Below are 57,671 nucleotides of genomic sequence, written 5' to 3'. Positions count from 1 at the left end.
CCGCCTCGCGGCGGTTCCCTGTGTGGTGCACGCCCACAGCTACGATTTCGGCGGCTGGTTCGACCGGCTGCCCACGGTGTGGCAGCGGGTGATCCGGCGCACGTTGGTCGCCGATCGGTGGCTGGTACTGGGTGCGCGCCATGTCGACGAGTACCGCAGCCGGTTGCGGCTGCCCGCCCACCGGATCAGTGTGCTGCACAACGCGGTTCCCATTCCACCTGACCCGGTGCCACAGACGAATGTGGAATTGGTGCACGCGGTTTCACTGGGGCGGATAGGGGCGCGTAAGGGCAGCTACGACCTGATCGCAGCGATCGCCATGCTCGACGAGACCTTGCGGGACAGGCTCCGGTTGACGCTCGCCGGCGACGGAGAGGTGAACGAGGTGCGGGCGGCGGTCAGTGCGGCCGGTCTGGACCGAACCATATCCGTCGCGGGTTGGCTGGATCCGGCCGCCAGGGACGAATTACTCGGTGATGCACAGATATTCGTTTTGCCCAGCCATGACGAGGGCCTGCCGATGGCGTTGCTGGAGGCGATGGCGTACGGGTTGGCGCCGGTGACGACGCTGGTGGGCAGCATCGGGGAGGCGATCATCGACCGGGAGACCGGTTTGGTGGTACACCCCGGCCGTCCAGCGCAGATTGCCGAGGCGCTGACCGAACTGCTCAAAGACGACACCTTGCGTGCCGGCCTGGGCGCGGCCGCACGCAGTCGCGCCGGTGACTTCGGCCTGGACGGCTGGTATCGGCGGCTGACGGACATCTGGACCGAGGCAACGCACGAGTCGGAAGGCGGCAGCACTGTGACCACCAAAGATCGCCTGTTGCATAGCGAAGCGGCCAATTGGGCGGCGAAGTATGTGACCGTACGCAATGTCGGCCGGGTGTTCGGCCACACCGCGATGACCACGGCCACCGAGATGTTGTGGCGGCGTCGGCTGACCCACGACCTGGCGATGTCGGTGGCCGACCACTGCACGCCCAGCGGGGCGACGGTTGTCGACATCGGGGCGAGCTGGGGGTTGTTCACCTATCACCTGGCTCGCCGGGTCGGAAAGTACGGGCAGCTCTACAGTTTCGAGCCTCATCCGGACAACGCCCCAATGCTGCGCAAGCTTGCCCGGGTCCGCCCGCAGGTGCACTTCCACCAGGCCGCGGTTTCCGATGAACCGGCGATTGCCCAACTGCTGGTGCCCGAGCGCCGCAACCGCCAGGTGACCGCGCAGGGCAGCCTGTCCCACGGGTTCGACGGGCAGGGCGTCGAGGTGCGTCGGATAGACGTGCCGACCGTTCGGCTCGACGACGTCCTACCGCCGGACATATCCGTCGATTTCGTCAAGATCGACGTCGAAGGCCACGAGATGGCGGTGCTCAGCGGGGGCGCGGCCATGCTCCGTCGTTGCCGGCCAACAATTTTGATCGAGATCGAGCAGCGCCATCTCGCGCGGCCGATCGGCGACGTCTTCCGCCAGATCGAGAATCTCGGTTATCACCTGTTCTATGTCACCGAATCGGCGTTACGGCCGATCGCCGAGTTCGACGTGGAGCGCGACCAGATGTCGATGGTGGATACGGGTGAATTCCATCCGTTCGCCATGCCGCAGGGCTATGTGCACGATTTCTGCGCGGTTGCTTCGCCGGATCTGGTGGAGCGGTTCCTGGCCTCGTAGCGGCCTGGCGCTGAGCCGAACTGCGTTGCGCTGCGCAATTTTAAGCCTTTCCACGAAGCGAAACTTGTCAGTGGTCTTGCATAGCATGTGGCTATGGTTTCGAGTTCGCGTGAGGAGATCGTGGAGGTCTTCGACGCGCTCGATGCCGAGGTGGATCGGTTGTGTGGGTTGTCCTTTGATGTGTTGACGAATCCGGAGCGGTTGCGGGCCTTGGAGCGTTTGGAGCGCCTCGCTCGGCGGCTACGTGTCCCGCAGCATGGGTTGATCAATGAGCTCGGCGCCCAGGCCAGCACGGAAGAACTCGGTGGCACGCTGACGTGCGCGTTGGCGGATCGGTTGCGGATCACCAAGGCCGAGGCGGGCCGGCGTATTGCCGAGGCCGAGGATCTAGGTGAGCGGCGTGCGTTGACCGGGGAACCGTTGGCGCCGGTGCTGACTGCTACAGCGCGTCGCCAGCGCGAGGGCCTGATCGGTGAGGGGCACGTGAAAGTCATCCGCGACTTCTTCACCCACCTACCCACCCATGTCGATGTGTTCACCCGCGCCGCCGCCGAAGCCGACCTGGCCGGCAAAGCCCGCCAGTACCGGCCCGATCAGGTCGCCCGCTACGCCCACCCAGCTCATGGCCCTACTGCACCCCGACGGCGACTACTCCGAAGAGGATCGGGCCCGCAAACGCAGCCTCGTCTTGGGCAAGCAAGAGTTTGACGGCATGTCACGGCTGTCCGGGTTGATCACCCCCGACCTGCGGGCATTGGTCGAAGCCCTGCTGGCCAAACTCGCCGCCCCCGGCATGGCCAACCCTGATGACGACGCCCCGGCCGTGCACGGGGAGCCCGAAGACAGGGCCGCGCGCCGCGACCTGCGCAGCACCACCCAACGCCATCACGACGCCCTGGCCACCGCGATCCGCACCCTGTTCGCCTCCGGGAAGCTGGGTCAGCACCGCGGCCTGCCGGTCACCGTGATCGTGACCACCACGCTGAAGGATCTCGAAGCCGGCACCGGTCAGGCGCGCACCGCCGGCGGCTCCCTGCTGCCGATGGCCGATCTGATCCGCATGGCCGCCCAGGGGGCGCATCACTATCTGGCGATCTTCGACCAATCCAAGCCATTAGCGCTGTATCACGCCAAGCGATTCGCCAACCCGGCGCAGCGGCTCATGCTGCACGCGCTGGACCGGGGCTGCACCCGCCCCGGCTGCGATCAATCCGGCTACCACAGCGAGGTCCACCACGTCACCGGCTGGGCCAGCACCGGGCGCACCGACATCACCGACCTCACCCTGGCCTGTGGGACCGATAACAGACTGGCTGAGAAGGGCTGGACCACCCGCAAAAACGCCCGTGGCCAAACCGAATGGCTCCCACCGGCCCACCTCGATTACGGCCAACCGCGAACTTCCGAAGTACTCTTTAGGCATGGATGCAGCTGTCTATCTCCGGATCAGCGAAGACAGGTCGGGTGAACAGCTCGGCGTCACCCGGCAACGCGAGGACTGCCTTGCGTTGTGCCAGGACAGGGGCTGGGATCCCGTCGAATACCTGGACAACGACACCAGCGCGACTAACGGCAAGCTCAGGCGCGCCTATGAGCGGATGCTGGCCGATGTGCGTGAAGGTCGCATCGGCGCGGTGGTGGTGTGGGACTTGGACCGGCTGCACCGCCGCCCGATAGAACTGGAATCGTTCATGGCGCTGGCAGATGAGAAGCACCTGGCCTTGGCGACCGTGTCCGGGGACGTCGACCTCTCCAAACCCCAGGGCCGTCTGGTGGCGAGGTTGAAGGGTTCTGTAGCTGCCCATGAGGGTGAGCATCGCCGGGCGCGCCAGTTGCGGGCGACCCGCCAGCTGGCTGAACGCGGGGTGCCGAACTGGTCACAAGCGTTCGGCTACGACGACCACCGTCAACCCGACCCGGCCACTGCGCCGCTAGTCAAACAGGCGTATGCGGCGGTTCTGGCCGGGGCCAGCCTGGGGGACGTGTGCAGGTTGTTCAACGAGGCCGGCGCGCTGACCGTCCACGGTAAGCCGTGGACACCGACCGTGGTGTCCAAGTTTCTGCGTAAACCGCGCAACGCTGGATTGCGAACCTACGGGGTGCGCTACGGCGCGGTGACCCATAACGACATTGTGGGTAAAGGCAATTGGCCGCCGCTGGTGGATGAGCAGATGTTCTGGGCGGCGCAGGCGGTATTGGACGCGCCCGGTCGCGCACCGGGCCGTAAAAGCGTGCGCAAGCATCTACTGACCGGTGTGCTGGGCTGCGGCAAGTGCGGCGGCTATCTCTCCGGTGCGTACGTAGGGAAGACCACGAAACATCTGACCTACATCTGCAAGGGCTGCCACGGCATCAACGTCCGCGCCGAGTACGTGGAACCGCTGCTGTTGGACATCGTTGGTGGGCGCCTGGCCATGGACGATGCCGCGGACCTGTTGAAGGCTGAGATACAGGACCAGGAACAGGCCGAGGCTATCCGCGCTGAAATTAACGCCTTGTATGGGGAGTTGGACGCTCTGGCGGTTGAGCGTGCCGAGGGGCTGTTGACGGCGCGACAGGTGAAGATCAGCAGTGACATTATTGGGGAGAAAATCGCGAAACTTGAACGACGCCAACAGGATCAGGAACGTGTGCGGGTGTTCCGAGACCTGCCGTTGGGCACCCCGGAGGTGCTGGACGCGGTGCGCGGGCTATCCCCGGACCGCTTTCGCGCTGTGGTGGACGTGCTGATGACTGCGACTGTGGCACCTGTCGGTAAGAGCGGCCGAACGTTCAATCCCGAAAGGGTACAGGTGAGTTGGCGATGAGTGTGACGTGGCGCGGTGACTACGCAATCACTGTGTATTGCGACGGTTCTGCCGATGCACAGCACGAGCTTACTATCGTGATCACGTACGTGCGGCTAGTGGACGAGTCTTTCCCGCAGGGTCGCGACTGGGTGCCTTCTAAAAAGTTTGTTGACGGCAGTGGGCGTGTGCAGCGGACACGCGAGCACGTCCATCATCGCCGCAAAGGTCCGCAGGGTCGCCGGTTGCGCGAGGCGGGCATACCTCATGTGCGTTTGCAGTATCGGTTCCATTGCCCACGTTGCGGATTCGACGAGATACGAAACGATGGTAGTCCGCTGTCAGCAGTATTTGATGATCTGGCTGACCGCAACGAGGCCAAGATCAGCGCCCGAGAGCTGATACGACGCGCCTGGCCGTAGTTTCCGCGACACGCCCGCCAAAAACCTAACCTTGCCGCGAGTAACAGGTAGTGTGGGGACTGTTCCGGGCCGCGTTGGCAATCCAACCCCGCCTGATGACGACATCCTCTCCCCGGAGGGCCAGCGTTTTCGCATGCCCTGAGAGGTTGTTGTGTCCGAAACACTACGGCATCAATACATCACCATTTTGAAGGCTGCCGAGTACCTCGGCGTCACCCCCCGAACCATCCGCGCCATGATTGCCGATGGTCGGCTTACCGCTTACCGAGCCGGTTGTCGAATTGTGCGGCTTCGTGTCGGCGAGATCGACGCCGCCATGCAATCGTCTGGCGGCGCAGCATGACCCCCGACGCGCAGACCGACGCCTGGGTGAAGAAAACCCTCAGCACTGCAAAACCTTTGACCGCAGAACAGCGTGCAAAGCTGGCCGAGCTACTGAAGCCTGTCCGGCGCGAGTCAGGTACGTCGTGACGCCGCCCAAAGGGCCGCCTAAAGACGACGCGGCCCGGACAGCCTCATCAAACTGCCCGGGTCCATGCGTCAAGGGCCTCGCCAAAAGCCACCAACGTTTACAGGCTACACCGGTGTCTCGACACATCGGCCGTTACGCGGTGATGGCGTGACGGATTCACCGCTGGCGCCGTCGACGCGCTACGAGTAGCCGGGAGATACCTTCCGGTCGAAACCTGGCACATCATCGAGCAGCTCGCCAACCAGTACGACTTAGCGGGCAGCGATGAGTAGCTCCCGCGCCTGTCAGTTGCCCAAAAGCACCCGCGAACGCCTGGCCGCGTGCGAAGCGGTCGGGCTGCACTACTGGGCCGATCACCCGGCGGGTTGCCACGTCAGGGCGATCGACGGCCACCAGCAGGCACATGTCGTCCGGATCCACCGCGAAGACGGCACTGGCCAGCACGTATGCCGGAGGACAATTCCCGCGGCGGTGGAGGAGTGCGCCGGTGACGACGAAGCGGTGCCCTATCAGTCGCCTGGAGCGGCCTGACTTGCAAAAGCAAGAACGGCCGCCTGATGAGGAGACGGCCGTCCAAATCAACACGAAAGATTAATCATGACAAAGATACCCGAATCCGATTCTCTCGTTGCAGAAGTGCCTCTGCTGAACGGCGAAGCACCTAGCAAAGCGGAAGCCTACGATCCGTTCGATCCCGAAGCGCTGCGCGCGGGCGCGCTGGCCGATGTCGAGGTGGAGAAGGTCCTCACAGCGGTTCCGGTTAGGAAGCCGGGGCGGGAGTTCGTCCGTGTCCACCCTGACCATGTGCTCGACGTGCTTCTCTTGGAGGCCAATTCTGGGCTGGATCGCGAGTGTTACCTGGTGGCGCCTGAAGTGCAGCACCTAGTCCTGCCGGAGCTTCGCAGGACACGTCTATTCGTCGGGATCACCAAGCGCGGCACGGTGTTCCTCTGGCCGGTCAAGCTCCCAGTGGAAGGTCACGACCGCATCCGCCGAGTGTCCGACACCGCGCTCCAGGGTGCAGAACAGGCCAAGCAGCTATGGACCAAGGTCGTGTGGAACTCAGACCTCGGCGGCTATGAAATATTCCGCGCGAAGGGTGATCTGGGCGAGCCGCAATGGCCTGACAAGAGCTTTCGGGACCTGATCGAAATCGCGTTCCGGCACAACCTGATCGACCGGGAGGACCACCCGGTGATCCGCGAGCTGGAGGGGGAGATGTGACGAATGGGCGTCCTTGGATTGCCCTTTCGGGAGATCTGGTGCATCGACTTCGAGTTCGTCTCGGAGCCGGGGGCCTTGCCTGTTCCGGTCTGCATGGTCGCCCGGGAACTTGGCTCCAACAAGCTCGTCCGCTTGTGGCAGGACGAACTCGGCACCCGGCCGCCATTTCCAGTCGACGACACCACCCTAGTCGTCGCCTACTTCGCAACCGCCGAGCTTGGATGCTTCTTACAACTGGGCTGGCCGGTACCGACGCGGCTCCTCGACCTCTACACCGAATTTCGCAACGCCACCAACGGCATTCCCTTGCCCGAAGGACGCAGCCTGTTAGGCGCGCTGTCACATCACGGCATATCCACGATTACCGCCGAGCAGAAGACGGAGGAACGCGGGCTGGTGATGCGCGGCGGACCCTGGTCATTGTCGGAGCGTCAGCGGATCTTGGACTACTGTCAAACCGACGTCGACCCGCTGGGAGCGTTACTGGAACGGATGCTGCCCGGCATACTGAAGCGTCCTACAGGACTGGGGCACGCGCTGTTCCGTGGCCGGTATATGGCCGCGGCGGCTCGTATGGAGCGCGTCGGCGTGCCGATCGACAGCGACATGCTCGTGCCGCTGCGCCGACATTGGGGCAGCATTAAGCGGGACCTAATCACCGCTGTGGATAAGGACTACAACGTATACGACGGCTCGGTCTTCAAGTCAGGGTTGTTGGCCGCGTACTGCGTCGACAATGGCATCGACTGGCCGCGGACCGCGACCGGGCAGCTCCAGCTCGACCGAGAAACATTCCGCGACCAGGCGAGGCGATACCCGCAATTGGAGCCGCTGAAGGAGCTGCGCCATTCGCTCAGCGAGCTGCGATTGGAGAAGCTGGCGGTCGGTCCCGATCACCGCAATCGGGTGCTGTTGAGCCCGTTTGGTGCGTCGAGCGGCCGTAACACACCGAGCAATAACAAGTTCATCTTTGGGCCGAGTGTGTGGCTGCGGGGACTGATCAAGCCACCTGAGGGTCGGGCCCTGGCCTACGTCGACTGGAAGTCCCAGGAGATGTACATCGCGGCACAGTTGTCTGGTGATCGGGCGCTGTTGGATGCGGTGTCGTCGGGTGACCCCTACTTGATGTTCGCCAAAATAGCCGGCCTCGCGCCGCCGGACGCAACCAAGGACTCTCACAAGAAGATTCGCGACCTATGCAAGACCTGTCTGCTGGGCACGAACTACGGCATGCAGGCTCCCAGCCTGGCGGCTCGGACGGGGTTATCGGTCATCGAGGCCCAGGACCTGCTTCGCCGGCTGGCGCGGACGTTCCCGACGTTTACTGCCTGGGCCGACCACGTCGTCAACATGGGGCAGTTGCGGGGCTATTTGTCAACAGTGTTCGGGTGGACACTGCGGACTGAAAACACGCCGCGGCCGACGACGTTACGTAACTTCCCGATGCAGGCCAATGGTGCCGAAATGCTACGACTTGCATGCTGTTTGGCCACAGAGCGGGGTATTCGCGTGTGCGCTCCTGTCCACGATGCGGTGTTGATCGAGGCTGACCTGGGCAGCATCGACGACGCTGTGGCGGCTATTCGCGCCGCGATGGCGGAAGCATCTCGGATAGTGCTCGACGGGCTGGAGGTTGGCACCGATGCGGAGGTGATCAGTTGGCCTGAACGGTATTCCGATGCCCGCGGCCGTGTGATGTGGGAAAGAGTGTCGGAAATCTTAGACAGGTTAGAACGCCAGGGAGGTGAAGGAGGTAAGCAAGGTGAGGCAGGTCAGGTAGGCGAAGAAGGTAAGCAAGGTGAGGCAGGTGGCAATTAATCTATTCCCACCCCACCACCCTTAAATCATATATAGGTGTGTCAAGGTTTGGAGTCAATACTTCCGTTCAAATACGTTGGGAGACAATAGGTATGTCCAAACCTCCCGACTCCGGTGTGCCTAGTGACACTTCTGGTAAGCCCGACCCGGAGGGCATTGACCGATGTTGAGCATCGACTGTGCCCGCTCCGCGTTGCCGGCGGACGTTGGCCAACTCAATTCGTTCGGACTATTGCGGAGCTCCTTGTGAACCGGACAGCGGATCTGGATGCCGCCAACCCCGCCGTGCTCAAGCTCACGTGGGGCGCCCGGTGGAACGCCCATCGCGAGGCGTCAACGCCGATGAAAGACAAGAGCCGCGCGGGATGCCACTATCACATCCTCACCGTCCGCGTCCCAGGCGGATCGCAGCAGATCGCTGAATGCTGGGAGGGTGAGTGGGATCTTGGTCTTGCGCAGCAGTACCTCGACGAGGTGTACCTTCACAATTCCGTCGATGAGGGCTGGATGCGATCTGGATTGTCGGATGCGGACGGGACCGCTACCGGCGCGACGAGATCTGCAACCTACCGGTAGAGGAGTGGGGCTTACCGCACTGGGCTCACAGAACCGTAGTCCCCGGCGTTGACGACTCCTTCAACGCACCCAACAGCGAACTGGCGGATCCACTGGCGCCCTTCTGATCGCATCCCACCGACATGATCGTTGCTTTCAACCGAGCCCTGTCGCCTCCCTGGACGGGCCGGTCTGCTCATGGGGTTGGGGGGGTAGCCGCGCGAACGCGAGCGGTCGACCACTTCCCCCCAGCAGTGGGTCTCTCCCCCCGATTGACTGGACAAAAAAACTGCTCTGGTCCCGGGGTCGCCGGAGCGGTGCGACATGCGGCAACGGCATATGCGCGGCGTGACGGTGCGATGGCACAGACTGGACGCATGAGAGTTGCTGAACGGGCCCGGCGTGACGCGCGGGTGCTTCGGTTGTTCTTGGCCGGGTTGAGCTACCGTGAAATCGGCGCGGTGGTTGGATTGCGGTCTCCGACCAGCGTCGGTGACATCGTGAAGCGGAAGCTAAGCGACGAAGCGGGCCGACTTGAGGTGGTGCGGTCGCGGGATGGGGCGCTGTTCATCGAGCGGTCTGAGGCGCTGCTGTTGGCGCACTGGCCGCGGGCTCTGCAGGGCGACCACATAGCGACGGCGGCGTGTCTTCGGGTGCTCGATGAGCAAGCCCGGTTTTACGGCCTTTATTCTTGATGTCAGCGGCGGGCTGAATGGCCAGGTGCCATCGTCTTCTGTGTTTGCCGAAAGCAATCGCCTGCACGGCTGCACATGGCTGGTGTCGACCTGGCTCGCGACCGATTGGAATGACGCGGCTCCAATGTCAGACGATGGGGCGCTGTTTCAACATGCTGCCACAACGAAAGTGCCGTTCGGGCTGCAGATCCGCGCGTATCCCGGCCGTGTACGTACCAGCCGACCAGATGCACGTTTGCTCAGCTCAAGGTGGGTTTCGGTACGTCGTGAGCTGGATTTTGGGCAATGCATCGGCTATCGCATTCGCGAATTGCCTTGCTGAGAAGGCAATTAATGTACGCACGACGCAAGAAGAGGAACCGACTTGTAACCACGTAACCTCAGCGGCGGGGCCGTCGAGGTTACGGCCGCCAGCTTCGATGAGCTGGATGAGCGGTCTTCAAAACACACCATCACTGGCTACCGGAAAGCGCATAACGCATCTGCGACCTATCCGGTGACCACCGTAGGCGGGCAATGGCATCGTGGCTATGGATGCTCTCAATGTTCCGAGCCTGGATTTGGTGCGGGAGCAGAAGTGTGCGGCATGCGATCGAGAGCTCACGGACAACGTCCTCGACAAATCGCGGGTTCTCGTAGGCGGCCATGGTAATGGCGCGTTCATCTGGCCGCTTCACGACCGGATATACGGCGCAGGAACCTGAAGCCCTAATCATCTGAACGAGCTTTGAAACGCTCATAGGATAGGGGCTATCGCCGCACCCTTGCACGCTCAGTGTTACGCGGCTGCGCTGATTGTGAGCTCCATAATCGCTGATCGCCTTGCTACATGGGCACAACGTCGTTACATCACAAGACACGCTGGTTCGCAAGGTCATGCGATCAGCGGAGCACCCAGCTTCGAGTTCGACATCGTGGACTTGCCAACCTTCTTCGCCTGACGTAGGCGCAGCCAATCTCGTCGCGAGCGGCATCTGCACGCGGAGAATGGATTTGTCCACTTCCAGCACGGCGCCCGCAGCTTTCAGGACGCGGGTCAACTCATAAGGGTTGATCACTCCCAGATGAGAATCGACCAACTGGACCATCCGGCTCATGTGTGTGCCCCTGCGGTCAGCAGGCAAGCTGATGGTCAGTTCGATGTCCGCGGTCGTTGACTGACGCAGATCACCGTCGTCGAAACTGACTGGATAGCGCAGGCCTGAGATGCCGACCTCTTCAATGGCCACGCCACGGTCATCAGTTTCACTTTGAATGTCAACGAGCGTGGTCATGGGCCCGCGACCCGGGGTCCTCTATACGTGCATCCGGAGGTGCATGTTTCGGAGACACTCACGGCCGACATGAGGGGCAGAGACGCCTCTAACTCATGCCAGATCCATACAGCTAGCCGCTCACTCGTTGGGTTTTCTAGGCCAGGAATTTCATTCAGGTAGTAGTGATCAAGCTGGGCTACCACTGGCTTGCAGGCATCCTTAATGTTGCCAAAGTCGATGATCCATCCAGACTTAGGGTCGATTGGCCCGGTCACGTGGATGCGCGCGCGGTAAGAGTGGCCGTGTAGCCGCGAGCACTTGTGTTCGCTGGGAACGTTAGGGAGGCGGTGCGCTGCTTCAAACGTGAACTCCCAGTGGATTTCTGCCGTCTCAGTCACGGTATTCCTAGGTACTTGTGGGTTTGCAAGCTCAGATGCCACCGTGGGCGCTTAAGGCAATATTCGACTGCTGCAGCGGTGTTCTGATGGACAGCTGGTCCGTCCATTGGGGAGAGCCGAAACGACCTGAAGTCGAGGTCTTCAAACTGCTGTGGCTCGCCCCCAGCCTGTGGATACACCAGCTTCAGTTCGTCTCCTGACGTCAGCACTAACGGTGCGCCGACCTTGGGGCTCACGCAGATCCAGTCGATGCCGGTTGGAGCAGGTTGCGTTCCATTCGTCTCCACTGCTACGTAGAAATCCAGTTCGTGCAGCGCATCAACGAGCGGCTTATCGAGTTGCAGGAGGGGTTCGCCACCCGTGCAAACAACCATCCTGTTGTCAGGAGTCGATTCTGGCCATGCTTTCTCGATAGCCATTGCCAACTCATGAGCATCGACGAAGCGGCCGCCCCCCGGTCCGTCGGTTCCGACGAAATCGGTGTCGCAGAACTTGCAGATCGCCCTCTCTCGATCTCTCTCGCGCCCGGTCCAGAGATTGCAGGATGCAAATCGGCAGAACACCGCCGGCCTCCCCGTGTGGGCGCCCTCCCCTTGAAGGGTGTAGAAGATCTCTTTGACGGTGTATGCCACGTTCACGCCGCCTGATAGATAAGGGGATCGGTTTGGCCGGCTTCGGCGAAACCCTTCAGGCGCAACAGGCATGAGTCGCATCGACCGCATGGCTTACCTGCCGTATCTGGGTCGTAACACGACGAAGTGAGGCTGTAGTCGACGCCCAGGCCTAAGCCAGTCCGTACGATCTCCGCTTTGGTCATCTCGATGAGCGGTGTATGGATCGTTACGGACTTTCCGCCTACGCCGGCCTTCGTAGCAAGGTTAGCCATCGTCTGGAACGCCGCAATGTATTCCGGGCGGCAGTCCGGATAGCCGGAATAGTCGAGGGCGTTCACACCTATGAATATGTCGCACGCCCCGACAGTCTCGGCGTACGCCAACGCAAACGACAAGAAGATGGTGTTGCGCGCAGGCACGTATGTGGATGGAATCTCGTCTGTGAGTGCATCGACCGTGGCATGCTTCGGAACTTCTGCGTCGGAGGTGAGCGACGAACCTCCGAAGACGCGCAGATCGATCTCGGCCACGACGTGGCCGGCCACCCCGTAGGCGTGTGCGACTCGCTTAGCAGCTGCGAGTTCGATCGCGTGGCGTTGTCCGTATCTAAAGGACAGCGCGTACGGACGGAACCCCTGATGCTTGGCGATCGCCAGCGCCGTCGTTGAGTCAAGCCCCCCGCTTAGCAGTACTACCGCCGGTGTGTCCATGGCATCCTCCTGCGCTGCGTCGGTGGTTGGGGTTATAGTAGCCGAAACTACACGATCTAGCCGAGCGCAACGCGCCGACAGTTATTTGGACCGGGGAAGTGACACGACTGGTGAAACTGACGATAGTAGTCAACTGCACTGACCGGAAATCTCAGGTTCCTACGCCGGACCTGCGGTTGCGATCACTGCCACCCGGAGACTTGAGCACTCGCTTTGCCAGTTGGCGTCGGCGCGTTGAAGCGGCGCCTGGCACCACCAAACTGATCGATCTTTATCAAGGGGAGGCGTGGCAACAGGTGCGGAAACTCGCCGGTGATGCATCTGACTCGGGGTTCGATGTGAAACTACTGGTTGCTTCGGCCGGTCTGGGATTGCGCGAGGTGGACTCGTACGGGCCTGCCTATGCAGCCACTTTCGCCGGTGGTCACGCGGATTCGGTGGGGTCCGGTCAAGTTCAATTAGGGCGATGGTGGGTGCGATTGCGCACGCTTCGCGGTGCCCGTCGTCTGTGCGAAACTGCGGATGATCGGGTGCTCCTGGTTCTGTCAGAAACCTACGCTCGCGCTATGGACGAGGATCTTGCGGCGCTGGCGACCCTAGGTGGCGATGTTCTTCTCGTGGGTGGCGCGCGCAACATCGCGGGAATGCCTAGGCTTGCGGCCGACCGGGCACTTCGGCGGGAACTGGGCGGAACAGCATCGAGTCTCACGATTCGCATGGCCCGAGCGTGGCTGGCACGGCGGTCGTGCTTACCTCTTTATAGCGTTGCGGATGAGAGGGCATGGACTCGTTGGGCGCAATCGGCGGCCCACGTCGAAGAGTATCGGCGGTCACCGATGACGGATGCCCAGCTGCTTGGACTGATTAGCAAGCTCAAGGCTTCTGATCCGACCCTGTCAGCGACGCGTGCTTTGCGGCGTGTCCGCGATGCCGGCATCGCCTGCGAGCAAAAGCGATTTGGCGAACTCTTTCGCGACACCGTGGGTTCGTCATGACTGAAAGTAAAGAAACGTTTCTCGAGCGGCGCGCTCTGAGGATTGAGCAGAACCCAACGATGCCGGTGTATCTGTTCGCTTTGGCCGCCGAGGAAATCAGCCTTGTTGCTGACGTGGCCCGCATATCACGAGATGAGGCGGGAAAGCTCATCGGTTACCAGCGGCCGGAACGGCGCGCCCACGTCAGGCACATCCTGGAATACCTCGACGAGGGGGATGTCCTATTCCCGAATGGCCTCATTCTGGCCCTTCCCGATACGGTGCGGTTCCGATCAAGCCGTGGACCAGGAACGACCGACGGCTTGGCGACCTCGGGCACGTTGGAAATACCAGTCCCTTCCGATGATGCCGCCCAGCGACCTGCATGGATTGTCGACGGTCAGCAGCGCAGCCTTGCTTTGGCGCGAACGAAGAACGCGCGCATCCCGGTACCGGTTGCAGGTTTTGTCGCCCCAACATTGGAGATGCAGCGCGATCAATTCCTGCGGATTAACACCGTTGCGCCGCTGCCAGCCAACCTCGTCACTGAGCTTCTACCAGAAGTGATTTCGGCGCCGTCGCCTCGACTGTCGCAGCGCCGCATGCCATCAGCGCTCGTCGATATGCTTAACCGCGATCCGGAGTCGCCGTTTTTTGGTCTTATTAAGCGGGCTTCCACGGAAGTGGATGATCGCCGCCAGAGCGTCGTGACAGATACCAGCCTTGTGGAGGCAATCCGTGAATCTCTCGAATCGCCGTCAGGGGTCTTATTTCCCTACCGAAACATGGCCACCGGCTCAACCGATACAGACGGCATCCGACGGGTGCTGCTGACCTACTGGGGCGCGGTTCGGGAAACCTTCCCCGACGCGTGGGGCAAGCCGCCAACGACGTCAAAGCTCATGGGTGGCGTAGGTATTCGAGCGATGGGCCGATTGATGGATCGGGTGATGGTTCACATCGACCTTAACTCTTCGGATCCGCAGGCGGCCACACGCAGGGAACTTGCGCGCATTGCCGATCAATGTCGCTGGACGAACGGAACTTGGTCCGAACTCGGCTTGCCTTGGAACGAGTTGCAGAACGTGGCCAAACACATATCCAGCCTGTCGAACTATCTTGCTCGAGCGTACGTGGCTGCCCGCAAGGAGCAGCCATGAAGTTCTACTTCCCCGACAGCCAAGACCAGGTCAGTCCGTCCTATGACTTCATCCACGACGAGCATTCGCCACTCCGCGTACGCCAGCGCGACGACCGCTACGCACACGAGGTGCTCACCATGCGTCCGTACGATGGCCTTCTGGTATCGAAGGCCATCGTCGACGGTACGGGGAGAGAGGTCGGCAAATACTCAATGCCGCAGCGCCAGCGCCTGTATCGACTTGGCGTTCGGACGTTCTTTCGTCTGCCACCGTCGATCGACACGCTCGGGGACTGTGGCGCATTCACGTACGTAAACGAGCCTGAACCGCCATACTCAACAAACGAGGTTCTCGACTTCTACGGCCAATGCGGCTTCAATGCCGGCGTAAGCATCGATCACGTCATACTTGGCTACCGCCGTCCGGGCACCGGCGCCCCTCCGAACGAATGGAAGGAGAGGCGCCGCGTCTCGCTCACCTACGCCGAGAAGTTCTTATCGGCGGTCTTGGATCAACGTGCGAACTTCGAGCCGATAGGGGCGGCGCAGGGCTGGGACCCTGCTAGCTTCGCCGACAGCGTACGTGAACTACAAGGCATGGGGTATCAGCGAATTGCTCTGGGCGGCATGGTTGCCCTGAAGACACCGGACATAATTGCATGCCTGGAAGAGATAGCAAACATCCGCCGCCCGAACACCGAACTTCACCTGCTGGGAATCACCCGCATGGAATCCATCGCGGAATTCAGGCGATTGGGCGTGACGAGCTTCGACAGTACATCCTCTTTCAGGCAATCGTTCATGGACGAGCGCGACAACTACCACACTGCCGACGATCGATACTCGGCCATCCGCGTCCCGCAGGTTGACGGAAACATCACGCTCAAGAAAGCGATCCTTTCGGGAACAGTCTCCCAAAGGCACGCGATCGAAGCCGAAAGGCAGAGCCTAAGACGCCTCAGGGACTTTGACACAGGGTCCTGCGACCTGGATGAAGTGCTAGCCACCGTCTTGGACTACGGAAAGATCGTGGGCCTAAAAGGGGAGTACGAGGAGCAGTATCGGCGGACGCTCATGCGAGCGCCATGGCGTGAGTGCCAGTGTGGCCTTTGCGCCGAACACGGGATCGAGATCGCGATCTTTCGCGGCAGCGAACGAAACAAGCGGCGGGGCTTCCACAACCTGTCGGTGCTTGCGGAGAAGATGAAACGACTCAAAGCGGCCAAGCCCAAACGCCCGGGAAGGATCAAGCATGGCTGACAGGTACGAAATCAGGGTGCCCGCACTCGAGGTGCGTCAAGGCGAGCGCAAGATCTACTGCTTTGGCATAGACGGCAAGCGCCTCCTTGACTTCACCGCAGTCTCCCGGGTTCGCCGATCGGGCGACGGCGGGCTGGCTGGCTACCAACGCCCGGAGGTTATCAATCACATTCGGGCGATACGTCGTTACATCGAGTCTCCCGAAGCGCTGCTGCCGAATGCTGTTGTACTCGCTTTCGATTCGCGTGTGCGATTCGAAACCAAGCGACGTAGCAAAGTCGACTACTCAATAATGGGTGAGTTGATCATCCCTGTCGACGAAACGATCGAGGACGCCGACAAGCCGGCGCTACTGGTCGATGGCCAACAACGAGTCGCGGCGATCCGTGATGCCGATGTCGCCGAGTTCCCCTTAGCTGCAGTTGCTTTCATTGCTTCTGATGCCGAGGAGCAACGCTCTCAATTTATCTTAGTCAATAACACCAAGCCACTACCAAAAGGATTGATCCACGAGTTGTTGCCGGAGGCAAGCGGATACCTGCCGCCCAAATACGCCCGTAGGCGACTCCCCGCTCAGCTCATGACGCGTCTGAATCTCGACACCGATAGTCCGTTCAGTGGCGTAGTCGCGACACCTACGTCGCCGGATGGCTACATTAAAGACAACAGTGTGTTGAGAATGATCGAGAACAGTCTCTACGACGGTGCTCTGTACCAATACCGTGATCCTGCTGATGGATCGGGAGATATCGAGCAGATGCTTGTTCATCTGAAGATATTTTGGAACCTCGTGGAGGCTACTTGGCCGATCGAATGGAAGCTGATTCCCCGCAAGTCGCGGTTGACTCACGGAGTCGGTATCCAAGCCCTCGGATACGTGATGGACGCGTTAACCGAGGGCTACGAGGCAGATGCGCTCCCCAGCATCGGATTGGAACATCAACTTGCCGCATTATCAGAGGTGACCGCCTGGTCCTACGGAACTTGGAACTTAGGGCCGGACGACCAGCGTCGCTGGAACGGACTGCAGAACACTCCGAATGATGTGAAACTGCTGACGAACCTACTGCTCACAGCTTTACCGCACCGCTGAATCGGTGGCAAACCTAAGCTGGCTCACTGGGTCAAGTCCAAAGGCCTGACCCGCGCCAGCGACTCGCCTTCGAGGCCGTTAGCTCATCCCGTCTGCGCTGGTGGAACCGAGGTAGCTACGCGATTCAGCTGTCCTCGGCGGGGGTGACGTGGAGGGGAACACCCCGTAACGATTGAAGGGTGCTCAACTCGTGACCCATCTCAACCAATTGTTTCGCTAACAGTCGGGCGTGGGCATCCTTAATAACCCAGACCTTCGCTTTCGGTTTCCACTCGCGGACATTCGGTGGCAGCTTCCTAATGGCCTGGACAACCGTGTCCGTGGCCATGAAAAAGTAGCCGCTGGTGGCCAAGTAGAGGTATCCGCTTTTGGCCAGATAAAAGTATCCACCCGTGTTCGTCGTGTCGATCAGGAACTGCGGGCCCCGATGGCGACGGTGAAGGCGCCAACCAATTGCCGCCACCACCGGGGAGTTCCATTGAAGTCTGCGAAGGACCGCATGGACATCATTTCTGCCTATCAACAACTCGGGTCTTACCGAGTCGCCGCTGATCAATGCGGCACCACCCACAGGACCGTCAAGAAGGTCGTGGACAAGTTCGAAGCCGACCAAGCCGGCGCGCCGGCGCGGCCTCGGGCGCAACGTTCCCACAACTACGACGTGGTGGCCGATCTGGTCGCTGAACGCGTCGAGAAGTCGCACGCGCGGATCTCAGCCAAGCGGCTGTTGCCAATCGCCCGCGCCGCCGGGTACGAGGGTTCCGGGCGTAACTTCCGGCGCCTGGTCGCTGACGCGAAAGCGTTGTGGCGCAGCCAGAATCATTCCGGTCGTCGCCCAGCGGTGTGGTCACCGGGTGAGTATCTGGTCATCGACTGGGCCCAGGCCGCACCGGGATTGTTCCTGTTCTGTGCGGTGCTGGCGTTCTCGCGGTGGCGGTTCGTGCGGTTCGCCACCGATCAGAGGGCCTCGACGACCCTGGCGTTGATCGCCGAAACCCCGACCGCGATCGGCGGAGTCCCAGCACGGGTGCTGGCTGATCGGATGGGCTGCCTCAAGGGTGGGGTGGTGGCTAACGTCGTGGTCCCGACCCCGGACTACGTGCGACTGGCCGGCCACTACGGCTTTGCCCCGGACTTCTGCCACGCCCACGACCCGCAATCCAAGGGCATCGTGGAGAATCTGTGCGGCTACGCCCAACGCGACCTGGCCGGGCCGCTGCTGACCCAAGCCGCGCTCGAGGGCCAGGCGCTCGACATCCGCTCGGCCAATGCCAGTGCTGCAGCGTGGTGCGCTGAGGTCAACGCCGCGCTACATACCGAGATCGCGACCATCCCCGATGAGCGGTTAATCGCCGAACGCGAACTGCTGCAACCACTGCCGTCGCTGCGGCTACAGATCGGGGCGCCTTCAGTGCTGCGCAAGGTCGATCGGCTCTCCTGTGTTCGATACGGCTCTGCCCGCTACTCGGTACCGACCCGACTGATCGGCGCAACCGTCGCCGTGGTGCTCGATCACGGCGCGGTCTGCCTGGTCGAACCCTCGACGGGCATGATCGTGGCCGAACACGAACTGGTTGCCCCCGGTAGTGCATCGGTCCTCGACGCTCACTACGACGGGCCTCGGGCCGCGCCCAGCCGTGGGCTCCGCCCCAAACCAGCATTGAGAAACAATTCTGCGAGCTCGGCGAGGACGCCGAGGCGTTCCTGGTCGGCGCCGCCGCGATCGGCAACACCCGACTCGGGTCGGAGTTGGAGGTCCTGCTCGCGTTGGGCGCCGCCCACGGCACCGACGCCTTGATCGCCGCACTGCACCGGGCGGTGGCGTTTCGGCGGTTCCGCGCCGCCGATGTGCGCTCCATCCTGGCCGCCGGCACCGGAACACCACAACCACGCCCGGCCGGCAACGCGCTCATCCTGGACCTGCCGGTCGCCCCGACCCGCTCCCTGGACGCCTATACGATCACCCTGGTCATCGACGACGAGGCGACACCATGACACCACCGGTGACCACCAAACCCGTTGCCCCACCGTCGGTCCCACCACTGGCCGCTGACCTGGATGCCGGGCTGCGCCGGTTAAAACTGGCCGCCGTGCGGCGCACCGCACCCGAGGTCCTCATCACCGCTAAGGCTCAACGCTGGACCCCCGAGGAAGTCCTGCGCACCCTCATCGAAACTGAGCTGGCCCCGCCCGCGACGCGTCTAACGTCATCAACCGACTCAAGACCGCCGGATTCCCTGTGACCAAGACCCTGGAGTCCTTCGACGTGGCCGCCTCCTCGATCCCACCGAAGGTGTTCGACCATCTGTCGAATCTGGAATGGATTCGCGGACAACAGAACCTGGCGATGATCGGTCCCGCCGGCACCGGCAAGTCTGACACCCTCATCGGTCTGGGGATCGCGGCAATCCACGCCGGGCACAAGGTCCGCTACTTCACCGCCGCCGACCTCGTCGAGACCCTCTACCGCGGCCTGGCCGACAACACCGTCGGCAAGATCCTCGAATCCCTACTGCGGGCCGACCTGATCGTCCTCGACGAACTGGGCTTCGCCCCACTCGACGACACCGCCACCCAGCTGTTGTTCCGGCTCGTCTGCGGCGCCTACGAACGCCGCTCGCTGGCCATCGGATCGCACTGGCCGTTCCAAGAATGGGGCCGATTCCTCCCCGAACAGACCACCGCCGTCAGCATCCTCGACCGCCTACTGCACCACGCCACCGTCGTCATCACCCACGGCGACTCCTACCGAATGAAGGAAGCCCAACACCGAAAGGACACCGCCAAGCCAACCTAGGAACCAACCCACGGGGTGGATACTTTCATCTGGCCACCACCGGATACTTCTTCCTGGCCATTGACACAACCGACGGCACGTAACGCTGTGTTGATACCGTCCACACGTCGCACGTCGTGCCCGCCCAAACTGCCCGCACCCTGCGGAACTTGACAGTCGCCATCCTCAACCCAAATTCAAGGCTCGGAGCGAAAGCGTGGACTATAGGGCACCAGGATCGCTAGCCGCCGAGTCGGTTCTCCAATGCCCTAAGAAATCCGGTGACTCCGCGCTGGCTCGGGAAGATCTGTGCATCCCGAGGTCGAACTTCATCTATCGCTGCTGTCGCCTGATGTGCAGCATGCCAGGTGTCGACGATGAGGTAGTCGGCCCTTTCTGCCAGCGCACGGAGCGCCGGCGTGGCAACTTTGTCTTCATTTCCTCTGACCTCCCCCACAGAGCAGAGTTGCGCAAGACGGCTTTCAAGGAGCGCCTTGGCGCGAGGCATGAGCGAGTAGATACCTAGCAACTTGCCGTTCAGTTGCGACCACACATCCCGTTCGGTCTGCTGTGCAATGACTTGCCGCACAGGGAATCCCAGTTGTACGGCTAGTCCCTCAATCTCGACACGCTCGCGAAGGCTCGCCCGTGGGTAATACTGGCGAGCACCGTCGATCAGTTGAACTGCGAACGCAGTGCGCTTCGCCTCGTCCGGACACGGCGAATCGGTCGCCGCCTCGAGAACGCCGATTGCCCAATTGACTCCCATGGGCGAAGCGATCCTCTTCCAAATGCCCGCCGACTGCTCCAGTACCTCGCCGTACTCAGCGACTGGGGGACCGACCTCAAGCCAGGCGGCGAAAAGGTCTAGGTAGGCGGTGCGAACCATTTCACTGAAGTTGTCCTGCTCCGACAACAGGACGAGGACGACTTGGCAGAAGTCATTGGCAGAACCGCGTGCAAGCTGATACGCAGCCTCGTTGCACAGAACGTCGAGACTGGCCCGAAGTTGATCAGCGTTCGTCCCTCCAACGGCCTCAAGAAGGCCATCGCACACCTCGGCAACTTGCCGGGACTCAAGTTCACTAATTCGTTTCCAGGAGTTAGCGTTATCACGGGCGACCGCGCTGGCGTCCGCCCACCTGATGTCTCCGGCCAGGCGCGCTGACCACTCAACCCATCCGGCGCAAGCATCATTAGCGATACGCTCCAAGTCCTCGAAGTCTCGTCGCGCGCGCCTATTAAGGGACAGTTCCCCGCGAACATCGAATTCCCGCACCCGGTTCAGGACGCGCACAGCGTTGTCGGTAGCGCCGGACTCGAGGACCGCCTGCACAGCCAGGTCGGCATACTCGGCGGACGGTTCTGCTAGGAAGCGCCCTATGACCTCCGAGAAGTGCCCCGCTTTGAACGCGGCAACGATCGGGTCCATAGTTGGCACGGCTAGGCGATCGACGGACGCGTCAGACGGCACGGTCGGCGGTTCGGAGATTAGCTGGCGAAGTCTCGTTTGCTCGTCGGAATCGTCGACGCGCTCAAGAATCGCCGCCTGACGTTCGACGTCATTGTCCGCCAGAGCAGTTAGGAATCCGACAAGCCGCCCTTCCTGTGTGGACGGAACGAGCACGCATCTCAGAAGTGGGCCGAATGTCTCCAAGACACCACGATCCTTGAACGCCACTTGTACGCTTTGGTTTCCAGGGGAAGCCAACTCGGTCCACCACACCATCTGCAGTAGCGTCTCCGAGACAATCCGGGGACGACGGACCTGGAGCAGGGTATTCAAGTGAGGCAGCGCACGAATTTCGGTCCATCGCCCAAGAGCGCCGAGGTACTCAATTCGTAGGTATCTGAGATTTTCCGCACTCAGATGGCCGTTCAAACGAATCTCGTCGAGGAGACTACCGGCTGACTCGTCGTCCTTGCGAAGTAGCGCTAACCGGAAGTCGCGAAGCAAGTCGCTGTGGGTCGGTTTTATCAGCAGTGTGTGCCATGACCGCCCGCCAATCGTGGCGACCATGTCCTCGAGCCTTGACAACATGTCGTCAGCACTGGCCTGTCCGGGCTCAACTCGTCGTAGGTACGACGCACGAAGAAGACCGGTCGCCTTCCATGCTGGCGGCAGCTCGCTCTGGAGCCGTGCATCTATGACTGTCTCGAGGGAAACCACGTTTGGACCGAGGAAGGCCACAACGATTTCTCGTCCTCGCCGCTGCCCCTCGCTGTCTTCACTGAAAAGATAGAACCCATCGGTCCAGGGCAAGACGAGCCAATCGCTTGAGCCTGGTCGATATCGCGCGATCTGCGATTCAATAAGGCCCTCAACCCGATCGGCGCGCGCGCCGAACCGAGTAAGGTCACCGATCAACTCGGGCACTGCCGTATCAATCTTCAAAGTACGCCGCCAAATCGGTCGTACGCGTCCATACGGGCTTGGGCCACGAATTGCTCGTCAGTCCGCAGATCAATGAACTCTTCCCTGACTTGAATCCCGTTGAAAGTAATGTTCATACTCCCGGCCAGGGCGAAGTCGTCACCGGTAAGCGCCTTAGTATGGAGGTTGTCCGAGGCGTCGATGGAGACCGTCAACTTGTCGTCGACGCGCAGATCCTCGGCCAGCATCTGCAGCCGCTGCAGGAATCGTACATTGTGCGCGTCCGTGGTCGTTCCCACAACGACGTGCGCGCCCTTGGCGGCGAGCGTGACCAAGACCTCGGCGAGGCGGATCTGCCGTTTTCCGAAGGGAGCCAACGCGTCGAAGCCACCCGCAGCGTTGTCTAGCAGTTCGACATCAGAGATCCAGGGAGAGACCAGCCATAAGCACTTGCTGGGGTAACAGAGTTCCGCACTGAACAGGCCGGCCAGAAGCTCGGCGGCCTCGCTCGCGCTTGTGTTCTGCGACTTGCGGATAACGCGATTCACCACGTCTCCCTCAGTACCAGTCTGGCGTTTACAAAGACGCCTCGGTCGTGCACGCCAAGTACTTCGGGAAAGCACCAGAGCGGACCGACCTCCACCGGGATAGTCTGAACGTCAACCAGTGCCGTCCTCAGAATTCTTTTGGCTTCGACCGACACCCTCATGAGAACTTCTCCGCTTCCGCGTAGCAGATCATGTACCTCTGACCGGCGGTCGTCATCCCAATCCGTGAACTCGAAGATCTCGATCGGCGCACGCCAGTGCTGTCGCAGCAACTCGATCGATCTGTCGACACGATCAACATACGGATTAAAAAATCCACTCGACCTAGCCGACTGGCCCCAAGGCCACAGCACATTCGCGATTGCGCGGGACCTCTTCTGCGCGGTCGGCGCACCTAGGTGCAAATAGGTGTCGGCATCAGTGCGTTCCGCCAGAAGAGCCGCAAGCGTGCTGGGCACCACCTCCAGACCACAGGACCGCTCGGCTGTGTCGCGTACGAAGAGCCATTGCTGAACCTCTTGACAGAAGTCCGGTAGCGCCCCGGGACCAGCCAGACGTGTCGAAAGCGCGGTCTTCGCGGCGTGGTCGACGACCAGCCCTGCGGCCTCGAGTGCCGTGTCCAGGTCTGCAGTCGCATCTGCAACTGCGTGGTGTCCTGAAGTCCAACTGCCGGCCAGGCCCGCGATGGCAGCTCGCACTCCCGCGTCGCCAGAACTGATGACTGATCGTAGCTGGTCATCGAGCAGTTCCATATCGTTGGGCCGCAGAACATCTGCGATGGCCATAGGCAATCGTTCCGGGGTTTCGATCAAATCGACAGCGAGCGCTTCGATTTGACCTGTCCCACCCGGCGACTGCTCCGCAATGTAGAACTCCCCGGGCACGTGAGGATCGAGGTCGATCACCAGATCGTCGGCATCGACGTGCCCCAGGGCTGCGAGAAGGGCCTCCGCGGCGGACATCGTAAGTCGCCTATTGAGCGACTCGAGCCATTCCGGGGAGCGTTCACTTGCTCGGGCAGAGAGCAGATGAAGGCGAAGTGACGCCAGTACGTCGTTGTCGCCGATCCAGGCCGAGAGGGTGTTCGGGTGAGCCGGGTCGTGTAGATCCAGAAGGGTGGCGGCGCGGGTGATGCCGTTCGTGAATTGGCGAGAATCGGGATCTCCTGTGTCCCAGTCCCACAAAGCTGCGAAAACCTCAGTACAGTCAGCAAGTCCGCGCCGGTCGAAGATCGAAAGGTCCTGGGGGAACCCTCGGTCGTCGTAAATCAGTTCGCGCAACCACTCTCTGCGCTCGCTTGGCCGTGGATCACCATACAAGGGAGGCAGAGCGACACGTCCTTGAAGCGCGTCGGCGTAGATTTCCACCCCGAGTGCCGCCTGCTCGCATACCTCGCCGTTGCGTACTTGGAAGCGAACGCGTTTCGAGTTCGACTGGCCGTTTGACCACAAAACGCCTCGGGCCGCGCAGGCGAATCGGACGATACGCACGCCCCCGCCCTGACTGTGAAGGTGCGCGGTCAACTCCTCGAACATGCTCGAGACAGCCCCAGCGGTGGGGAGCCTCGTCCCGGCCCCGAGTGGTGCGGCATTGAAGACCCAATCTGCTCGCATGGCCGAGGCGTCGCCGACCTCGACGGGAACCGACTGCAGCGCTACAAGGGTCGGGACGAACACACGCGCGATTCCGTCCTCCGTCACTACATCATCGATCGGTACGCCTCGGAATGCGGATACGTCGACAAGGTGTGCGCCGTCAATGTCAACTGTGTCTGGCAGCGGTATCCAGTGGCGCTTGTTCGTTGCCCACACGCCGAAGCGCCGTGAAACGCTGCCCGGCAGGAATTCTTGAATTGCCTGAAGCGCGGGTAAGTGCTCAACATGTGTCTCGTTTCGCGCCCATGGGATTTGGAACTCGACATCGGGGACGAGAAGTTCGTCGAAAAGGTTGCCCGGAACGAAGTCGCGCAGTGGCGTTCGCGTGCGTACCCCCGCGTCATCGTTGGCTGGCCTTTCACCTTTCCATTGGTCGCGAAGGCGCCGACGTAGCGTCGGCACCACCGCCCCGAGAAGAGGCCGCGGTGCCTCCCACAGCAATTTGTCGATCGTCACGTCGGATGCTAGGCCACTACCCAACGACAGACTCTTTCGGAGATGACGCACGAGGGAGGCGCGCTCGGCGCCGTCGCGCAATAGTGCGGTAAGAATCTCCGCGATCTTGGCTTGTCGCGCTTCATATTTCGCCACCCACTCAGGATGTTTGGACAGTAGATCCGCAGGTCCGGCCGCGTCTCCCCATGTCGTCTCTGTACCGTAGCTCAGTTCACGCGCCAGCCAGTCGAGCAGGCTGTAAACCGCCTGAATCCGCACGACGTAGAGGTTGTCTAGTGGGAGAGAACGCGGCGGCACGACAGGGCTGAAGAGGACGTCGTAGGCGTCCCATGCCTCGCGGTCGCGACCCCAGTCAGTGAGTACGACGACCGTCCAAGGGCGTGTCGCCGGGTTACGTCCGGCACGGCCCTTCCGCTGCAGGAACTGAGCGGCATCATGCGGCGCCTTGTGCTGTAGGACCGCGCCCACACGGTCATCGTCGAATCCCACCTCGAGACTCGCGGTCGCGACTACGATGTCTGCATCTGCCGCAACGCCCGTGTCTTGCGAACTGGTGCGGCCGATTCGCTCCTGAACATCGCCGTCTAATTCGTGACCCAAGTCCTCGGCCAGCCACCAATACTGGCCCTCAGCGTCGCGCAGTAATGGATCCTCGCGTTGCGCTGCCGGCAACCGGCACTGTTCCCTAGATCGGAGATGAGCCAACGTCAGCGGATTTACTCCCCGTTTGGGACTGCCTGGCCAAGCCCAGCCCTCCGCGTCCAACAGGTCCCAGTAGAGGCGGTTGGTGCTGTCAAGTTTGTCTGTGAAAGCGAAAAGACGACTGCCGAAAATCCCGCCCGAATCAACTGGAGGGTTGAAGACGTTGCCATTCATTGGATCCAAGGAGCGCGAGAGAACCATGGCTGTCTGAATGGTGGTCGAGAGCGTACCAGTGTTTCCGTGCGGATTGTGGCGAAGGGCCACAAGGTATTCGGCGCCCGACTCTTCCAGATCAGACGGATCCGGTTCCACAACCGTCACGCGTCCCGCATCGAGGTCTACGAATCGAGCGAAGAACTCGCCCGCATCAGTCAATGTCGCCGACAGCCCTGCCCAGAGCGGCTCATATCCGAGAGCCTTGCGCAACCGCCGTAGAAGGTAAGCATTCTGCGCTCCGGTGGTGCCTTCATATGTATGCACCTCGTCGAGCAGGACAGCGCGAAGCCCGTTGCTGACAACGCCAAACGCACGCAAGTTACCTGGCGAGGAAAGTTGACGGTTCAGCGACTCCGTTGTGCTGAGCATGATCCTAGCCGGACTGGTTCGCGCAGACTCGCGCGTTAGACGCAGGACGCTGCCAGGGATCTCAGTTCCACACTTCGTACACCGAAGGAGTTCGGTGGCGTTTCTCAAATCGCTGTGCGGCCAGATGAGTTCGCTGTCACAATCACCATCTGGGCACTGCATGAAGGGACATATGTATCCGCTCGCCGTCCTCTGCCAAGAGCCCGATTTCCCGTCGCGCACGAGCTTTGCGGATGGAGGGGTGGCGCCGAACCAAGTAGCGAGGGAAATTGGGGCGACTTGCCCGCCAACACCGTTGAGTCGGAGAGCGTAGGACACAAGGGCGCGCAGTTGATCCTTCAGTAGTTCGTTGCGCGGGTACAGGGCAAGAGCGAGTACGCCGGTCGCCTGTTCACCTTGGTCGCAGATCCACGCCAGCATCGGCATGTAGAACGCGAGAGTCTTTCCGCTACCGGTCCCGGCGGTCACCACAACGCCGGCTGCGTCAGTCGTGCCTAACCCTCCCAAGACGCGCTCGGTAGACTTCAATTGGAATGCAGACACGGACGATGGGGTCAGCGCATGCAGTGCTGCCTGACCGCGGGGTCCCAGGAAAGAACGAACGGATGCCTCCACCTCAGTGGCCGGCACATTCCTGCGAGGGCGACGTCTTGGGCGTTGAAGGAAGCGATAGTCCAACACGAGCGGTCTTCCCTGGAGTACCGCCTCACGCCGGAACGCCTGCCGCAGTGTCGCAAAGAGCCGGACAGTCTCAGCGCTTCTCGATCGGTACCCGCCGGCGGGGGTCTTTACGATAAGGCCCAGTTCGAGCATTTCGTCGAGCAAGCTTCCGCCGTTACCGTGGGCGCTGAGTGCATCAACCAGTTCATCATGCTGCCATTCCGCTCCGACGGCACCCCACGACAGAAGTTGAGATTCACGAAGTTCGACTGCAGTCAATGCCTGCTGAAGAGCCTCAGACATGAGCAGTGTCCGCTGGCGAACCAGCAACGATTTTGAAGCTTCGAAGTGCGCTGTGCGAAACTAGCCAATCAATCACGTTCTGGTTCAACAATTCTAGTGACGCACCTCCGTGAGCGACTGCCGACAGGAAGCCTCGCACCGATTCCGGCTGGAATGACTCCTCCAATTGGTGAAGAGCCGATTCTGCCTTCTCGAGAAGTTGTGCCGATCGCCTGGTAGGAACATCGCTCTGGATGCGCGCCAGCTCTCCCAGAACTGCCTCCAGCTGCTGCGACAGATCAGTGACTCCCTCCACCTCGCTTAGGGTTTCGGCTAGGACGCGCAACTCTGCCACATCTCCCAATCGCTCGACAGCATGCCGGTGCCAGCACTCGATTAAGGCACTTTTGGCTCTCGACCTGAAACGCTCCAGTCCGTTCACCGAGTTGGTGAGGGGGCGAGGACCCAGAGTTTTCGCGGCCTGCTGAAGATCGCTCACAAGGTCGGGGTTGGGAACCTGCCCTTCCCAACCCAATGAACGCAGAACCGATGCGCCTGCCGCGAGTTCTTGGAAGTCGGTGAGCAGTGCGGCAAGGTTTGAACTGGCATCATCTAGAACCGCGATCTGCCTCTGTGCTTCAGTCGCGTTCTTCGCAAGGTTGAGGGCGTCCTCTGTGTCAGCGATCCAAGACACCTTCGAACTCTCCACTGTCATGAGCTAGCCCTCCGGTCCGAGTGACTTCACTAGTTGCGTCAACTCTTCGACCTGCGCCCTCACGGTGCTCCGCAGAGACGACACATCGTCAACGGCGATTCCAGATCGCTGACACTCTTTCAGAGTGAGTTCCATAGCTTGCCTGACCGACATCAAAGCTTTTGCCAGCTGGGTAGTTTCGCGCATTGCACGCTGACTGCGCAGCACCTCCGCGATGTCACCGTTACGGGGGGTCGCTCGGTAGGCCTGACTCGATTCGGACAATAACTCGACATTGCCCCGAAAGTTCGCCCACTGTTCCGCGGGCCGGAAGAAGCCGGCGTCCTTGGCCGAGTCGCCGACAGCGAACGCCGCCGTACCGACGAGTTCGGGGGACTTCCCCTCGAGCAACTTCATAACCGTTTCAGCGGCGCTCGCCGCAGACTCAGCCTCCGCGGCGGCTGTAGATGACAAGGCGTCTAGAAGTTGGCGGGCTGCCTGCGCCAGCACCGGGTCCGCCTTCGACTTCGCAACGTCTTCGAGATTCGCCTCCGGGTCTGCCAAGAACTTCTGTATCGCTTCGTCCAACTCGCGAGGATCGACGATTTGTGGACGCCCTCCTTCGCCCTGGCGCACCGCGGCGAACTCGCCGACGAACTCGTCCACCCGAAGGGTGCTGATGATGCGCGACGCGATTTCGTCTACGTTTTGCCAAGCGCTACTCGGTGCAAGCCGGGTTTCGGTCGGAGCCGCCAGAACAGCGGAGGTCGTCTGGAGGCCAGCTAAGCTCCGGCCTGACGCTGCTAACGCGATCGCGCGGACACCGATTGCCTGTCGCGCGAGTCGACTTCCGCCGGTCATATCGAGGAAGCGATCTCGAACTACGGCGGCCCACTCATCAAGGCGAGTCTCCAACTCGACCATCAACTGCCCCGGGTCGTAACCCTCGGGCCATTGCCACTTCCCTTGAGCAGGATCGAAATGCCCATGGTCGCGGAACCACCGTGCCGCGGCCATGACCCTCATGTCCTCAGCGCTGCGCGTGAGCTTGAATTGAACCGATTGGGCACCAGCCTGCCGGCCGCGCGCCCCCTCGATCGCGAAGGACGTCATGTTGAACAGGTTGTCCAACATTACCTTTCCACGACCGCTATAAATGTGGACACACAACTGATCGAGCTGAAGGCGGTCGATGGTAAGGCCGCACAGTGTCGAGCGCAGCAGACTCACCTCGGCCTCAGGAAGTTCGCTACCGACCTGCCACTGAAATAACGATTGGAGCCGATTCTCGAGCTCTGCCTGTCGTTGGCCTGCCGGAGAAGTGACCGGAAGCGCCCCAGCCGTTGGCGTGGTGACAGGAAGTGATCGACCCGTCGGTTGCGCGGAGGCCGCATCCAGAGAGAACGCTTCGAGAACACCTGCCGGCAAAGGCGATTCGTCGCCCCAGATGACTAGAGCACGATAGGTGCGCTCGGGATCGGATGACGGATTACTCGACAGAAGCGCGTCTTTCGCCATGCGAACCTTGAAGTCGAACTGCTCTCTTGTGCGCTCATGGGGATAGTCCCGCTTCTCGATGTGCACGTCGGCCTCGGCGAGGATGGTTGAGAAACACTCGTCGAGGACGTCCCGCGGGGTCGCCGACTCACCGGTTCGCACAATGGCACCCTCGTCGGTACTGGCAATGGCACGCCGGAGAGCTTCTTTGTTGTAGGGGTAGAGGCCAACGTTACCGAGACCATCGATTGACACAGCGCCGAACGCCGCGTGGCACGTGTCCCGGTAACGACAAGGCTGGCCTTCCTCGCGCGTGTCACAGGCATTGCGCATCCACTGGGAATCATTGTGGCGCTTGGCGTTTGGCTTCCAAAGTCGTTGTGTCTCCTCCCTGCCGACGCGCACGAGGTTAAGGTAGCGGCCGACGAACTCTGGTGGCTGAGCGAGGGCGGAACCACCGACGTGAAACTCGTGTTCGATTCGCGTGCGAACGGTGCGCTCTAACCGCGCGTAAGGACCATCTGTTATGGCGAAGATCACTCGAAGAGGTGCCAACTCGTCACCCGGTGGGGTCACGAATTGGTCGTAGAGTTCGCCTTCAACGAGACCGAACTGCGCAAGGTCTTCGAAGATAAGCAATAGTTCCTGCCGTTGCGCCCTGAGCTTTTCGCGTGAGACGCGAAAAAGCGAGTCGAGCGTCTCGCCGCCGGCCCCTCGAAGTCCTACCGCCTTGGGCAGGGCAGCTCGCAACGCCTCTTCGAGCAAATCGATGGCGTCCTGCGGGTTCCCGGTGATGATTTGCCAGAGTTCCTGCAGGTCGCGGCGTCCACGAAGCTCGGTAAGAATTCCCCGCGCACGAAGCGGTATGTCATCGCGGGTGAAGATCTCGTTGTTGTCATCGCGTCGAGATGTCTCAGTGAAGTAGGACTGCACGAGCTGGCCAAGTGGGCCTTCCGGACGAAGCAACGACTCCTTGAAGGCAGGCAGATCGAGCAGCTCAGCCAACCCGTCGCGTCGGCCTCCGTCCTCTCCGCGCGTTCCGAGCAGGCTGTTGCGGTCCTCCCGGGTAGCAGCTTCGTCGGTTGTCTCACCTTCGTAGGAAGCACGATCGTCGAGTGTCCAGTTGAGAGCGATCTTCATCTCCGAGACCAGGCGAGCCTGCAGTTCGCCCGGCTTGACGCTGGACAACGCCGAGTCGACACGATTTCTCAGTTCGACACCCTCGACGCCTGGCAGCCCCTCGAAAATTTTTCGTAGAAGTTCGCGTAGGGTCTGAACCGCCCGAGGTACGTACAGAACCTTGAACCTCGGGTCATCGGGTGGCAAGTGTGCGCGCACCCACCGCACCACGTGGCTTTTGCCGCTCCCCGAACCACCGGTGACGGCGACGAGAGTGTTGCGTTCAAGGTCACCGATCCGGCTCATGAGCGCCTCCAGAACCAGGGCTTCTCCCGAGCTTCCCAGGCCGAGTTCCGCACCCTTCCGGTGCTCCAGTTCCATTGGGGTGTGAGCTGCCAAGAACAAAGCGTCTGCATCTCCCGCGAGCGCTCCGATGTCTGAGAACACGGTCTGCGCGATGCCGCCGGCGCTCCAACACCGAAACGCCGCCATCGAGTTGTCGTTCACGACTTGCTCCTTAACGAGATCCGGCCAACCTGGCGGGTGGACACTCCGAGGCCCAGGGCGACGATCTCCGCGGCGTCATCGGATGCTTCCAGCAGCAGAACCTCCGCTTTCTCCAGTTTCAACAGGCCGATGATCACTCCTGGCGGCAAACCCGACCAGGCGTCGCCACCTCTCGGGAGTTCCGCGAGAAGAATTGGCGAGCCGAGCACGGGAAGTCGGTCCTGCAACACAGACAGCCAATCGCGGGCGCTGCCTGCGGTGGGAAGATGGGGGACCTGATCGGCGATCGCGGTGCTGGCGTCGGGGATCAGCACCTTCGCGCTGACTTGATCGGATCGGCGCGCCAAGCCCAAGGAAAGCGCCCATCGCTGAAAGGCACGCCACTGCGTGCTGTTTTGCACGGCGTCAAAACCCAGCGCTTGAATCAGCGGTTCCGGGCCCGCGCCCCAGTCCAGTTTGAGGGGGCTCAGCGGGCTGAGTTGAAGGAACCATGTCAACGCGAGGACCAGATCAGGCACCTCGCCGTCCTTCTCCAGATTGACCAGTGCGTGGTGCATCATCCGATGCAGCAGTTCACCTCGAAACCATGGCCAAAGGTCTCCATCGCCGGCCTGCAACCCCTCCGCGATATCCGTGTCTGCGATCCAGGTCGATGACGTCTCGTCTCGCGCGATCACGCCGACAGCCTCACCGACCGCCAGTGAAGCCTCGAACAGCGCGCTCGCGTCCGGCTGTGACGTGTCGGAGGAGCGGAGGATCTGAAGTGATCGCCGGAGATCTTCTCTAGATCGTCCGCCTTCGATTCCACTGAGATAGCGGCAGATTACGTACAAGCCCACTGCGCTGGCAGGCGCGTTCCCGCGTAGATAGTGCACGATCAACTCCTCTCAAGCAGTTCGACAGCTGTCGCGGCGGCCATCACGGGAAGGTCCCTCCCCACCGTGCGATCGCCAATTCTTGTCTTCGCGGGTACTAGGAGGATGTCGAACACCTCGGAACCGTCCTCGGTGAGCCGTGGGCGGGCACGGCGCGTGAGCCATCGACGTGGAATCGTGTGATTCTGCGAGAAGTAGGAGAAGCTCGACGTCGGCGTCAGGTCAATCGGCGAAAGCGGCGAGTCGTCATAGAAGGTCACCTCTCCTGGCGGGTTCGGGAGTACATTGTGCAGCCCACCGAGGTGCCGGACACCGAGCCTGACAAGTCCGGCGGCAAGCCGCGAGGCGAGGCCGCCCTCGTCGGATTGATAGCTAAGGAGGGCGAGACCATTGACTCCACGGGCCGCAGTCACGAACGATCCCAGTTGCGAGAGATCCCGAGTTGTGACTCCCCAGACCTGCTCAGGCGAAGGTGCAGGGTCGTCTTTCAAAGGCACTCGATTTCGTCGGCAATCCGGACATCTGCCACATCGGCCCTGGGGTTCCATGAATTGCAGCCGACGCCCCCACTTCTCCCGCAACTCCTGGCTGGGTGCATACGCCGCGGCGATGCCAGTGCAAGCTCCAAGGGTCAGACGTGAAACGTCTCGAATCCGGTTTAGCGACTCGTAGGACCGACTCGATTCTCGCTGTTGCCATGGACGCCAGACTTCCTCCCAGAAAGTTGGGACTCCCAAGCCGGCCGCGACGCGGGTCACCGGGGTCCAGTCGGTGACTTCAACCCCATCGTCGTGCAAAAGCTCTTTGAGGTCTTCGACATCGAACTGCTCTCGCTTTAACTCGCCCAACTCGATGAGACCCTGGATCAACTGCGCATTCCACCGGCGGTTGAAGTCACCTCGGCCGACCCCTCGAGATCCTTCAAGGTCGACGAAATTGCGCCCATGTGCCGATTTCCGGTAGTGCCACAAGTCGTCCCACCGCTTCTTCGCGGTTTCGGGCGTGAGGACCTTAACCCCAAGGCTGGCAGCCTCCTCATGGTCGCCCGGTCCCGTCAGGAGGAACGCGGCGCACGTGTCACCATCGCGTCCGCCGCGGCCGAGTTCCTGATACCAACGATCGACCGTTTCCGGAAGGCAGGCATGAATGACCGATCGAATGTGCGCGTAATCAATGCCGAGGCCGAATGCCGAAGTTGCAACAACGAGGTCTAACGATCCGCCGACGTGGGCTCTCGCGCGAATTCCCTCGAGCACGGCGGCACGCTGCGTCGCGCTAGTGTTCCCAGTCACCATCGCGACCCGCGAGTAGCCCGCACTGCGCAGTTCGGTTAGCCACTGATCGGCCGACTCCGGTCGCGTCACGTACAGAACAGCCGGCCGTGCGCAGTGCGCTAGCGTGTCGCGGACCCAGGTGTCTCGCTCGTACCTGTCGGGTGCATGAGCAATCCAGAAGTCTGGTTCGCTTCGCAGCGCGTTCGCCACAATCGGGCTGCACGGGCCAGGTTGCCCGAAGAGCGACGTAAGGTCCTCGATCTCTGCGGTGCCCAGGGTTCCGCTGAGAAGAAGCGTGATTGCCCGATCGTGGCCACCGTCCGCGGCCTGCTCTAAAAGGTCTCTTCTAAGGTCAGCGAGCGTCCGGAACTCAGGCCTGAAACTGCGTCCCCACTGGGTGACCAAGTGAGCCTCGTCAACAACGAAGCCCTGCAAGCGGCCGATCGAGGCGGCATCGAGAAGCGTGTGCCTCAGTGCTCGTGTCATCGACTCAGGAGAAGTCACCAGCAGCGGTTGTCGGCCATCTGCGACCGACCGCGTGAGTTTGTCCCTCACGTCCTTGCCTGTGCTGGCCGTCCACGCGAAGTTGAGCGACTCGCGATCGATCCTTCGGTTTCGGCGTGCGAAGTGATCGCGAAAGCGGCGCTCGAAGTCATAGGCCAATGCCACTGTCGGCACGACTATCACCGTCAGGGCGTACTTGGCCCTGTCGGCTAGGCAGAGGGCGATCTCGGTCTTTCCCGAGCCGGTAGGCAGCATGCATATCACTGTCGATCCCTCGGGCGCCGTCATCACCGCTCGGCAGGCGGCTCGCTGGCCAGGGGTCCTGTACGTGTCGAATCCGGTGCTCTGTGTGAAGAACGGATCAGTGTGTACAGGCTCCGCGTGAAAGCGGGCGCCTACGTCGATCCCTGCCATCGCCGCACCATCTGGGATGCCGCCATCGACTGAGAGCCACTTTGGGTGCCACGGATCAGCGATCCACATGCCGTCAGGCCGTTCGCGCAGTCCGGCAATACCCGACACCTTGCGGATAGAGGCGGCGAACACCTCCGCGAGTTCGACGGGAACGTCGCGACCGTCACGCAGGGACCATTGTCGAAGCAGTTGGCGAAGAAGTACGGCCGTGTCGAGGCCGCTCGCAGAAGAGTCGACGAGGGCACCAACCAGTCGATTGTGTAGGTCGTTATCGAACGACGCCTGCGCAACGCCTTTCCGCAAGAACTCGATCAAAGCTTCCTCGGCGGACATCAGAAATTCTCTTCGGGCCACAAGACACAAGCGAAGCAGGTCACCATGCGCACGACAGGATTCCGGATGCCGGCGGCCAGCGCCTGAGCTGTGGCGCGCTCCAGTCGAAGTTCGTCTTGGGCTGCTCTCCGCTCCGCTGCCGTGCTTAAACGCAAAGCCCGCGCCTCAAGAATCGCGAGTCGTCGATCGGTATCTTGCTCCGCGCTTTCCAGTGCGTTGCTGATAGCGGAAGCGAGCCTCGCGGACCCCCGAGCCTCTTCCCAGGCTGCGCCTGCGCTCTCGTGACAGAGATGTGTCCATGCTGGCAACGCCTCGAGTACGGGTCCCCAAAACTTCCCGCGCAGAAACCCATCCCGTCGAGCGTCGTACGGAAGGTTCAGCCACTCGTCGACAAGGTCGTTCGGGGCCGGACCTGACGCATCTGTCCAAGTCTCCAGTCGCAAGGGCTGAAGATGATTCTCACCGCGCCGGAAGAGTCGGCGTCTACTCGGCCCCTCAGGCACCACTGACTGCTCCGCATCGAACTCGACGAGGAACTCGCAGTGCAGCCAAAGAGAAGGCGCCGCAAGGCCCGGCGCTGGCCGCACGACTGCTGAGGCGCGTCCCCTCTCGTCGGTCACCATGTAGTTCTGAAGCCAATCCACTAGTGGATCGCCAATTCGGAACGGCGCTACACCCGAACGTGTGACAGTGGCGGCACGATCGTATGCCTTTGGCGAGAGAAGTCGCTGAAGGGCTAGTACTTCGTCGGCGGATAGGCCGATGTTCCGTGCGTTGCCAAATCGGAGCACGCCGTCATAGGACTCTACGGGATTCAAGTCAAGCGAACCGATACCCGTTGTGAGCCTTCGAACAGCGAAGCGCAAGTTGTCGGTGTTCGCTTCGTATGCAAGCAGGTCGTCGAACGCGCCTCCGGTGAAGACGGTCGCTGCCTCGACCGACTCCAGTTCCTCCAAGAGGTCGATGTCGTTGCGTTCGCCCTCCAACTCTTCGCGAAGGCTCGCGACGTCGATCTGCAAGGCCTCCACACCCTTGTGTATGAGGTGCGTGAGGATTTCGTCCAAAACAGTTGATAGCAATCGCTGCACGGTCGAAACCGAGGTGTCGAAGACTCCGATGCCTGCGCGGAGGAGATTGATGTGGGCTGATACCCACTCGCTGGTGGGCTCAGCGAAGACCACGACCTCCGCAGGAGTCGGCCGTACTGCGTACCGGTCGAGTCGACCGATACGCTGCTCCAACTGATTGACGTCCAGTGGAAGGTCCAAGTTGACGAGTACTTCGGCCTCCTGAAGGTTGCGTCCTTCGTCTATTGACGAGTCCGCCAGCAGAATTCCACCGCGGTGAATCCCGCCGAAGAAATCTTCGATGGCGTCATCTCGTTCCTCAGGAGTCATCGAACTGTAGTGACAATGAACCACGTGCTCGTCGACGACTTTGCTGAGCATCTCCTCAAATTGCTCAAGGACGTTCGGGAAGGCCGATGCCACGACGATATGGTGGCGTCGCCGAAGCTGTGCCCGCACGACGTCGACCGCTCTCCTCAAGCGATGGTCGATGCCGGCGTCTTCCAGACGAGCAATGGTCATTTCAAACAAGACGCGATCGTCCTCCGACGCCGGATGTTGAAGGTACTTACGCATGGCAACCGGCCCGGCAAGTCCGTGTGCAACGGCCATCGCGAAGACTTCTGCAGAATCGATACCGTTGAGACGGCGACGATAGGACTCCAGGAAATCGTCGATAACCTCACGCGCAGGGTCGGCTAACTCGATAAAGGTCGCGACACGCCCCGCAACTGAATAAGCGTCGGTCAATTCACTGATTCGGCGATGACGGATCATCCTTCGGCTGAGTCGGTAAACCTCACGCACGTAGTCGGCCAGGTCTATCCACGCCGAATCTTGTGGGTTGCCGGAGTCACGACAAGCCTTGACCAGCGCCGTGATGTTGGCGTCGTCGGGAAAGTCAGCCTGCACGCTGTCCAAAACGGCGGTCTTCTGCCTTAGACTGGCTCGGCGCGTGCAAAGAACCTGAACGTCGGCTGCGCTGCGCTCACGTTCATTAAGTTGGATCCGAAACGTATCCGACGTCGTCTCGCGGAAGGCGACGGGATCTACGAGCGCAAGGAGTCGACGGAATGTCTCAAGGTCTCCACGCATCGGCGTGGCCGACAGCGCCAACAGACCGTCGACCTCGCCTAACTGCTGTTCGAACTGCGAGTCTGTCTCAACATGCCGCAGCAGGTTATGGGCCTCGTCGATTACGATCAGGTCGTAGTGCAGCAATCCGTTCTCCCACCGATCGGCGAGCGTGTGCACAGACGAATGCGGCGCCACTGTGAGCTGAGGGCCCTGCAGCGCTTCACCAAGCCCAAGGCGGCTACGGAGTTCGGAGATCCACTGACCTTCCAAGGTCTCCGGGCAAAGCACCAAGATGTGCGCCATGGGGTCGTCGATCAACAATTGGCGGATGATGATTCCGGCCTCGATCGTCTTCCCAAGCCCGACCTCGTCCGCAAGTAGATACCGCATCACTGGATCGGCCAGCACCCGTGCTGCGGTATCGATTTGATGCTGAAACAGATTGATCGGCGCCGAGATAGCGGCCGTTAACCCCCGGCAAACCTGATGCTGCAGTACAAGTTCCGAAAGCAGCGCAGAGCGTGCCTGATAGTACATCGGCGCTTCGGCCAAACCATGAGCAATCGCAAGTGCCGGATTGTCCAGTGGCCGCGACCACCGCACCTTGAACTGGTCTTGATACAGCGGGAGTCGCCTAGCGAGTCCAACGAGTGAAACGCGACACCGGTTCGCCACCAAAATGCCTTCAATCACGCCTGCCTGCCAGCCATACGGCGTTCCGCGGACCCAGACACGGGTTCCAATGGGGATCTGCAACTCGACGACCTCGTCTCGCGACACGAGCACTTCATGCTCGGCCACGTCTGGCACGTCTACGTACGAGAACACCAGTTCACCGTCTCGCACGCCTTTGCAGAACCCGAGGCCAAGCTCGGGGTGTGATTTGGCGCGCAGCCATCGTCCGACGTAGCGCGAGGCGGGCCTCAGCGGTCCTGTCACCCGACATCACCCGCCGACATTTCTGGGAGAGCACGCTGCTTCGTTGATGCCGGTTGTATTCCCTTCTCCCACTTCATATCCCGACCTTTCCGATAGCTCTTAAGACGCAATTAACCGATTGCCCACACACGGATTGGCTTGTGTCGCGACCTCTTGGGAGGCGGAGATTAATAGCCAAGGTGCGCGCCGGTCTCGGGCGTAAAGGGACGGCTGGCGTCTAGCCTCGGTGCGAGCTTTTCTACTTGGGAACATCCTCCGGTTTGTCTGCGTACATTGCTGACTTCGCGGACTGAGCCGTCCCGACGTACATACCAGAAGCAGCTTGCGTCGGACGCGATCACGGCACCCTGGCGTATGCCCTTCCAGTCGTTGTGTTCCACCGCCCACAGTCGCAGAGCATCGAAATCGTCCAAGCCAGCGAACGCTGGACACTCGGCCACACAGCCCGAGGACTCGTAGAGCCGATAATTCATTCGCGTAGCTCCCACTCGCGGGTTTGCTGTGGCTTTAAGCTCCAAGGTCTCAATTCGGCCATCTCCAGTGGTAGGGCCTGAAGTCGTCTGTGCAGTTGACGCCTACGCGCATTTGGGGCAAATGTTGGCCATCGCGATTACTTGGTCGGTCCGCCTGGTGCTCGTAGGCAGTTGGTGGGCACTGTCGGGAAGGATGTAGTTGACGGAGATGCCGCCACGAAGCATGTTGGAGGAGCGCCGGCCGATCCTCGGTAGTGTCATGTCCTCCGAACTGGGGGCGTCGAAGTGCTCCAACGCAGAAACTCGGCTTCCGGAGAATTATTGGCCGTGGTGCCCAACTGTCGTAGGGGGCGGGGTCTAGGGCGTCCTCGCGCGCCCCGCAGTAGCCGGGGTCGCATGGATTCGGATGGCCGTGCGCGCGGTTCGGTCCCAGTCCGCGCATCACCGGACCTGCCAAGGCGCTGGCTGCGGCGATCAGCGTTGCACGGGAAAACATGCTTCCAAATCCCCCGTTTGGAGACACTCGTATCTGATGACTGCCCGTCGTCGAGGGGAGCGTAAACGCTTCCAAGCGTACTCACATCGGGAATTGTGAAAACTCCCAGCTAGTCCCGATCTAACTTGCCCTACCGGACACACCTAGCCCAGGGGTCCGGCGGGGGATAGCAACGGCAACCTTTGACGTCACCGTGCTCCGCCAACAACCGGGTGCTCAAACTATTCGGGGTGAAACGCATAGGCAAGCAAGGCGAGAGGGACTCCACCGCCAACTCAGCGAGCGCCGCGAGTCGAAGCCTCGCTTCGCGGCCGGTGGGTCGCGGCTAGCCTAGGCTAATCGGCTGTCGCGGACGGGGCTGCCGCGACGCATCGGTCTAAGCATCTCGGCGGCGTCGTCGAGGCCGCCCGTAACGATCGTGGACTTTTTTGACTTGGTTGGTCCAGAAGGCTAACTTCTGGTCAGCTGTTGCATCCGCGGGGAGCAGTCGTAACAATTGGGCGTAGTTTGTAGAAGCCACCGCCCGCGTCGTTGCGGTCAATGTAGACGACGATCGAGGACAGCATTGCTCCGCACTCGGTGAGGTTCTCCTGAGAGATGTCGCCCAGGATGGCGCCCATGGCATCCCGGTCGCGTTCTAACGCGAAGTCAAAAGCAGGTAACCCCGAACGCCGGGCGATCGCCCAATTGACCTCGCTGTAGGAGGTGAGGCGGCCAAGTCTCGCCTGCTCCTTGAGGAAGTCGGTCGCTTGGGCCAGCAGCTCCTCCCAGTCCTCTTCGGTACGACCGAAACGTCGTCGATCAGGGCTCATCGGGTTCCCCCCAGTCACATTGTCGGATAGGCGGTCTCAAGTGGCCTTGTAGGTTTCTGACACTTCGATGTCGCGTCGTTCGGCGCCCCGACAATTCATTGATCCCGGACGCCGCCACAGAATCTGGACCATACCGCGGTCGCCGAAGCCCAATGACCGAAAACGGCGCAAACTATTCCCAGCGGCGGACGGTGGGACGGTCAACCCCATCGGTCGACGATCGCCCGGACTGCGGGGCTCACCTCGCCCCGGCTGACGAACGCTGCAAGATAGGCGAATTGACCATCCGTTATGACTCCAACAGTCTGTGGCCCGAGTTGAGCGGCGAACTCTTCACGATTCGGCCGATGCGAGTCGACGAGGCACCGATGAGAACCAAACTGTAGCTGAGCCAAACGCCAACTCAGGGTGCGCGAACTGATTCAGTAGTCGGAGGGACTCGCGGCAGACGACCGTCATCGCATCCACGCACGCAACACGTTCGCTTCGCTCCTCGTGCTGTCGCGGATCTTGGCCATGGCAGCGTTGTCGTCCTCGTTGTAGGTCGGCAGCCACTCCTTGGCCTTGACGACCTCGTCTGGATCGGTGCTGGTGCGCACCTTTGATAGATAAGTCTTGGAGATTGCACCGCCGGGGTCGTCGACCCGCCAGGTGAACCCGAACAGCGGGGCCACCTTCTTGATGCTGGAGCGGTGTAGCGAGACGAAGTTCGCCTTGAACACCTGCTCGAGGTCGATGAATACGCCGCTGTCAGGGTCGATCAGGTCCCCGACTTCGCCTAGTCCAAGGATGCTTTTGAGCTCGGACCGCTCTGGGTGTGACCAGTGGAAGACCTTGAGTGTGAGCCCGCCGGCCTTGGCTTCATTCTGCTGACCGCGCAGCCAAGCGGCGAACCTTGCCGCCAGTGTCCGCTCGCCGTGGGAGTCCAGTGGGTCCCACTCGACGAAATCGGCGATCTAGTGTGCGCTCGAGTCGTCGGTGCCCCGACGCAGGCGGGCACCCCACAGCTACACACCGATGTCGAGGTCGTACTCGATGTCCACGTCGATCTCGACGTCGGCGACCGGAATATTGACGGGCCCTCAGTTGTTTGCTCGATTTCGATTCCACGCAGATCATTTCGGCACGTTTGACCGCTCCGATCAGACGCTTGCGGGCTTCATCACGGGTGAGATGGCTTACCTCTGCGAAGTATTCGTCGCAGAACGCCGGGTCGTCGGCGTCCAAGGCCGACAGGGCCGCGGTCGTGGTCCCACCCATCCGGCGAAGCGTCAGCCACTCGCGGCTCTTGAGTCGCCCGATGGTAATCGCAGCCGAGAGGTGTGGTGGGCTACGACACCCACACTGACCTGGGTCGTCGCTCTTGCGCTTTTGCCCCCGCATTGTCCGCGGCCGAGGATTTCCAGCGGCGATTCCGCAAAGAAGCTTTGGTCGTTGCTTATCGCTCGCGGGGGTCCTGGCAAGCGGTGGCCGCACGCGCGGCCACAACTAGGAAGCGATCTCGCGGGGAGCCCGCCGCCCTGAGCTACTCCCAGGTGAGGTCAGATACGCGGCACTCTCACCACCCATGGGCTAGCAGGTTGAAGGTAGCAATCGTGTTACCCGTCGCCTTATCCTTCTTGCTCAGAATTAGCTGGTACTGCTTCTTTCCAGTCGAGGTGCCAGTTGACTTGTACATGGCCTTCAGGGCGTCCGCCAACGGCACGACCCAATCATCCTTGAGTGCCTGAAGGCCCGCGTCGTACCACGGGATCCCCCGCATGTGGGCCAGTTTCGACGCCACGTCCTGCGGAGACTGCGGTGCGGTTGCACCCATCACTTCGGAAAGGAGGCCGCGGGTGATCGCCTTTTAACCCCACGTTGTGCAAAATCCGCTGCTTGTATTTCGTAGGTAATTTCGCAATGTCCCAGTAGTCGACTGCGGCGTTTACGTCCGGTCCAGAGCCAATTAGCCCTTTTACGCTCGGATTTATTAAGCCGAGAGACAATCGGACGCCTTCATAGAAGTCGAATAAGTACTTACCGACCTTCTTGACCTCATCTGGACTTATCTTTTCGAGCGTGTACGTCATCGCTAGGTACGGATCATGATCGAACGCCAGGCGTATAAGCGACTCCAGAAAACTCATTGTGATCACATATGGCGTCCGCAAATTGGTCGCCCCCACAATTCCATTGGGCGAGAAGACAGCACCTCGGCTCTCCAGGTCCTTACGGATCCAGCTCAGAGCAATCTCTTGCTTGTATTCTTTGTGACCTACTTGCAGGTCATATTGCTCCCGCACCGCTGCCTTGAAGTCGTCACTAAGGGGGCGACCCATATTCAACTCATAGGTTTGATGCCTCATGACGTCCTCGTAGTCAGAACCTTTCCAACGCTTGATAATGATTACATTTACTGGGTAAGGGTCCGGAGGAGACCAATCTCGGAATGCCCTGATTCGGTGTTGGCCGTCGAGCACCCAGGCCGTTCGGTCCGATTCCTCTACAGGAACGAGTGGTGCGGACCCTGACTCGTACCTACCTTTCAGCTTCACAACCCCTGGGACCACGTTCGAGATTGGCGCCATCTTCGAATGCGGCTCGAAATCGAAAGCATCTTCGTCAATCGAGATCACGATCGCTGATGGAAGGATTCGCTCTTGGTTGGACGAGTGGAGAAAATCACGGATTGACTCCCAATGCTGGTCGCTAATAGTGCGATTTCGACCTCCCGCGCGCCATAGTCCGGAAGCGGAATCCCACTTGACCGCATTGTCTACCGATACGATGTCCCTTAACACCTGGGCGTCGACACCCGCAACATATAAATGCAGCTTCACATTGCTTGGGTTCTGAATGAGTTCATATCCATAGAACTCGTGCTCCAAAGTGGTGATCGCTTTACCCATCGCAGGCCTCACAAGTTACACGCAGGTTGGTCAGATTAGCAGCCAGGGATTGTCGACAGGAGACGAAGAGTCTCTTCTCGCTCGCCAACTGCCCGCAGTCACAGCGGCCGAGTGGGCGACCCGCTGATTCAATCGCGCGAAGACTCAGTCGTAGGAATCGCAGTCCCGCGTCGACCGACTCGTCTGTCCTGACGCGAAGGATGCTAGGAAGGTTCCCAAACTCGGTGGCACCTTTGCCGAGATTGCAAGGGCTGCACAGGAGTTGAAGATTGCTGATGTGGTCGGTCCCCGCCTTCGATGTGGGCCTAATGTGGTCAACGTGGAGTGGGTGTTGCTCGCCGCACATTCGACAGTAGAAACCCCCTTGACTCTTCGCGACCAACGGAAGTAATTTCGCGGCGCCGTGCGTTCGTTTTCCGTCGTGCGTTGCGCTATTGACCGCACGAATGAGTTCCAGGGCAGCAACCTGTTCCGTGGTCGCTGCGTCTAGAAGATCAAAGGGTTTGAGTAGTCCAGAGTTGTTTTCCCTGTTCTTGACCCAGTAATCACGCGCCAGGATGAGGGTCTGCTCTCGAAGAGCGCCTTCAATGGATTCGCGCAGTCTTTTCAGCACCTCGTCCTGGACCGTATCGGCGGATCCGCGTGCTTTCACTGGCACGGGTGCACTCTAGCGGCGTGGCCGCTTGCGAAGAGCGGAAATCGGTTCAATCTGTCGCGTGTCGCCTCGACCGGTACCCGCGCAGTCGACCCCTATCCAAGTGGTCGCTGCCGCACACCGACGCCAAGTATCCCCGAACTTGGCACGCTCGCCGGTGCACAGGAGTTCTGTGAACTGCGAGCGGGAACCTTGAGTGTGGGCCCCAAGCTTGCACTCAACAATCCAGGCCACCATTCACTATTCGGATGGCGGTGATTAGGGCGTTGGCGATCGCATCTCGTCACGAATCGTCGCCACGGCTCTGTTGTCGTCCTCGTTATACGACAGCAGCCACGCCTTCGCTGCGGCCACTTCGGACTGGTCGGCCGACGTTTGCACCGTCGATAGGTGGGCCTGGGAGGCCGCCCCGCCCGCGTTCTCAACGCGCCAGGTGAAACCGAATAGCGGTGCGACCTTTTTGATGCTGGTTCCGCGCAGCGATGTGAAGTGTTGTTTGAAGACCTTCTCCATGTCGACAAACACCCCGTCGTGTCGGTCGTCAGTACCGCTGCCTCCCCGGTCGCCAATCAGGTCGCGCACAGCCTCCGCGCCGAGGATGCGCTTCAGATTCGACCACTCCGGATGCGACCAGTGGAATACTCGAAATGTCCCTCCGTCTGCTTCGGCGGCAACGCGCTGGTCGCGAAGCCAATGAGCGAACTGCTCGGCGAGTGCGTATTCGGACTCCTCATTCAGCGGTTCCCAGACGGTGAAGTCGGGAACGTAGACAGCCGTAGTGTCGTCGCGGCCGTCACGGACACGCGCTCCCCACATATACACCCGGCCCTGCTGGTCGGACTCGATGTCCAAGTCGACCTCCACCGTTGCAGTCGGCACGTCCACCGGGCCGTCGCTGTTCGGCCAGAACTCGACGCCGTGACGGATCATCGCGGCACGTTCAACTGCGGCGGCGAGGCGTTGACGGGCCTGTTTGGGGCTGTGGTGGGCGGCTTCCGCGGCGTATGCGGCGAAGAAGTCCCCGTCATCGAAGTTCAACTCGGCGAGATCGACAGTTGTGGTGATACCCATCGACCGGAGCGTGCCCCACTCGCGGATGTCCAGCCTGCCCACAGTGATTGCTGCCGATGGATCCTCGCCCATCGCCGCGGCGCACGGGGCCTCGTACGGACAGCTGCCACACTCGGCCTGCCCGATCGGGGTCACGAGTGGCGGTGGGTCGTCGGAATTGCCGACGATTTGGAGGGCCCGGTGAGCGACTTTCACACGGAAGCTGTGTTCGTGGTCATACCGCTCCAGCAGTGACCGCTTCGCTTTCCCGCGACTGCGTGAGTAGGTAGCCACAATCGGCTCCGCAAGGTTGTGCCATAACAGCACCCGTTCAGCGGCGGCGTCAGGCCGAAAGGAAAGCTCACTGGTTCCGATGGTTGCCCCCAACAGCAACTCTTCACCGGGATGCCGGCCGCATGCTTGCAGCATCCGCGTGTAGTGAGCCAACTGCATGCCGTCCTCGAACCGATGCGGCGTCGTCGTCCACCCTGTGACCGACTGTCGGCAGGAAGGTTGGGCGAGCGGTGACGCGACGGCCGCCGTTTTCTTGGCGGCCGTGAATGTCTTGTGGGTCTTCACGTCTCCGGGTAGATAGCCGCCGTGCACGCGGATCAAGAGGTCCGGACGACCGGTTCGGCCGCCGACCAGATCATCGGGCAGCCAGCCCCCGAGGATCAATCCGACGCCGGCATCCATCGCCGCCACGGTCGTCTCGATCGCGTCATCGCGTTGCAGATCATGATCGACGCGCGCGCAGTCGGAGTTAAATGCCATCAACTGTTCGAAGACGAATTTTTCGAACGCATTGCCTGCATCCAGACGGAGCTGATCCTCTGGTGCCGGGACCCACGTCAGGGTTTGCACGGCCGGCGAAACGTCGTTGTGCACGCGCACCGGGCAACGCTTCGCCGCGTACCCGTCCAACAGCACCGGATCGGTCACTCCAACTCCCCACCGCCGGAGCTTTCAAGCCCTCCACGAACATCATCGCCCAGAGGAAGAAACATTTTCAGGACCGCTTTCTCAGATGTACGAACTTCTTCGTGATCTGCTCGGGCGCAGGACGCGCCACACAGCGACCCAGACGGCGTCCGGATCGCACGTGCACTCCCACTGCTCGGGATTTTCCTTGGTGGGGGCGGCGTAGGGCTCGTGACCCCGCTGATGGTGATCGGCTACCCAATGCTCGCGCCACTGCTCACGTTTCATCGCTTCTCGCCCCACTCTCTTCGCCATCGCCGTCTACCTCCTCGGACCCTCCGCGTCACGGCACCAGCCCGGCCGCCTCGCACAGGATGTGCAGCGCGGCCACCGGGCCATCCGAGGGAGAATGTTGATAGTCCAGCTGCTCTTCGGTCATTTCGGCTCGCGATTCGGCGACTGGAGCGGCAATTCGAGCGGCCTGGCGGCCTGGCTATTGAACTACTCTTCGGCCCGTAGTCGCTGCTCCTCATGATCTCGGATTTGGTCGGCCACACGGAGGACCGGGTGGCGGTGACTGTGGAAGTGGCTGGGGCGGCCCTTCTCGCACAGCCATCCGGGGTATGCCACTCCTTCACGGGCTGCGGTTGGCCGATCCAGCCGCGCTCAGCACTCATCGCCGGGGACGCCCAGCAACGTACCGGTCAGCGATGAATAGCGGCGCAGGTGGGATACGTCGCGGAATCGGAGGGCTCGAAAGCGGTGGAGGGCTGGGCATGCGTTGAGCTGTAGGCATCAATCGGTCGTCCTCACCACGGAATGCCCCGTTGGTGGCCTCATGAAGACGCGCGAGGTCAACCGGGTATTGGAACACGCCGTCGTCACGGTAGTAGCCGTGCTGATAAATCCAGTGGCAGCCGAGGCATGCGGCAGCGCCGTACACCACGACACCAGGATGTCGGGTTGGCCACTTCGCGGGATCGATGCCGTGCACCGCCTGGTACGCGCGGCGCATTTCTTGGCGACGGTGCCAAAGATTCGTCGCATGGTCGATCCACCGTGGCACCACTTTCCAGTCGACAATCCAATGGACTTGCCGGGGGGGATGCAAGGCGTCGTACTACGGGCCCCACGTGGTCGCAGCGTACGACGGTGCGCGTGTCAAGGGCACCAACCCATCCGGACTCCGGGAACTATTCCGAGGCATGCAGTACTCCCGAAAGATTGGGCCTCCGTATGGGAGGCGCTCTTGCCGGGCACCGGTTGGTCCCAGGCCGCTTCGTCATCCGAGCCACCCACGAGCGTGGGGTTGGCGTGCCATCTAGTCGGAGCTTGTCGACGGCATCTCATGAAGCCCTCCCAGGTTACATTGAGCGTCCGACATTTTCAGCAGTCCTGACTGCGACCCCTCACGACCAATGCTTGACTGGCGGGTGGCCTAGATCGCCGTCATGCTAGTCCCCATGGTTAGCGGCGTGGTGACTCCGCGGTTCCTCGTCGTTGGAACAGCTCGGCGGGACGGCCCCTGCCGGCGGTGAGCGTGGTGTCTGTCGCGACGAGCTGGGGCTCCATCGTGCGGCGGAATGCGTCACGCTGCAGCTCTTCCCCTGCGACGGCTTCGTGGGCCAGTCGGAGTTCGCGCAGTGTGAATTCGTCACCCAGCAGTCGGTCGGGATCCGGCTCGCTTCGGTAGCGAACGCGCAAATCTTCGACGGCGCGCTCGATGATGATGCGGTGGTCGAAGCTCAGGCGTCCAGGAGCTGCGGCCGGCATCAGCCTGGTGGTCTCGGCGAATCGCGACGCAAGCCGGTCCCGCCGCACGACTGCGACATGAGCGACCGAGAGGACCCAGCCGCGCTCATCGCGATCTGGGTCGTCGAACACGTGTAGCTGGCGGGGCTGCAACCCACGGACATTGGCTTTCTTACGCAGTGACCGGTCAACGGCGTCGGCCAGTGTCTCGCGCTCGTGCAGGAAGGTGCCCGGAAGCGCCCAGCCCCGACCGTGTGGTCTTCGCACCTCGAGCACCACCAGCCCGAGGTCGGCATCCAGGGACAGCACCGCGGTGTCGACCGCCACCGAAGGGCGGACGAAGTCGGCGAGGGTGCGCCCCTGGCTGTCACGCCATGGGCGGTCACTCATGTCAGTGCTCCAGGGTAGATTCGAAGAATTAGCGCGATAATACGCAATATGGGCGCCGCGGGCCAAGCCCTGTGAATCTTAGCGTTTCGCGCTCTTGGCTCGCCCGAGCATGAGTGCGACATCTGCCCTGAGGGTCGGGAACCTAGCTCTTGTCGGATCGCTGGTGTACAGTGAGCAGTAATTAGCGCGAAAACGCGCAAAATCGCTCCTCTTGAAACGAGATGGTCGGATGACGTTCTACCAGAGGCTGATCACAAACACCGTCCCGTGGCCGGGAGTACTCGACGTGTCACTCCTACCCAAGACCACGGTCGCCGCCGGGCACCGCCTCGCCGACGCAGCAAAAACGGCCGACTGGCCCGTCGTGATGAAGTTGCTCGACGATGAAAAGGTCCTCGTCGCGCGCCAGTGGCGTCCCGGCGGCAAGGCCTTGTTCACGCCGCTGCATCAGGCGGCCTGGCACGGCTTACCTCCCGAAGTCGCCGACACACTGATCAAGCGAGGCGCACTAAGGACACTGCGAGATGCTGAGGGCCGCAACGCATTCGACGTCGCAGCTGAACACGACCAACCATACGATCTGCGGATGCTGCTCAAACCGCCACCCTCGCCGCTTGCACCTCACCGGGTCGACCAAATCAACGACCATCTCAACAAGGTCATCGACGGAAGCCTCGGCCAACTGTTCGGCACTAGGACGCCGCGCCAGAAGCTGCGGTACCCGTCAGTGGAGATCCTGCACGAGCTGCCTCAGTGGAGCGTGTGGTTCCCGATACCCAACATGCACGGGGGCTTCCACATCGAGTTGCGGTACCAGTACCTCGAGGTCATCAGCTGGAACCTCGAGCCGGGCGGTACACGGCAGATGCACGTCATCACCCACCAAGGCGCGGTCCTCGTCAACGAGGAGCCCGCATGAGCGACTGGTTCGAACACCTCACCGGTTTTCGCGAAAGCGACTACGAATCGACCCAGCGCCGCTTGCGCGTCGAGGGCGACGAATTGGTGTCGACGGCCAACGGCAAACGGTACGTGTGCGGAGACTTGTCGATTCCAACCCTGGCCGAACTGCGCTCGCGGGTGAATGTGGCTGTAGCGCAACGCAGCACCGTAGCCGCCGTCGTCGGCGACGCGCAAGCACTGCACGCCGATCCCGAATTCGCGGACGCACTGTTCCAGGTCGCCTCACAGTTCAACCTTCTGGAAATGGTCGGGCCCAGCGTCCGACCCGAGGACGGCGTGGCGCGATACGCCGGCGACCCTACCCAGGGCCCAGCGTGCGCGATTGCGGCCGGGGCCGCCACCATCTACCGCAACTACTGCGTGCCCGTCGGTGGCGGGATCGGGCAAACGAGCGATCGCCAAATCGACGCACTGGCCCCCTTAGGCCACGCGCTCTCCTCGGAACTCGGACGGCCGGTCGATGCTCTGTGGACGATGCGAAACGGCTACGCGTTGTGCACCTTACAAGGACTCAATGCGATTACCGATCTGCTTACCGACGCTACCGAGGATCTTCGCGACAATCTGCGAGGGCAACTCGCCATCGGCTTGCACAGCAATGTCGAGGTCACCGACTTGATGGAGCGCCCACGGCGCATTGTGTCGCAAGCGTTCTGCTCAGCGCTGCCCGTCGCCTATTCACCGATCCCGCGTCCTGCATGGGAATCGTTCGCACGCCTGGTTCTCGAGGCCGCCTACGAAGCCAGCCTGCTGGCGGCGGCGGAGCGGGCGGTCTGCGGCGGCTCGAATACAGTGCTGCTGACGCGGTTGGGCGGTGGGGCCTTCGGCAATTCCGACGCGTGGATCGATGACGCGATGCGACGCGCCCTGGCTGTCGTGGAACATGCCGGCTTGGATATCCGAGTGGTCGGCTACGGCAGCGTCCACCCCTCGGTCCGCGCAATGGTCGAAGAATGGAGATAACTATTTTGGTAGATAACAACATTCAGGCTTCTGCTCCATCATGGCCACACGACGAGGCCATCCATGGGTGGTGGGTGGAACCCGGTCGGTTACTCGCCGGCGAATACCCAGGCTCGCTTTCGGACCGGAAGGCGAGGCAGAAGGTTCGCCTGCTCGTCGAGGCTGGTATCGACTCCATCGTGGATTTGACCGAAGCCGGCGAAATGTCCCAGCCGTACGAAACAAAGCTGCTACACGAGGAGGCCGAGAAAGCCGGGCGGCCGGTACCGCGTCATCACCGGTTCGGAATCCGTGACAACGACATCTTGGCTGACGACAAGGGCTACGACAAGATCCTCGACTACATCCAAAGCGAGCTGGACGCCGGCAAAATCGTGTACGTGCACTGCTGGGGCGGTAAGGGACGCACCTGCACCGTCATCGGCTGCCGCCTCATCGACGGCGGGCTGGACTACCATGGCGCGATCGCCGAACTTAGCCGCCTGCGGGCGGGAACCAAGAAGGGTCACCACCACGTCCCGGATACCCGGGCTCAACACCAGGTGCTACGCGATCGAGCCGCCTGCCGCAACCGTGACGACACCCCGTGAGGGGGGTCGGCGGCGACCCGGGGCAAATCCTCGTTCCGTGTCGGGCCCACGATTGCGGCCTGACTGCGCCCCAGGGAAATAGCGGCGCCGTCACGGCCTAGCTATAGCTAGTGTTCGGTACTGGCCCAGTTCCAGCGACCGCGCTGATAGGGGGAGTTGGCTTGCCCCACTGGTGCTGGTTCCCCTTCCATTTCCCGCACCCACATGGGCATTCACGTTGAGAGCTGAGATGTCGTAACTTGCGCCAGTATGGCTGGTCAGTGAATCGATAGGCCTTGGTTGTTAAGCCAAAGTCATCAACGAGTCGAAGCGACTGCGTCAGGAGCAAACAGCCCATCTCCCCAACAGTCACCAACGTGTCAGCCGCCATGCTGGCCAGCGGGTAACCGCGTCCTTCAGTCTCACCATCGCTCTTGTCGACGGCCTTGGGCTTTTTCGTTATCCGCCGCAGACTCATGGCGTTGAAGGGATAAGACCGGATGGGACCTATATATGCGATCCGCGAGCCGACAGCTGGGTGAGCAATATTCGAAAGCCACGCGTAGTAATGATCGCGAAGGCCCTCTAGACCTGACTCCTTCTCCAACTTATCTACGTAAGTCATCACATTGATCGCGTCAGCCGTCCCAAGTTCCTTCATTCCCCGGTGTCCCGTCAGAAAGTCAATCAGGAGTGGGTTTAAAGCGTTGCGAATCCCTGCCGGATCACGGGCAGGGCGTTGCTTGAAGTTCGACCAAATCTCGGAGATGGCTTTTGCCTCATACAGCAAACAGGCGACCTCTTCGATAATCGCCCTAGCAAGGATGGCCGCAACATGAAGATCCCACTCAATCAAACTGCGAGAGCACGCTGTTGCCACTTCGACAAAGCGCCACGCGTGGTTGAGCCACCAGGAGATGAGCTGCGTATGGAGAGACGGCAGCACCACCGCCGCGACCGTATCGCTATCGCTGTAACTGACATTCTTCGACACATTGCCTACGCAGGACAGTTTTCCGCTCGCCATATCAGAGCAGCGCCAATGCTGCTGCGGATCACCCTGAATCGATTCCATCAAAGCTGAAACCTGAATTTTGGTTATCGGCTGGGTATTAATCTCAACATGCACCGCATCGTCAGTGAGCCGACGTAAGGGCTCGATGAGGGCATCAAGGTTTCTCAACTTCTCCGCGCGGCCTGCGCCCAGGGCCTCTTCGGGCGAGATGTCCTTGTCCCTCAGCATCTGTCAATAATAGGCAGCAGGTTTGCGCCAAATCGAACGCTTCTTGGCCGCCGTCCCGGCGCCAACTATCGGCCGGCTCTGCCGCGCACTGCGAAAGCACCTGCCGCACAATAGAATGATGATGCTTGACCGTCGACACCGGTCTGGCTCGCCCTCTGTGCACCACGGATGGCCCACTAGTTGGCTAGAAATACCAGCCAGAAGCCCCGGCCGAATCCTCCTCGGCGCGGTCGCGCTGGGAACCAAGCCGAAACTGGCGGTCGTGGCTGATGACCGGGAGCTAAGACTTGCGACGCGCCAAATGCGTGGCGTTCATCCAGCAGCGCATCCGCCACTTCTGTCGACGGCAGCGGCCCACCACCCTCCCGACCCGCACGGCGAAGCGCCGCGACCAATTGCAGCTCGGAATCGATGAATTCGAGGTCGTGCAAGCCGGTCAGCCTGCGTGGCTCCGCGGCTGTCTGCGGGGAGCCTACGGGTCGTTCCGCAGTTCTTCGCCTGAACCGCCGAGTGGCGCTTAGGCTCATGGACAACGTTGGGTCGTGACAGATCAAGGCATAATTGGGGGAGACAACTTGTATAGCCGATGTTCCGCAACACCGCCGCGACAAAATGGCGAGTCTCTTGCATAGCCTTGGAGCGATTCTGGAGCAAGCCACTGGAATCACCGCAACGTTCGACAACGGCGGAGAAGTGCTTAGCCCAAGGGGAGACTGTTGCCTGCCCGGATTCACTGTCAAGTTCCCCGGCGATCAACTGGTCGCCTTTGACCGGGTCGGCCTGAGGGTCGACGGCGACCACGTTCGCCTGCATGTGTGGCCCGCCGAACTCAAGGCTCAATACACGCGTGTCTACTCCGATCCGACGAAAGTCAAGGCGCTCATCGACCTGGGAAACCATCCCGATTGGACACTTCAGTCCAACTTCCAGTTGGCCTACCGATTCGCGCAACCAATCCAGCGGTGGTTCCCAGACAGGCAACTGTCCGGGCGGCAATACGTAAATCAGTGGATCGACGATTTCCGTGAGGGGTGCGCCGGAGCGCGAACCCGCGACCAGGTGGCTGATCCAAGGTTCTTCGACTGGCTCCTAAAGCGTGGCTACGCATGTGACAGTGAAAGGCGAAGCCTCGAGGATTGGGCGAACAAGCGGCCACCTCGGCAGCAGTTGCACATACGTCCGGGCATTGAGGTCCGTAGAACCTGGCCATACGCAGAAGCATTCGCACAGAACCGTCAGCGTGAGTTCGTTGCCGAAGTTCGCGAGGCGATTGATCGGGTGTTGTCCGCTCTCGATGAGCCAAAGCTCAATCTCATTCGGACGGATACCCACATCAAGGAGCGATTCCGCCGTGGGACGCAGCGAAATTCCGGGACTCCGTCATCGGAGGCCGCAGCAACCCAGAAGACCGCATGTCCGACGTGCCACATGGTCCACGCAGGCGAATGCCTGTGAGGTAGAGGTCGACTCGATGGCTATGGCGGACATCGTGGCCGATACTTCGCAGGGCCAATGCCCCAATCGGGGCACGCACCCCATTCAGGCATACCGCGAGGCGTGGCCCTCATGTCGGTGGCTTTCGCCGCATCCTGCAGACTGTCAACATCTCCTGATGACTGGCTACGACATCATCGGTGACGTCCACGGGTCCGCGACACACCTTTCGGATCTGCTCGAGGCTTTGGGTTATCGAGATGTCCGGGTCGTAGGGCCGGTTACGAATATGTCTGTTGTAGACCCCACCCGTGCGCCGGTTGTTCATATCGAGCCACCGGCCTATCGTCAGGATCGATACCGTGGCTGCTCCTGCGCGCTTGAGCGCCAACGCAGCTGACTGTGCAATGGCTTCGTGCGGTCTGGCGCTCTGCGGCTGATTCGCACGCCGTCGGCGCCAACGAACGGTGGCGCGGTTGGGGGTGACCAGCTCATCCGCCTGTCCGTAGTTGTGTGACGAGTGCACGCTCTTGAGCGAGTACGTCGTCCAGTTGTACGGGCGTAGGGCCGGGGGTGTCGTCCAAAGCTCGTTCGGCGAGTGCCAGGAATTCGCGCAGTTCATGCTGTAGGTCGTTTAGCCAAGGGTTCCTTCCTCGCATGCTCGACAGCATCAAAGCCAGCGCGCGACAGGGCATCCGGCGCAGTCGGAGTATTCGGGATAGTCACAGATAGGCTCTGCGTGTCGCGTGTCCATGTCACTCCGCCAACAGCGGCGTCGACAACGTCGGCAATTGGGTCGAGAGCGTTCGCCAACTCGGCGACCGAAAGGCGCAGCGTGAGCGTGTGTCCTTGCGTTGCCGTCCAGGTGGCGGGTCCACACGGTGTAGGTGCCGTCACTGGCGTCGTATTCGGACACTAGCGCAAGCGCCTTCTTGGCAAGCGCCACAACGGCTTCCGGTGTGGTCACGGTTTGATCCTCGGCGAACGCTCGGGTGTAGCCCTCGCGGTTGTAGAGGCCGACGCCGTAGCCATCGTCTGGCTCGACAGCCTCGCAGACGGTCATCGACGGGCCGTCAAAACCGGACCCGACCATCAGGTAGACGCCACCCTCCAAGATGCTGTCGTGGGAGATGAAGACGCGGCCCCCACCCGTGTCTTGGTTGCCGAACGGCACTGCGAACGTGGCCGTTAACGCGGCAGCGATGGGCCGGGTGTAGGCGTAGTTATCCCAATTGATCTGACGCTCCGAGTTGTGCCCATTTTCAATCTGGTTCAGTTCGGTCATTTTCCGCCATTCCCGGCGACGCCACCCTCGGGCGTCCACCACTTGCACGTGTCACGTGCCGGCTCTTCCCCTGGGGCACCGTGCGGTGGGGCGCGGTTGCCGGGACGGCGGGCCAGGTACCCAAACGGCCGTCCGCTCGTGAGCGATTCCAGGGTAAGGGAGGACCCCGACAGAACGGGGCGACCATCGATTCGGTCGTCAGTCGCGCCAGGACGACGACGGCGTCGGTTGCCCGCCATCGCCCCGTCGGCACCGGGGTACCTCAGCCATCGCTGAAACGCCCGATTCACCCAAGTGAGCCGCGGCCCAGTCGTCCTCCGTGAGCTTCAAGGCAGCGCGGTACGAGGGCGCAACGCCGTCGACTGCGGTGACCATCGAGTGCACGGTCGCCACTTACAGCACCGCTGAAAGGTCGGCCCGTTGGTCGACTTCCGAGCACGAACCGAGGGCCACGTCTCGCACTACACGGCCAAGGCGGCCGGGTCCTGCGGCTTGACGATTTCCAGGCGTTCCAGGCCGTGAAGCTCCGCTTTCGCGTCACGCGACAGCCACGACGGCGGTGTCGGTGCGTACGGAATGTAGTTCGGTGGTGGCTGGACGACCCTGACCGGACCAGCGAGACGAGGCACCGGTACCGGAACTGACTGACTAACGCCCTAGCACCAACCAAACCGCAGCCGGCGGTGCCTGACGCGCAGTGGTCGGCGGCGTAGTCGCACCGATGACGGTGCCTCGTCCAGCTATTGCCTTTTCGGTAGCGACGGTGTAAGGCTAAGGGCCACATGGAGGTTCGGGCACGTCGTCGTGGCCCAGCCGCGGCATCCCTCGCATTGCAGCGTTGCACATGAGGCCCGAAAACCACAGGCAACCGACTAGCGGGATTCGCGCGGAGTTTGCTTGATAAGGCGGGTCAGTAGTTCCCGAAGAGGTTCTCGTGCCGCTTACAGAGCGTTTGGGTGGCGTGGAGAAAGAACATTTCACCGTCGAAGGTGATCTGCCGCCGGTTGTGTTGCCGCCGTGGTAGTAGAGCCGCTCGACCAGTGAGGCCGCGGGGCCGGCCCCGCGCATAAGCGATGTCGTCGGCGAGCTGACTGAGCGGTGCAACGTGGGGCTCACGAATGCGGGCCAACTTCGCACGCAGGAATGCAGGATCGGCGTTGCGGCCGTTGATGCCTGGCATGTTGTGAGTTTGCCAGAAATCGCCTTTTCGCCACATGGCCCCACAACTTGTCCTAAGTCGGGTCCGAGGCGGTCTGCCGATCGCACGCGCCGCTGGCGCTAAGTTGCATGCTTGGCTATGTATCCAGTTGCGCACGTAGCTCTATGAGCTTCGCGTGATGAGCTACTAGACGCGGTGACTTGCCGATCCACGACGGCCGTGTTGCCGTTAACGCATCCCCAACCTCGTTATAGGCGGCGTGCAAAAATTGTTGCAGGTAAGTCCCGCCTCCGGCGACAGCGACGATGCGGTCGATACCTTCGGCGGCGGCCGCGAATCGGCCGAGGTGTAGATTCGCGATGACCTCGAAATTGTCGAACATGATGTTCTGATGCAAAGCGGAAACGCCGCTTCGTGCCGACTTGGTCAGGGTCAGCGCCTGAGTGAATTGGCCGTTCTTCAGTGACTTGTCGATCGTATTGATTACCGCTGAGTCTGGGATCTTCGACAGTAGTTGTCGATCAGCGATCGCGGCTAGTTGTTCGGCGAGCTCGCGAGCGTCGGAGGTGCCAAAGCTGTTGATTGACTGTGCTGCTTGGATTGCGAAGGCATAGATTACGTCGCCGCGTTTTGGCTGGTCAGCGAACTGCTCAAGTGTCGTTAGTTCCGCGATGGCGCGTTGCGCAATGCGGGCAGCCACGTCAAAACCTAGATTTCCTGCCACGGCGTCGGATATCGCGTCACAGGCGACCTTCGTGACCATACTTTGTGGAGCCACGGTCAGCGTAACGGTTGCGGACTCTTCGAGGACCTGCTCGAGTAGATCGACGCCTCGCTGGTATTCTCCGCGCGCAGCATAGCAGTTCGCGATCTCGGCCCTCAGAAAGAGCTTGGCGCAACGGAATACGTAGACAGCTTGAGAATCAGCGTTGTCGGTGACGGTGATGTCATCGGCAAGTTTGAGTATCCAATCGCCGTGTGTGAGTAGCTGTTCGACGGGGAAGAAGGCGCCTGTTCGGCGAAGTTCGATAATCCACCCGTATAGGCAACCCATGAACACAGCAAGCAAGGCGATGAGGTCGGCCTCATGGGGCGCGGCTTGCTGATGGATGGTCCGCAGGATCTCGTGAACGAGAGGGTGAATGTTGATGGTGTCACTCGCCGGGTTGGATGCGCCAGAGGCATCAACATAGCGGCGCCTTTGTGCGATGGTCTGTGACCTCAGATTTGTGAGAATCGCGTTTCGGCGCTGCTGACTAGCTTCCACAGGCGATGGTGGGTTAGTCAAATCGAGTGTCACAAAATCATTTTCGACGGTCTGTAGAACTAGGTTTAGCGGGATGAGTTCCGGCGCGAAGAATGCTGAATGATAGACAAGGAGCTGGGTCTCGCGCTTGTAGGCGTTGCCGGCGCCCGCGGTCTCTCCGAGCTGGCTGACCGCGAACCGAATTGCGGCGAAGGCCGTCTTGTCGAAGTCGTCGGGCTTGGCTGAGTCGTCGTCGAGGGCATCCTCAAGGCTTGCGAAGTACTTCTCTGAAAGTTGGCTAATGTCCTCGTCGGCATTTCGAAAGTACAATGCTGCCATCGCAATTGCGAGGGGAAGCCGTTCAAGGCGCTTGACGACCTCCCGGACCACGTCAGAATGAACCCCGGGTTTTAGGCCGGCGTAGGCCTCGAAGCATGCCGTTGCCTCATCCTCCGTGAAGGATCCGACATGTAGTCGGATTGCCGTAGGCGCCCAGCCTGTACTGTCGTTTGTGGTCACCACGACCAACCCGCACCCGCTTGTCGGAATGAATGGTGCTATATCCTGTCCCGATTGGGCCCCATCGAAGACAAGTATGAAAGGCCTTCTCCGGCAAGACATTTCAGTCTGGAAAGCGGCGCCGAGGTCGCTCACCGAAGGGACATCGACTCCTGCCGCGGCCAAGACGTCTTTGATCCTGGCTTGCACCAGATCGACCGAACGGGAATCGACCCAGCACACTTCTTCAAAGAAGTGCCTGTTGAGGTGGCAGAAGTCGGCTGCAATGGTGCTCTTGCCGAAGCCGGTGACACCGGTGAGTATCACAACCTTGGGGTTGCGCGTCGTAACTGACTCGGTGAAGAGCTTGGTGATCGTGGCCAGTTCTTCCGTTCGCGGGACGGCCGAGATCAGTCTAGGGACCTCGCTGAGTGGCATACCCCAGTCGAATCCCCTTAGAGCATGCGCTATTTGAGCATCCGGCAGACATAGCAAGGCCCTGATGTCTTCTCCGCTTAACCGACGTGGTGATAAATCAGCTGCAGATTCGAAGATCGAATCCATCAGAAGCGCGGCAAGGAGCTCAACCGAGCGTTCGCCGCGCCCCAACGCGTGGTCTTGGCGTAGTTCGCGGATGAGTGCCAGGATTGACTGCTTGATGGCCGGGGCACTTCGTTCATCGCGCAGTACCATCCTGCTTGGGTCTGACGTTCCGCCCGTTATCGCTTTCGCGACTACGGGATATATCTCTTGGTCGTCTGGCGACCTAGTCGGCGGCCCGCATGCGTTCAGAAGCTTTTTTGCGAGGGGCTTGTTGGTGAGGATCACAGCCTCACCGGCGTTGGTTCCCATTCGCTTGAAAATCGAAGACGCGTCGGAGTGCCTCAGCGGATTCATACTCGATGGAGTCTTTGAGGATTTGACCTGCACGCGGCGGACAACGGTGCCGTCGACTTCTATTGCGAAGTCGACGATGTCATCGTCAGCATCGCTGGCGGTTCCGAGGTCTGCGCGTGTCGGTTCGATTACCAGAGTGAGCCCACTGAGATCGTCGACACGTTCCGCGATGATGCGGAGAATTTCTTCCGCTGCTGCAAGGTACTGTCGTCGGAAGCCGTAGGCGGCAATCGTGCCGCCATCAGCAGTCACCGTCGACCCTCGCGGCTAGAAGCCGTCATTGTTGCCCCCACGACCCGTCAACATTGCCACGACGGAAAGCACCGCAAAATAGCCACAACCGGCCCAGCATTGGTCAGTCGTCCTTGTCCTCGGTAGCCCGGCGTCGCGGCCGCGGTGGGCATCCCGACGACCCCCGCGAACAAACGCACGATCAACACCCAGGTTCGCAGTTCCCACTACCCCTTCCGCGAATGTCAGGGGCAATCTCGTGCATCAGGCACTCGGCAGTCAACCATAACGAGGCGCCCAGCATCGGCCGCGCGC

40 protein-coding genes, 3 pseudogenes and 2 riboswitches (1 of these 45 only partly in view) are annotated in these 57,671 nt (G+C 61.2%); of the genes and pseudogenes, 20 read left to right on the top strand and 23 right to left on the bottom strand.

The features are described 5' to 3' along the window. The 10 genes and pseudogenes from BN972_RS31045 to BN972_RS29375 form a co-directional block, all read left to right on the top strand. Positions 1 to 1,672 carry the 3' portion of an FkbM family methyltransferase gene (locus tag BN972_RS31045; protein ID WP_080697182.1) on the top strand. 290 nt of this gene lie to the left of the window's left edge, so only the last 1,672 of its 1,962 coding nucleotides appear in the window; the start codon falls outside the window, past its left edge; its stop codon occupies positions 1,670 to 1,672. Between the two features lie 93 nt (positions 1,673 to 1,765). Next, positions 1,766 to 3,140 (top strand): annotated as a pseudogene (locus tag BN972_RS24730) (HNH endonuclease signature motif containing protein). Next, positions 3,094 to 4,479 carry a recombinase family protein gene (locus BN972_RS24725; RefSeq protein ID WP_036364260.1) on the top strand — a complete coding sequence of 462 codons (1,386 nt, stop codon included), beginning with the start codon at positions 3,094 to 3,096 and terminating at the stop codon, positions 4,477 to 4,479. Before BN972_RS24730 ends, BN972_RS24725 begins: the two are co-directional and overlap by 47 nt. A 552-nt stretch (positions 4,480 to 5,031) precedes the next feature. Continuing rightward, the gene (locus tag BN972_RS28570) at positions 5,032 to 5,223 is read left to right on the top strand and encodes an excisionase family DNA-binding protein (RefSeq protein WP_036364257.1); all 192 of its coding nucleotides are present in this window, start codon (positions 5,032 to 5,034) and stop codon (positions 5,221 to 5,223) included. A 393-nt stretch (positions 5,224 to 5,616) separates the two neighbouring features. Then, positions 5,617 to 5,883 carry a DUF7457 domain-containing protein gene (locus BN972_RS24715; protein ID WP_142277074.1) on the top strand — a complete coding sequence of 89 codons (267 nt, stop codon included), beginning with the start codon at positions 5,617 to 5,619 and terminating at the stop codon, positions 5,881 to 5,883. 66 nt (positions 5,884 to 5,949) lie between these two features. After that, positions 5,950 to 6,576, top strand: coding sequence for a hypothetical protein (locus BN972_RS24710; RefSeq protein ID WP_142277075.1), 627 nt, complete (start codon positions 5,950 to 5,952; stop codon positions 6,574 to 6,576). Between the two features lie 3 nt (positions 6,577 to 6,579). Then, positions 6,580 to 8,394, top strand: coding sequence for a DNA polymerase (locus tag BN972_RS24705; RefSeq protein ID WP_080697180.1), 1,815 nt, complete (start codon positions 6,580 to 6,582; stop codon positions 8,392 to 8,394). A gap of 246 nt (positions 8,395 to 8,640) precedes the next feature. Then, positions 8,641 to 8,970 (top strand): hypothetical protein, encoded by a 330-nt coding sequence (locus BN972_RS24700; protein WP_036364249.1) that lies wholly within the window; start codon positions 8,641 to 8,643, stop codon positions 8,968 to 8,970. 356 nt (positions 8,971 to 9,326) lie between these two features. Next, on the top strand, positions 9,327 to 9,644 hold the full coding sequence (locus BN972_RS24695; RefSeq protein ID WP_036364246.1) for a hypothetical protein: 318 nt from the start codon (positions 9,327 to 9,329) through the stop codon (positions 9,642 to 9,644). Beyond that, positions 9,610 to 9,966, top strand: a complete 357-nt coding sequence (locus tag BN972_RS29375; RefSeq protein WP_142277076.1) for a hypothetical protein — start codon at positions 9,610 to 9,612, stop codon at positions 9,964 to 9,966. Before BN972_RS24695 ends, BN972_RS29375 begins: the two co-directional genes overlap by 35 nt. Before the next feature lie 130 nt (positions 9,967 to 10,096). On the opposite strand, the gene folE2 is transcribed toward BN972_RS29375, so the two are convergent. From folE2 to queC, 4 genes are read right to left on the bottom strand one after another with little or no spacing between them, the layout of a single operon-like run. Next, the gene (gene folE2 / locus BN972_RS24690) at positions 10,097 to 10,918 is read right to left on the bottom strand and encodes a GTP cyclohydrolase FolE2 (protein ID WP_051545796.1); all 822 of its coding nucleotides are present in this window, start codon (positions 10,916 to 10,918) and stop codon (positions 10,097 to 10,099) included. Continuing rightward, on the bottom strand, positions 10,915 to 11,298 hold the full coding sequence (queD, locus tag BN972_RS28565) for a 6-carboxytetrahydropterin synthase QueD (protein ID WP_080697178.1): 384 nt from the start codon (positions 11,296 to 11,298) through the stop codon (positions 10,915 to 10,917). Before queD ends, folE2 begins: the two co-directional genes overlap by 4 nt. Beyond that, a complete protein-coding gene (queE, locus tag BN972_RS24685; protein ID WP_235192581.1) occupies positions 11,295 to 11,936 on the bottom strand; it encodes a 7-carboxy-7-deazaguanine synthase in 642 nt (213 codons plus the stop codon). The genes queD and queE overlap by 4 nt, the downstream gene beginning before the upstream one ends. Continuing rightward, on the bottom strand, positions 11,933 to 12,622 hold the full coding sequence (gene queC, locus BN972_RS24680) for a 7-cyano-7-deazaguanine synthase QueC (RefSeq protein WP_036364243.1): 690 nt from the start codon (positions 12,620 to 12,622) through the stop codon (positions 11,933 to 11,935). Before queC ends, queE begins: the two co-directional genes overlap by 4 nt. Positions 12,623 to 12,720: 98 nt before the next feature. On the opposite strand from queC, the gene BN972_RS29370 reads away from it, so the two are divergent. The 6 genes and pseudogenes from BN972_RS29370 (at position 12,721) to istB (ending at position 19,887) form a co-directional block, all read left to right on the top strand. Further along, positions 12,721 to 13,617, top strand: a complete 897-nt coding sequence (locus tag BN972_RS29370; RefSeq protein ID WP_142277077.1) for a hypothetical protein — start codon at positions 12,721 to 12,723, stop codon at positions 13,615 to 13,617. Further along, positions 13,614 to 14,756, top strand: a complete 1,143-nt coding sequence (gene dbpB, locus BN972_RS24670) for a DGQHR domain-containing protein DpdB (RefSeq protein ID WP_036364240.1) — start codon at positions 13,614 to 13,616, stop codon at positions 14,754 to 14,756. Before BN972_RS29370 ends, dbpB (BN972_RS24670) begins: the two co-directional genes overlap by 4 nt. Continuing rightward, the gene (dpdA, locus tag BN972_RS24665) at positions 14,753 to 15,997 is read left to right on the top strand and encodes a tRNA-guanine transglycosylase DpdA (protein WP_036364238.1); all 1,245 of its coding nucleotides are present in this window, start codon (positions 14,753 to 14,755) and stop codon (positions 15,995 to 15,997) included. The genes dbpB (BN972_RS24670) and dpdA overlap by 4 nt, the downstream gene beginning before the upstream one ends. Beyond that, a complete protein-coding gene (gene dbpB / locus BN972_RS24660) occupies positions 15,990 to 17,090 on the top strand; it encodes a DGQHR domain-containing protein DpdB (RefSeq protein WP_036364235.1) in 1,101 nt (366 codons plus the stop codon). The genes dpdA and dbpB (BN972_RS24660) overlap by 8 nt, the downstream gene beginning before the upstream one ends. Positions 17,091 to 17,568: 478 nt before the next feature. Continuing rightward, positions 17,569 to 19,085: pseudogene (gene istA / locus BN972_RS24650) on the top strand (IS21 family transposase). Continuing rightward, positions 19,082 to 19,887: pseudogene (gene istB / locus BN972_RS24645) on the top strand (IS21-like element helper ATPase IstB). Before istA ends, istB begins: the two co-directional pseudogenes overlap by 4 nt. Positions 19,888 to 20,107: 220 nt before the next feature. Here istB and dpdD read toward each other — a convergent pair. From dpdD to BN972_RS24570, 15 genes are all read right to left on the bottom strand, one after another. Beyond that, entirely contained in the window at positions 20,108 to 22,243 is a 2,136-nt protein-coding gene (dpdD, locus tag BN972_RS27885; protein WP_051545795.1) for a protein DpdD, read from the bottom strand. A 14-nt stretch (positions 22,244 to 22,257) separates the two neighbouring features. Further along, the gene (dpdK, locus tag BN972_RS24635; RefSeq protein ID WP_142277078.1) at positions 22,258 to 22,788 is read right to left on the bottom strand and encodes a phospholipase D-like domain-containing protein DpdK; all 531 of its coding nucleotides are present in this window, start codon (positions 22,786 to 22,788) and stop codon (positions 22,258 to 22,260) included. Further along, positions 22,785 to 27,149, bottom strand: coding sequence for a protein DpdJ (gene dpdJ, locus BN972_RS24630; protein WP_080697176.1), 4,365 nt, complete (start codon positions 27,147 to 27,149; stop codon positions 22,785 to 22,787). The genes dpdK and dpdJ overlap by 4 nt, the downstream gene beginning before the upstream one ends. Next, positions 27,142 to 27,843 carry a hypothetical protein gene (locus BN972_RS28560; protein WP_080697174.1) on the bottom strand — a complete coding sequence of 234 codons (702 nt, stop codon included), beginning with the start codon at positions 27,841 to 27,843 and terminating at the stop codon, positions 27,142 to 27,144. The genes dpdJ and BN972_RS28560 overlap by 8 nt, the downstream gene beginning before the upstream one ends. A 3-nt stretch (positions 27,844 to 27,846) precedes the next feature. Continuing rightward, the gene (locus BN972_RS24620; protein ID WP_036364221.1) at positions 27,847 to 30,945 is read right to left on the bottom strand and encodes an ATP-binding protein; all 3,099 of its coding nucleotides are present in this window, start codon (positions 30,943 to 30,945) and stop codon (positions 27,847 to 27,849) included. Further along, positions 30,942 to 31,820 (bottom strand): hypothetical protein, encoded by an 879-nt coding sequence (locus BN972_RS24615; protein ID WP_142277079.1) that lies wholly within the window; start codon positions 31,818 to 31,820, stop codon positions 30,942 to 30,944. The genes BN972_RS24620 and BN972_RS24615 overlap by 4 nt, the downstream gene beginning before the upstream one ends. A 2-nt stretch (positions 31,821 to 31,822) precedes the next feature. Then, on the bottom strand, positions 31,823 to 34,345 hold the full coding sequence (dpdF, locus tag BN972_RS27880) for a protein DpdF (RefSeq protein ID WP_051545794.1): 2,523 nt from the start codon (positions 34,343 to 34,345) through the stop codon (positions 31,823 to 31,825). Beyond that, positions 34,345 to 37,428: a protein DpdE gene (gene dpdE / locus BN972_RS24605; RefSeq protein WP_142277080.1), complete on the bottom strand. Its 3,084-nt coding sequence runs from the start codon at positions 37,426 to 37,428 to the stop codon at positions 34,345 to 34,347. The genes dpdF and dpdE overlap by 1 nt, the downstream gene beginning before the upstream one ends. Positions 37,429 to 38,858: 1,430 nt before the next feature. Beyond that, complete coding sequence (locus BN972_RS29980) at positions 38,859 to 39,209, bottom strand: hypothetical protein (RefSeq protein WP_051545793.1); 351 nt, start codon at positions 39,207 to 39,209, stop codon at positions 38,859 to 38,861. Between the two features lie 455 nt (positions 39,210 to 39,664). Continuing rightward, the gene (locus BN972_RS29665; protein ID WP_390176239.1) at positions 39,665 to 39,946 is read right to left on the bottom strand and encodes a hypothetical protein; all 282 of its coding nucleotides are present in this window, start codon (positions 39,944 to 39,946) and stop codon (positions 39,665 to 39,667) included. 975 nt (positions 39,947 to 40,921) lie between these two features. Continuing rightward, a complete protein-coding gene (locus tag BN972_RS29365; protein ID WP_148305415.1) occupies positions 40,922 to 42,100 on the bottom strand; it encodes a ParB N-terminal domain-containing protein in 1,179 nt (392 codons plus the stop codon). Then, positions 42,093 to 42,446 carry an HNH endonuclease gene (locus BN972_RS31300; protein WP_080697231.1) on the bottom strand — a complete coding sequence of 118 codons (354 nt, stop codon included), beginning with the start codon at positions 42,444 to 42,446 and terminating at the stop codon, positions 42,093 to 42,095. Before BN972_RS31300 ends, BN972_RS29365 begins: the two co-directional genes overlap by 8 nt. A 567-nt stretch (positions 42,447 to 43,013) precedes the next feature. After that, positions 43,014 to 44,747: a ribonuclease H-like domain-containing protein gene (locus BN972_RS24575; protein WP_036364204.1), complete on the bottom strand. Its 1,734-nt coding sequence runs from the start codon at positions 44,745 to 44,747 to the stop codon at positions 43,014 to 43,016. Positions 44,748 to 44,828: 81 nt separating this feature from the next. Continuing rightward, positions 44,829 to 45,041, bottom strand: coding sequence for a hypothetical protein (locus tag BN972_RS29360; protein WP_148305414.1), 213 nt, complete (start codon positions 45,039 to 45,041; stop codon positions 44,829 to 44,831). Between the two features lie 925 nt (positions 45,042 to 45,966). Next, positions 45,967 to 46,080: riboswitch (SAM riboswitch) on the bottom strand. Positions 46,081 to 46,193: 113 nt separating this feature from the next. Continuing rightward, the gene (locus tag BN972_RS24570; RefSeq protein WP_036364202.1) at positions 46,194 to 46,868 is read right to left on the bottom strand and encodes an NUDIX hydrolase; all 675 of its coding nucleotides are present in this window, start codon (positions 46,866 to 46,868) and stop codon (positions 46,194 to 46,196) included. A gap of 229 nt (positions 46,869 to 47,097) precedes the next feature. Between BN972_RS24570 and BN972_RS24565 the strand changes: the two genes are divergently transcribed. From BN972_RS24565 to BN972_RS24555, 3 genes are read left to right on the top strand one after another with little or no spacing between them, the layout of a single operon-like run. Further along, complete coding sequence (locus BN972_RS24565) at positions 47,098 to 47,787, top strand: ankyrin repeat domain-containing protein (protein WP_051545792.1); 690 nt, start codon at positions 47,098 to 47,100, stop codon at positions 47,785 to 47,787. After that, positions 47,784 to 48,794, top strand: coding sequence for a hypothetical protein (locus tag BN972_RS24560; RefSeq protein WP_036364199.1), 1,011 nt, complete (start codon positions 47,784 to 47,786; stop codon positions 48,792 to 48,794). Before BN972_RS24565 ends, BN972_RS24560 begins: the two co-directional genes overlap by 4 nt. Then, a complete protein-coding gene (locus tag BN972_RS24555; protein ID WP_051545791.1) occupies positions 48,785 to 49,384 on the top strand; it encodes a protein-tyrosine phosphatase family protein in 600 nt (199 codons plus the stop codon). Before BN972_RS24560 ends, BN972_RS24555 begins: the two co-directional genes overlap by 10 nt. 97 nt (positions 49,385 to 49,481) lie before the next feature. Here BN972_RS24555 and BN972_RS24550 read toward each other — a convergent pair whose 3' ends face one another. Next, positions 49,482 to 50,606, bottom strand: a complete 1,125-nt coding sequence (locus BN972_RS24550; RefSeq protein ID WP_036364197.1) for a hypothetical protein — start codon at positions 50,604 to 50,606, stop codon at positions 49,482 to 49,484. A gap of 561 nt (positions 50,607 to 51,167) precedes the next feature. Between BN972_RS24550 and BN972_RS24545 the strand changes: the two genes are divergently transcribed. Next, entirely contained in the window at positions 51,168 to 52,061 is an 894-nt protein-coding gene (locus BN972_RS24545) for a hypothetical protein (protein ID WP_142277081.1), read from the top strand. Between the two features lie 649 nt (positions 52,062 to 52,710). On the opposite strand, the gene BN972_RS24540 is transcribed toward BN972_RS24545, so the two are convergent. The 3 genes from BN972_RS24540 to BN972_RS24530 all read right to left on the bottom strand — a co-directional run bounded on the left by BN972_RS24540 (position 52,711) and on the right by BN972_RS24530 (position 57,377). Further along, positions 52,711 to 53,325: a hypothetical protein gene (locus BN972_RS24540; protein WP_036364193.1), complete on the bottom strand. Its 615-nt coding sequence runs from the start codon at positions 53,323 to 53,325 to the stop codon at positions 52,711 to 52,713. A gap of 33 nt (positions 53,326 to 53,358) precedes the next feature. Further along, positions 53,359 to 53,469: riboswitch (SAM riboswitch) on the bottom strand. Positions 53,470 to 54,235: 766 nt separating this feature from the next. Continuing rightward, the gene (locus BN972_RS29970) at positions 54,236 to 54,505 is read right to left on the bottom strand and encodes a hypothetical protein (protein WP_200869764.1); all 270 of its coding nucleotides are present in this window, start codon (positions 54,503 to 54,505) and stop codon (positions 54,236 to 54,238) included. A 115-nt stretch (positions 54,506 to 54,620) separates the two neighbouring features. Beyond that, positions 54,621 to 57,377 (bottom strand): NB-ARC domain-containing protein, encoded by a 2,757-nt coding sequence (locus tag BN972_RS24530; RefSeq protein ID WP_036364188.1) that lies wholly within the window; start codon positions 57,375 to 57,377, stop codon positions 54,621 to 54,623. Positions 57,378 to 57,671: the final 294 nt, after the last annotated feature.

Origin of the sequence: Mycobacterium asiaticum DSM 44297 (genome assembly GCF_000613245.1) — a bacterium.
GTDB lineage: Bacteria > Actinomycetota > Actinomycetes > Mycobacteriales > Mycobacteriaceae > Mycobacterium > Mycobacterium asiaticum.
The sequence above is the reverse complement of the archived record's forward strand: the minus strand, read 5'-3'. Positions and strand labels throughout refer to the sequence as shown.

Coding starts and splice junctions, on each gene's coding strand:
- BN972_RS24715 (WP_142277074.1), top strand. CDS start 5,617: ATGAGTAGCTCCCGCGCCTGTCAGTTGCCCAAAAGCACCCGCGAACGC.
- dpdJ (WP_080697176.1), bottom strand. CDS start 27,149: ATGTCTGAGGCTCTTCAGCAGGCATTGACTGCAGTCGAACTTCGTGAA.
- BN972_RS24710 (WP_142277075.1), top strand. CDS start 5,950: ATGACAAAGATACCCGAATCCGATTCTCTCGTTGCAGAAGTGCCTCTG.
- dbpB (WP_036364235.1), top strand. CDS start 15,990: ATGGCTGACAGGTACGAAATCAGGGTGCCCGCACTCGAGGTGCGTCAA.
- BN972_RS24555 (WP_051545791.1), top strand. CDS start 48,785: ATGGAGATAACTATTTTGGTAGATAACAACATTCAGGCTTCTGCTCCA.
- BN972_RS29970 (WP_200869764.1), bottom strand. CDS start 54,505: ATGCCAGGCATCAACGGCCGCAACGCCGATCCTGCATTCCTGCGTGCG.
- queC (WP_036364243.1), bottom strand. CDS start 12,622: ATGGACACACCGGCGGTAGTACTGCTAAGCGGGGGGCTTGACTCAACG.
- dpdF (WP_051545794.1), bottom strand. CDS start 34,345: ATGTCCGCCGAGGAAGCTTTGATCGAGTTCTTGCGGAAAGGCGTTGCG.
- BN972_RS29360 (WP_148305414.1), bottom strand. CDS start 45,041: ATGGCGAAGAGAGTGGGGCGAGAAGCGATGAAACGTGAGCAGTGGCGC.
- folE2 (WP_051545796.1), bottom strand. CDS start 10,918: ATGACCACGCTCGTTGACATTCAAAGTGAAACTGATGACCGTGGCGTG.
- BN972_RS29365 (WP_148305415.1), bottom strand. CDS start 42,100: ATGGGTAAAGCGATCACCACTTTGGAGCACGAGTTCTATGGATATGAA.
- BN972_RS24550 (WP_036364197.1), bottom strand. CDS start 50,606: ATGCTGAGGGACAAGGACATCTCGCCCGAAGAGGCCCTGGGCGCAGGC.
- dpdA (WP_036364238.1), top strand. CDS start 14,753: ATGAAGTTCTACTTCCCCGACAGCCAAGACCAGGTCAGTCCGTCCTAT.
- BN972_RS24695 (WP_036364246.1), top strand. CDS start 9,327: ATGAGAGTTGCTGAACGGGCCCGGCGTGACGCGCGGGTGCTTCGGTTG.
- BN972_RS29980 (WP_051545793.1), bottom strand. CDS start 39,209: ATGAGCCCTGATCGACGACGTTTCGGTCGTACCGAAGAGGACTGGGAG.
- BN972_RS24560 (WP_036364199.1), top strand. CDS start 47,784: ATGAGCGACTGGTTCGAACACCTCACCGGTTTTCGCGAAAGCGACTAC.
- BN972_RS28560 (WP_080697174.1), bottom strand. CDS start 27,843: ATGACAGTGGAGAGTTCGAAGGTGTCTTGGATCGCTGACACAGAGGAC.
- BN972_RS31300 (WP_080697231.1), bottom strand. CDS start 42,446: ATGTGCGGCGAGCAACACCCACTCCACGTTGACCACATTAGGCCCACA.
- BN972_RS29375 (WP_142277076.1), top strand. CDS start 9,610: ATGAGCAAGCCCGGTTTTACGGCCTTTATTCTTGATGTCAGCGGCGGG.
- BN972_RS24725 (WP_036364260.1), top strand. CDS start 3,094: ATGGATGCAGCTGTCTATCTCCGGATCAGCGAAGACAGGTCGGGTGAA.
- BN972_RS24570 (WP_036364202.1), bottom strand. CDS start 46,868: ATGAGTGACCGCCCATGGCGTGACAGCCAGGGGCGCACCCTCGCCGAC.
- BN972_RS24540 (WP_036364193.1), bottom strand. CDS start 53,325: ATGACCGAACTGAACCAGATTGAAAATGGGCACAACTCGGAGCGTCAG.
- BN972_RS24705 (WP_080697180.1), top strand. CDS start 6,580: ATGGGCGTCCTTGGATTGCCCTTTCGGGAGATCTGGTGCATCGACTTC.
- BN972_RS24565 (WP_051545792.1), top strand. CDS start 47,098: ATGACGTTCTACCAGAGGCTGATCACAAACACCGTCCCGTGGCCGGGA.
- dbpB (WP_036364240.1), top strand. CDS start 13,614: ATGACTGAAAGTAAAGAAACGTTTCTCGAGCGGCGCGCTCTGAGGATT.